Source organism: Curvibacter gracilis ATCC BAA-807 (assembly GCF_000518645.1).
GTDB classification, from domain to species: Bacteria; Pseudomonadota; Gammaproteobacteria; order Burkholderiales; family Burkholderiaceae_C; genus Curvibacter; species Curvibacter gracilis.
Window position 1 is genome coordinate 337,704 of sequence record NZ_JADZ01000005.1, and the last position, 57,671, is coordinate 395,374.

Sequence of the window (57,671 nt, forward strand, 5' to 3'; positions counted from 1 at the left end):
GCAATGCTCATGGCCTATGGGATGGCCGGTAGATGCGCAATATCGCGATGGAAGCCGCATGAATGCTTGATTCCTTGGGGACGCCCTCTCCGCCATATGATACGTAAGCCCTTGAATCTAAACGAATAGTTGCGATTCAGGGGCTTTTTCGTTTCCAGGTGGTACACCTGGCTGGTACACCGGACGGTAGACTGTCTCACATGAAAGATGATGAGATGTATCGTCACCCTCGCCTGCATCTGCGCGGCGGCACCTTTTACTTCCGGGCCAAAGTTCCCCTTGACCTGCTTCACGCCTACCCTGGTCTAGAGATCAAGTTCTCCCTTCGTACCAAGGACCGCAAGAAGGCGCTCCAACTGGTTCAGCTGGAGTCTCTCCGGGTCGAGCGTGAATTCGAGACACTTCGAAATGAGCAGCTCGTGGCCCACGCCCCCCTCACGCTGATCACATCCATCGATCAAGAATTCATCACTGGAATCACGACCTCCTTCCTTCGCGATGCACTGGAGGTTGACACCGACATCCGCACCGGTGACATGGGCGACCTCGAACGTGAGATACGACAAGAGGGCCTTGAGCAGCAGATGCAAGCGCTGCGGGAGGCCAATCGAACCGGCCGTGTCGAGTTGATCGACAGCTTGCTCAAGGTCTTCCTGCGCATTCAGGGCTTCGAGCTACGCGTTTCAGATGTTGAGTACCGGCGTCTGGCCCTGGCATTTCTTCAGGCCTACACCAAAAGTGTGAAGAGCCTTGCTCAGCGCGACGAGGGCGAGATCGTTGAAACCGAGGAGTTGGCACCAGCCGCCAAGGCGCTTCTGCCACGCGCCGTTCGTCAAACACAACAACAACTGACGTGGACAACCCTTTTCGAGAAGTGGCGTGACGCAACCGCCCGCCGCCCCAAGACCGCAGATGAGTTCAAGCGAGTCCTGGCTGAATTTGAGAAATTCATAAAGGACACCCCGCCCGCTTCGGTTGACAAGCAACAAGTCATTGCCTATCGCGATCACTTATTGAAAGAGGTCAAACAAGCGGCAAAGACCGTTGACAAAAAAATATCCATTCTGAGGACGATCTTCAGACGTGGAGTGAGTGACGGAATCCTGGATTCAGATCCAACATTGGGCGTCATTGTGACGATGCCGACGGTCCAAAAGAAATCTCGAATTTCATTCACCACCGCCGAGCTGAGTCAATTGTTTGTCTCTGATATGTTCACGGGCAAGTCGCCAAAGCTGGCGAAATTCGGTGCAGCCCCATATTGGGTGCCAATGATCGGCCTTTTCACAGGTGCTCGGATCGAAGAAATATGCCAACTTCGCGTGGCCGAAATCAAGGAAGCGCCAGATCTCGGAAAATATTTCCACATCACAGACGAGGGCGAAGGTAGCACGGTAAAAACAGAAGCATCCAGACGTCGAGTTCCGATCCATCAACGGCTATTCGAAGCAGGATTGCTTGAGTATGTCAAATCACTCCCCAACCAGGATGGCTATCTTTTTCCAAGCCTTACCCCTGACAAATATGGTCGTCGCAGCTCCGGCCTGAGCAAGAGCTTCAATGCCTACCTTAGAAACCCTATCGGCATCATTGACACCAGAAAGGTCTTCCATTCTTTCCGCCACACATTCAAACATCGCTCTCGGGAGCTATCAATTCCAGAAGACGTTCATGATGCTTTAACAGGGCACACCGGATCTGGCGAAGGACGAAATTACGGAAATGGGAATGAAGAATTCCCAGCAGAGCCGCTCTTTGATGCAATGAAGAGAATCGACTTCAAAAATCTAACGCTGCCAATTTTCAAGGCTGAAAACTTTCAATCTGAAAAATTGACCAAGCGCACCCGAAAAACAAAATCTACATCAACCGGCAATCTCAAGTAGAGATCAGGTCCCCCACCATCTCACAAGGCTACTACCGCAAGACGCCAGATCCAAAATGCTTGCGGTTCTTTTCCTCAGCCATAGTTTTGGTCATAGGGCGTATAGGCCACGGCCAAAAAGAACTACATTACAATTACGCCTTGTTTCTGCTTGTTGTTTCAACAAAACCTAACTAGTGCAGCCTGATGTCGCTCCACCAACCAAACACTGCTGATGCCAGTCGGGCCCTTGTGCAAACCCGGCTACCCTCCCCTCTGCGCAGCTACCTGCGGGCTTACGCTAAGCACCACGATCTGAAACTGGAAGCGCTGATGGCGGACATCCTTGGGCACTTCCTACACCTCCGCCCGGATCAGCACGGCTTGTCTTGGCGCAAACCACAGTCGAACCGCTCTGAGGCGGGCAGTTTGGGTGGGTGGGCTCAATTCAATTCGCTCGTTCCCGAGGAGCTGGCAGGCAAGCTGGCGGGCGCAGCCATGGCGGCCGGTATCAGCCGGGCATCACTGGTCTACACCGCTGTGTACTGGTTTGCGCGTTACATGCGCCCACCAACCGACAGCATGGTGATTCAAGACGACAAAGGAGTGAGTCGTCATGACTGAACACTTCAAGCATTTGCCCATTTCGGCGCTGATCCCCGATCCAGATCAACCCCGGATTGAGCTGGAAAGCGAGAACGATTCCGCCATCGGAGCAAACACCCTACAAGGCTTGGCGGCCTCAATCCGCGAGGTCGGGATGCTGCAACCCATCCGCGTCCGCCGAGTGGGTGACCTATTCATGGTCATCAGCGGCCATCGCCGCCTCGAAGCTGCGCGGCTCCTTGGCTTGGCCGATGTTCCCTGCCTCGTGATTGAGCAAGAGGACGACCATGAGCACCGCCTGGTGTCTCAGGTCATCGAAAACCTGCAGCGCAAGGCGATGAAGGCCAGCGAGTTGGCGATGGCGGTGCAGGCCCTGGTGCAACGAGGCAACAGCAACGACGAAGTCGCGAAGCGCCTAGGCATTCAGAACAGCCAGGTCACACTTTTGCTGAACCTGTTGAAGCTCGAAGGCGCCACCAAATCTGCATTCGAGCGCGGGCGCATAGACTCCCCACGAGCGGCATACGAACTGACCAAGCTCCCCGTTGCTGTGCAAGAGCGGGTGATCGCAGAAGCCGATGCAGCAGGCAAAGTGATCACCCAGCAGGAAGTGCGTGAAGTGCGTCACCAGTTTCAGAAGCGGATGTCGAAAAATCGCCATCCGTACGAAGGTCCCATGTTGTCGCGTGCCGATTTTGTCGAATTGACACAATGTCTGGCCGACGATGTGAGAGACAACTACGATCCGATACGCGACCGGGAAGCCATCTTTGGCACCGATTGGCACAACGTAGACAACGCACGTCTAGCAAACTTCGGCGCCGTGATGGCGCAGTCCGACGCCGGCAACTCCACATCCAACAGCCGACAGGCAGCAGAAAACGACGACTTGGTGCATGTGCCAGCATTCACATTGACTAGGGCACAGCTCATTCGCATGGCCAAGTTTTTTGGTTGGGGCGAGTCGGGGTTCGCAGGCGAAGAAGAGTTTTACGATGGAAGGCTCGGCGAGAGCATTGTAGAAAAGCTGCAGACCCTCTGACATTAGGGACTGCCGCTGCCAGGGCAGCATCTCGCAGAACTGTTTGTGTAGGTGGACGTTGAAAACGCCGGGATTCAGGGCCCCGGCCGGCCCTCGCGTATCACACCAGGCCAAGCTCGGCCATGGACGTGATCGCGCCCGCCGTGACGACCAGGTGGTCCAGCACCCGGACATCGACCAGGTTCAAAGCGGTCTTGAGCTGCTGCGTCAGACTTTGATCAGCAGAGGAAGGTTGCCCCCCGCCGCTTGGATGGTTGTGCACCAGGATGACTGCGCATGAGTTCAGGCGCAGGGCGTCTTTGAGAACCTCTCGCGGATACACCGATGTCTGTGTCAGCGTGCCCCGGAACATCTCGACAAACTCGATGACCTGCTGCTTCGCATCCAGATGGAGCACGGCAAACACCTCGTGCGGCAGTGCACCCATGCGCAGGCGCAAAAATGTCCTCACTGCGTCCGGAGACGTGAGCACATCGGTGCCACGGATTTGAGCCGCCAGCACCTGCTGAGCGGCTTCGAGGACCTCCTGAGTGTGGGCACGGCGGTACTCGCCAGTGGCGTCCTGCACCAGCAGGATTGAGGGAGCAAGGACTTCGAGCGAAGACAGAGAGGAAACGAGGGATTGCGACATGGTCGGCTCCAGTGATCGGGCGGGATTGCCCGAGACCGGCACACGCACACCGCAGCACAGATGTCAGGGTTCGACAGACGGCCGCCAGGACGCAAGCGCCCCGCAGCGGGCGCGCAGACCTTGACATCGAGAACGGTGTGGTACGTTGTAGGGAACAGCAAGCCAGCCAGCCCCGCCCTCCTCCCCCCCGGAACACACCATGACAACAGGCCCCATCCAAGCGCCCATGGCGCCGAGGCCTTGACATCGCGGGATCCACGCGCACTGGTGAGCATTTAAAGACAGGGCGAGCTTTCAGCACTCGCCCGGCCCCTGGGTACGCCATCCCCGATCTGAAATCGACCACCGTCTGGTGGCCGTGACCTCAAACTTCTTCGCGCAGTTTCAACATGCGTAACCGCAGCGCTTCAATTTCTTCAGGCTGAGGAACTTCTTTCAGGTGCCACGCTGGCTCCCAGCCTTCAATAGTCTCTTCATGGTACCTGCCAAACGCCGCTATAAAACTTGTGGCGGAACTAAGACATTCATCACGATACTCAGGGTGCCAGTCCATTAACCGCTCAAAGGTATGAAGATGCCATACGGCATCGCGATATGGTCTCCAACGAGCCCCGGTTTCTTTGATGGCGGTGAATGCCTTCGAAGTTCTGACATCACTGTAGGGGCTGGTTTCTTCAGCGATATCGCTCAGTTCGGAAATGAGTTCGGGCGTCAGAGGTGCCGCCATAAGTTCACCAAACTCTTCGGAAAAGACGACTATCTGTTCCCCGAGCACCTCAATATCGATAGGTCCAAACGAGGCCAAGCATTCAAACTCAAATTCAGTTGTATTCATTGTCATATCTTTCAACACAAGATGTCCTGCCAGATTGATGGCCGCAATTGTCAAATCACAGCCACTGCCATTGAGCTAGGTGGAATTCAGACGACGGAAACCACGCAGGTTTCCTTGGTCAATGTCACGTGACCTGCGCGGTGCGCAACATGCGTAAGCATTCGTAGGCAAGGCGAGCTTCGGCACTTAACCTGCCCCTGGGTACGCCATCCTCGATCTGAAATGGCCACCGCCTGGTGGCCATGACCTCAAACCTCTTCGCGCAGTTTGAGGATGTGTAAACGCAACGCCTCAATCGCTTCAGGTGTGGGAGCTTCATCCAGATATGTATCTGAATCTGTCTCCATGCCGCAAACGTACTCCCAGAACGCGGACACGAAGGCGGCTGGAGAGTTGAGGCACTCATCGTAGTCATCTGGCCACACGTCGATGGCCTCTTCAAACGCGCTGAGGTGGTATTGAGCGTCACGTACGGCGCGCCAACGAGCCCCGGTCTGCTCGATAGCGGCGATGGCCCTCGAAGTCCTTGCCGCATCGTGGGCGAAGGTGTCCTCTGCAATGTCGCTCAGACAGCCTTTGAGCTCGGGGGACAGAAATGCATTCATCACCTCGCCCCTGTCATGGTCAAAAGCGAATATTTCATTCTCCCGAATATCAATATTGACAGAGCCAAATGCGCAGAGGCATTCAAACTCGAAATTGGGTGTATTCATTCTTTGGAATCTTATGGTTTTTCATGTTGGTCAAGATGGTGGCTGCGATCTTCAGATCACAACCACCATCATTGAGCAGCTGGAATTCAGTGATGGATGTGCACGCAAGTTTGCTTGGTCGATGTCACCTCTCCCGCTTGGTCGGCAAATTCATACCAGTCATCGATTTGGTACGGGTCGAGCTCAAAATCGGTTTCGATGTCATAAATCGTGTAGCTATACCCCCACAACTGCTCAATCGCAATCTGGCTATGAAAGCCGCCCATGGCGCAGGCTGCCGCCGTGTCATCGTCCATCGACGCGGGGACATCGACGAAATAGCCGCCAGGCACGCCCTGGTCTTCGGGGTGCAACTTGTAGGCGGGGCAATCAGCCTCGACCTGGATGAAAAGAATTCGCCTTTCACAGTTGCAGTTTTGTGTTGGATGGGAGGTGGTATTGGTAGAGAAATTCTTAGTCATAGAAAAATCAAATTTTGTTTACAGACGCTGAGGCCCTCGGATCAAAAAACAATCCGAGAAATCTCGTTAAATATTGCCTCGCCTGTCGATAGGCAAGGCGCTCAGTTTTATTGATTATCTCCGAATGGTTACGACGCCATTCTGATTGCAGGGAAGCAGCATGGCTGTAACTACCTGAGCAGATTTAGAATAATGGCTATTCAGCACATTCATTGCGACCACCATTTCCCTCGTCGGAGGTTTGTCGAATTTATCCTCTTTAACAGCCAGCAATTTATTCAAGATGCTGTTGGTCAAAGGCGAAGTAAAGCTAACGCCAAAAATATCAGTCTTGAAGGTGCATTGAATATATTGGTGCCTTTTCCAATCTCGCAGGACTTTGCGAATTGTCGGTGAATGCGCATCAAAAGAGATGGTAAGTGTTTTGCCCTTTCCCACAAATATCAAACCACCCAGGGTTCGCCCTTCGGGAAACTCAACTCGAATAAGACCGAGTTCGTAGTCATCCAGAAGCTCCTGAACAAAGTGCCCGAACCCCGCGCCTGAACAGAAAACACAGACCTCCGAACAACTTGTGTCGAGAAATTCTTTACCGATAACCACTTTTGGAAAGCAGGCGCCCAAAACGGGTTCGGGGGGCGAGCCAAAACACATGTAAGCCGGATTCAAGGCTTGCCCCTCGAAGGGGGAAGAGGAGGCGCTGGTCGCGGAAGAAAAACTGTCACTCATATTAAAAGCCCTCAATGTTGAGTTGGCGAAAAGTGAGCCCCTAGATCCGTACTGATCGGCAGGGCCCTTCTAAATTGCCGTCACCTTTTGGGTGGCAGCGGCACAACATGAGTCCTATTCTATGTGAAATAGATTTTGCTGCAACAAGAATCGATGACTTTTCGATAGAACCAAGGGTAAACACCTATTTTTTATTGAAAAAAATACGTTTTTGGGTCGAAATTGGCACATCGAATGAGCACCGGTCATGCAACTGCATCGCCAACCATTCCCTTGAAACTCTCGGGTCATACCCAAGCCAGCAGGAAGTGATGGCCGCACGAACAGCGCTTAGACCATCCTAGGCACCTGAAGTCATGATCACCGTCCAGACTGGGGCGACGGTAATCAACATGGTCATCACCGTTGCAAATAGTCGAGCGTGAATTGAGGAGTCCCCTGCGGACTCCATCGTTAAAGCGCTCCCGAAGGAGCGCCATATTGGCGAGATGGATCACAAGATCCAGGCGCCCGAAATTGCCCTCCTGGCCCGCTCACGACCTCAGCGTGTCGCGCGAAGGATTCGCACCGCCAGGACGTGCGCGTCATCAATGGGGTACAGCTGTTCATACCAAGGGGTTTCGCCGACGGCTTCAGCGAGCTGCTGGGCCACCTCGACTTCTTCATCTGAATAGACCTCTGTGCGCTGGTAGCCCTGAGCGCTGATGGTGGCGGCTTGGAATCCGCCGATGTCGAAGGTATCCACTGCGAAGCCCCCCACTACCAACGTGTTGCCCGACACGAACACCAAGGGCGTCCAACCCCAAAGCGGGCCGCCCTCACGTCCCATGTCGCGAGAACCCAGAGCTCCGCTCAATTCATGAGCCGCGACCCAAAGAACGCCAGGGAAGAAATGTCCAAAGCCGTTGACATCTTGAAGAACGCACGGCCAGCCGGCATAGGTTCTGTTATCGGCCAAGCTCACCGTGGGGTGATTGAAAGCCCCGCTGTGGCTCATCGCCAGGTTCGCCAGGTCGTTCTCAAACTCGGGCGGGAGCAAGAAGGCGACCAGCTCATCAGCCACATAGCGGCGGTCAATTCCACGGGCATCGCAGAAGGGCTGGACCAGCTCCCTCAGAAACTCCACTTCAATCAAGACACCGACGGCGGGGCAGTTTTCCGGGCCCATTCCATCCAGGTGCTTGAGGGCATGGTTCAAGAGCTCGAACAGGTGGGGGCTGGTGGCCTCGACCTCGGCGCGCGGGTACACATCCGCCGTCAGGTGGTACATCTCAGGAGGAGCCATGCCCTCCATGTGTTCGTTGTTGCGGCTGGCTTCGACAGTTGATCTGCAGTTCATCTGGTCACTTTCAAGGTTGTTGATAGAAACCAGTAGAGCGTTCACGTTTTAGCCTTTTGGCCTTCTTTTTTGAAAATACTGCCTGCCAGGAAGGCGGTTCTGGCCTCTTTCTGTTCGTTGGGGGTGGAAAGAACTCTTACCCGGTAGTAGAAGTTTTTTAAACTGGATACTGGTGAAGTCGGAGGAACGGCAAAAGCCCCCCCAACCCACCAAGAGGTAGGTTGCGGGGAGGCGTTTCGAGGTTCTGGACACCGGCGTTAGCCCTCGTCACGGCACTCGGGTATCGTGCAAGATCCCGAGTTGATGGAACTTAAAGCCGTTGACACCGGCTCCAGTCACGCAGTCCATCGTCCCCCTGCGTCGCGCCCCTGACTTTCCGCTTGGCGCATTCGTACGGCGCGGCGTGTTGAGCCCCCTCCTCGTACCCAGCGTGTAGTCACTGAATTTCAGCAGCGATGGACCTCCTGCCCATGTGGCGTCCACAAAGCGTCTGATAAGACACGTTATGGTCGAGCATCAAAAAATATTTGCCCCGCCAACTGCAAGCGACCGTGTCCTGCCGTTGATCTGGTCAAGGGTTCAGTCCCAAGTTGCCCAGTCGCTGCCTGAAGAACTTGAGTCCCAACTGGAACCGGAGTCATGACTGGGATGGTGGTCATCCATTCCATACAGGTTCCCGCCAGCATCAATGCCCGACATGTCGCCGTTGAGCATTGGCAGACCCGTCGCGGGATTCACGACGCCAGCTGAATCCGCGGATGCATCCGGAAAGTCGTGAGTCGAGGGGTTGTGGTCCGGGCTGCCGAACAGCCATCGCCAAAAGGACATCAAGTCCTCCTTTTTTCAGTTTGAGGGCCCCAGGCAATGCCTGGGGCAGATGGGTGTCAGTCTTCGCCCGGCAGCATCACCGTGATGACCGGCTCTGCTTGATCACCGGGGCCGATGTGCATGTGCAAGGTGGTTCGTCGGGGCCTCTGCCCTCGCCCTCCCCTGGGCACTCGATGCAACTCGAAGGCAACCCGGTTCGAATCGGCCCGCTGCGCGGCCAGGTGTGCAAGCCACAGCACGTCCCACAGACGCCCGGCTTCGTCTTGGCTCACTTGGCGCTGGCTGTCAGCCTCGCTCCACGCGACGCAATTGGCCCAGGTCGGGGCCGTCATGGCCACAGCAACCCGGAAACCAGCCTCTCGTGCGATGTCCGTGACGTCGATTAGCACGCCGTCTGCCAATGCCTGGGCGCGACTGTAGCGGTATACGAGGTCACCCTCATCTGGGTTGAGATTGTTGGATGTGTTCATGCCTGTGCCCTCTCCTTCTTGGTCACGATGACTGGCACCAGTCCGGTGCCGCGTGCGGCCATGCGCAGGATGTAGCGTTGCCCGAGGATCGTGGTCTTGAAATCCCGGTGGGTTTTGGCCCACTCGGAGGTTGTGATGGTGACCATGGCGGTCGGTTTGAGGTTGTCTGGTGTGGTCATCGCTCTTTCCTTGGTGGGCCGGGCTCTTAGATTCCGAGCCTGTGGCTGTTTAGCTATTGGGCTTTGGGGCCCGTGAGTTGGTGGGTTGCGCGGTGGTGCGTTTGGGGGCTCGATGTGTGCCGTTCTCCTGAGTTCGTCGCCTGCGCCGGATTTGCTGCCGCTCTCGGGTGGACAGCGGTGGCGCCCAAGCCGCAGCCTGCTGGCCAGCAGGACCGGGTGCAGGGCCATGCGAAGCACTCGCCCCTGGGAGGCCGCAGGCAGGCAGCTACGGTCGCAGGGTTGGTGACGCCGATGGAGAGCGGGAGCACGGGCAACGAGGCACGCACCACAGCGCCGGGCGGCGGCGAAGCGCGGCCCGGTGGCAAGCCGAAGTCGGCGCGCAGTGGACCGACACCCGCCCGCGTGCAGCAGGGCTGGGTGTCCGGTCCACGGAGGGGGGCCGCGCTCAGCGCGGGGCCAGGCGTTCAGCCGCAGCCATCGAACCTGCGGCGCGGCCCACCGCGCTCAGGTTCGATCCGGGAGGGAGCCGCCTGTCAGCCCCCAGCAGGTCGTAGACCGTCGCGCCCAGGGGCAGCCGATCCCCAGGTCGGCGGTGACAGGTGGGAGGGCGAAGAGCCCTCGCGCCCCCCAAGCCGTTAGGCGCGGGTAACCGGCTTCAGGAGGGCGAAGCACGACCGTCGCCCGCGTCGCGTCCAGCGCAAGGGTGAAGCCGGTTACCCGCGCCTGGAGTTGCCCGCTGGCGGGCAACGGAGGGTGGGGGGCGCCGGTATCGTTGGGACCACGACAACCGTCCAGGGCGTCGAGTGAGCGGCCGGGCGTCCAGCACGGGAAAGCGAGTGATGGGCCTCAGCCGCGCCTGCGGCTGGGCTGTTCGGGGCCCCTGTTCACCCATCCTTGGATGGGGTGGCGTACAAGGGGGCTGTGTGGTCGTGGTGCCTATACATGGTATGAAGAACACACAGCAATTGATTGGCAAGCGCCGCCCTGATGGGCGGGTGCTTGCTTTGGATGCGGAGCGGCGCACACTCAGAGCGCTGCACCGTTTCGGGTGGCTGCGCACGCGAGACCTTGCTGCGCTGGTGCACACGAGGTGGGCACCGAAGCCTGCGGCAGAGCCTAGCCTGGCGCCGATTGCCGCGACGGCCAGCGCTCTGCGCATGGCCCAGCGGACTTTACGGCGCATGCGAGAAGCTCGCCTGGTGCTATCGGCACAGGGGCCGGACGGCAGCACGCTGTACGCCCTGGCCGAGCCAGGGGTGCGGGCGTTACTGACCATGGGCGTGGAGGCGGTGTCGGGCAAGGATGCGATGCGTGGCATCAGCGGCGGGTACTTCCGGCACCGCTGTGTTTCCAACGAGATTGCGATCGCGGGCATCGTGCAAGGGCTGCGCGCGTCCACTGAGCGGGAGATTGCACAGGGACTTTGGGCGGGTGGCTCGGCCGGCATCGCGGGCAAGCGCCCAGACGTGCTGTGGCGCAATCGTGAGTCGTGGGACTGGATAGAAGTCCAGCGCAGCCGGCCCAACGCTCGGGATTACGCGCGGTTGCTAGTCTGGCTGCAGCACATGCTGGTCGTTCACAGCCGGCCTGGTGCGGAGATTGCCGAGGGGGTTCGGTTGCGAAAAATCGTGTTCGTTTGTTCGACGGCCTTCGGTGCCCGCCTGCTTCGCGATCTGCGCGAAAAAAAAGTTGCAGAAAGTGCGCTGAAACAGCTTGTTTTGCTCAGCCACTCGCTATACGCATTAGACCCAGTCAAGTTTTGCTGAAGAGGTACGGGACAGTGAGGGCCGCACTGTTCGTCTTTCCTGATTTGTCGCCGCAATAATTCATGCGGCGCGACTCGGCGGCTGCAGCGCGGCCCCGCCGAGTTCCCTCAACACACCCCTGATGCCGGCCTCTCGGTTCATGGCGCCTCGCCCCCTGCTTTGGAGTCACTCCAAAGAATATATTTTTCCGATCTCGCACGCTAGATCGGGCGGCTTTCGGCTCTTTCACCGCTCATTTTTTTGGGAAGGCTATGCGTGTCGGATTGACGAGTATCAGGATGTCTCCGAGAGGAAGGAAAAACGATTCAGGCTCTACCTCGGCTGTCAGTCGTTCCACCGATTTTCCAAGCGATGCCACGAACTCGTCGGCTGAATCGCTGGGTTGTTGAGTTCGCTGACGTAGGAAGTTGCCCCAGTCACACCAGACCGCCCGAGAATCATGGCCATTTGCGGATGTGAAGTGAGCATAATACCGCCCTAGCACGACGAGGTGCACGGAGAGAGCGGCATCGGTTTTGATCGAGAGGCGCTCTTTCAAACCATCGACCCCAACCGCATCCATCCAGCCCACGACATCAGCGATCCACTTGTTGCTGTCATCGACCAGGCTACTCGCATTGTTCCGACGCACTTTGTCGTCACTCACAAATGGTTGCTGCCACTTGAGCTGGAAGAGAATGATGCTGCTGCAGCCAGTATCGTACGCGACGAAATCAATGTCGGTAACCGTCTTACCATCACGCTTCAACTTTACGCCATCAAGGCAGTGCCAATGGGGCGCGGGGAACTGTGATCGCAGTTCAGCAACCCATCTGCCTTCACGTCGATTGGCAGCATCAAACCAGTCCTTCTCGTAACGCCTGCGTAGTTCTGTCCAGAGAAATAGAAATGGATTGAGCTCCAGACCGTACATCGGGAGCGCCACAAATTGCTGGCTCGTCCTGACCGCCGGAGCGAGGGCTTGTGTTCCACGCTCCAAATGGTCCTTGGCGTTTGCAGGGCTCAATGTCAGGTGATCCAAAAGCTCCGACACTTCTTGTCGGGACGCATCGAGAAAATTGGCTATCCCTTCGACCAACTCTTCGTGAAGTGCTCCGCCAGTCAAGAGATTCCTGAGTCCAATGCGTGAATCATCAGCATTCTGAAGTCCAGCATAGCAAAGCCTCTGCTGCGACATGGCCGAGAGCGCTTCGAGAACCGCTACGTATGCCGAATAGGCACGACCTCCAAAGCGGTCGTCATCTGCCAACATATCCCTGAAAGACATCCTTTTCAGATACAGGACTGCCCATTCCCTGAAGTAGTCGTCGACGCCGTCAAAAGGTTGGTCTTCAGGCGACGGGTTACTACGAAGGTAGCCGGCCAGGCGGGGAAGCAATTCCATATGGCGAAGCTCCAAAGCGGCCTCCTTGGGGCGATCCTCCACGACCGTCATGTCACTGAGCCAGCTCAACCCTTGAAACCCAACCTGCTCCCGGTACGCGGTGTTGTCTTGTATGGACAGGACAAGCAGCGTCATTCCCTTCAATTTGCGCTCGTCGATCTCGCCTTTTAGCGCTCCCGAGCGCAACAGATTCAGTTGTTTCTCAGCCATCGTTAGGCAGCCCATCCGCCACAGAAACTCATCCGTCTGCTCCGCAGTCGCAGCATTGGAAGTGAAGAGTTTGGGCGTATCTGCCTTCAACTCGGACGGCAGGACTCGCTTCAAGGCCGCATTGATTGAGTACTTGCGGATGCTCTCCGCCCGTAACGCCGAATCGTCCAACTCCTTCAGCTCTGGAATCAGCTCTCGGCAAAAGACGTAATCAAGGGCGCGCAGAGTCTCGAGGGTCAACGCCTCCGAAGGTTTCTCATAGCCGCGCAGGACATACCGTTCGTCCGTGATGGCATCCTGGAGAAGGCGTATTGGGTCTTTCATACAGAAGAAACGATCTTCAAGGACACCAATGCGCGCAGATGTTCTTCCAGCATCTGCGGGATATTCCCGCCAGAAAGCAATAGCCCTGCCTCCATGTTCCTCTCCATGGCAAATCCCGTCAGGTTTGCGCTGGTGATGAAGCAAGTGTGTCGATCGGCCACTGCCACCTTGGCGTGTACTCGTCCGTCAGTGAATATTTCGCCTCGATCCCGCCATGTATAGAGATGAGCATTGGGCACCAGGGCCTTCATCTTTCCGATCGCATCGAACGAGATGCTGCCGCCATCATCTTGGGATGATTCGAGGAGCATGGAGATACTCACACCTCGTGCGCTTGCTTCGTTCAAGGCCTTCACGATCGTCGAGACGTCATAGGCCACGAAGCTGGTGACGAACAGAGTTTGCTTGGCGGCGTTAACGACTTGCAGGAGCGCTTGCTCCGTTCGACGTGCGGAGACGAATGGTGTCGTCGGCCCCGTCCACACGAGTTCGGTAGACTGACGAGTCGCCATGTTCCCAACCGCATGGCTGGCGGCGAGCAGCATCGAGGCCAATTCGATGGGACTAACCGACGTGGCCTGCCAAGCAATGACAAGCTGATCAACGATAGCTCTGGCTGCGGGTGTACCCACGACATCTGATAGCGAGATATTAGCCTCACCGCCGCCTCCAATCCTCCGAATCCTGCCCGCCAGCGCTTGAGCCTTCTCGGGAGAGATCAGACAGACTATGGCTGTGACGGCTTCCAGCAGCCTTTCCATGTCACGGCCCCGCGAAGAACGCGGCATCCCCTCTGTCGAGGGTCTGCACCAGCAACGATCTGTCGAGGTAACGATTGCCTCGTTCGCAGGATGTCTCGGCGACCAGGCTGCACGCATGGCAGGCTGCCGCATGGAGCGAACGATCTTTCGCCGGATCGTGCTCGGAGCAAAGCGGATCGGACGAACAGATCTTCGATCGGTTCAACGCCTGCCGGAGCAGTCGCCCGAGGTTTTCGGGCTTGCCGAGATCGACGAGACCACCCAGCGTCCCATCAGAGTCAGCTGCCGCCGTATAGATGAGGATGCCCGCTTGGGGACTCGTACTCGACACGTCGGCGTAGATTCGTTCGCGGATGCTCGCTGCGTTGTAGCCGCATTCAAGCGCCAGCTCACGGATGAGAAGGTGCGAGAGCGTGTGGAGCATGGCGTACCGGATGCCGGGGTAGCCCTCGTTCGGGTCGAGGTGGCGCGAATTTCGCCATCCGCGATGACCGCCTTCGAGCATGCCGTCCACGCGCTTGACGCCGTCTTGCGCCTCCCACGTTTTCAGCGCCTGTTCGTCGAACTGGATGAAAATCCCTTCGCCGTGAACCTGATTGGCGGGAACCCAATCCGGCTTACGGAGCGCCAGGCCCGCCATCTGTGGTCGCGCGTTGGGGTCGCTCGATTCCTCGGGCGCTTCCACGCGGGTAAAGCCCAACAAGGCGTTGACCTCGCGTAGCCTTTCCAGCAGCAGCACTCTGCTGATTCGATTCTCAAAGCCGGACGGCGTGGCCACCTTCTTGCTCATGAAGTGCGGGTAGTCGGCAGGCGGATTGGCCGCCGTCAGCACCTCCCACTCCGGCCCCTTGATGTCGGCTTCACCAACGGTGTCCTGACCACCGTCGTTGCGATGGGCTTCGATGGCGGTCCAGACGTCCGATGCTGGGTACCTGTTGATGCCCGGCAAGGCCCCGGTCTTCTTCAAGGTCTTCACCGTCACCGCGACGGCGGCCTCCGAATCCAGATCGTCGAAGAACTCCCATCCGTCCTGAATCAGTTGGCCAAGCGGGTCTTTGGCCTGCGGGATGGCGAGCGCCGACAGGGTGATCGGGAACCAACTGTTCGTCGAACCCAGCAGGACCGCCCGTGCTTCCTCGTCGCACTCTTCATCGAAATGATCAAGGTGGGGATGTCTGCCTCGGCAGCTCGGCAAGTTCTCCTTCCCTAGCTTGCCAAAGGCATGCGCCATGCTGCGCGCAGCGCCACAAGCACATTTCACCCACAAATTTTCGGTTTGCAAAGAGGCACCGCTCTCAAAGAAGCTCAGCGACTCACGGCAAGTGCTGTTGCCACCATGAACGAAGTATCTCCACGGGAAATCGTCTAGATGGCCTGCTCGGCAAGCCAAGAGGAAACGCGCCGGAACGGCATCGGCATCCTTCGCGGGCTGGTCGCCCTTGGAGCCACGGCAACCCTTGTGGACGAACCGGGTTCGTTCCGGTCGGAAGCGGTTCTCTTTGATCTCGAACAGCCCTGCATCGAAGGGCGACAGCAGACCGCACTTCACGCAGCGCATCCAGCGCGGGAACGGGCGGACGGGAACACCGATGTTCGCCTCCGCCGACCACGGATCAACGAGTTCGCTCTTCTGGAATGGCGGCATGCGCAGGTTCTCCACCTGCGATCCAAGAACCTTGCGGACGGCTGCGAGCAGGCGCGGCTCGCCTATGGGCTGGCACCTGTCTTTTTCCCACTGGTCGATACCCAGCGTCACGACCGAGAGGCTCGGCAGGTCGATCAGCGCGCCTGGCCCATATGTCCAGAGCAGTTGGCTGGGGCGGACTTCGCCGACGAGTGTTTTATTCGTGGTCATGGTTAGTCCTCGTCCTTCGGCAGCAAACGCGGCTTCCACCCGTGATCGTCCGAGATGTGCCCCGTGTTCATAATCAGGCGCACGCCCGGCTCCACTTCACGCATCGACATCGGAACCGTCCAGTTGTCCCATGCATGGATGCCCGGCGACTTGACCAGCCCGACCATCGTCGCTGCCTGCGCCCCTCGCTTTTCGTAGGCCAGCTTGCGACCAGGGACGCTCACCTCCTTCGCCCATTCGTCCGCGCGCTCTTTCAGTTCGCGCTCGGCCAGATTCTTGATGGTGGTCGTCTCGCTGACGTTCCAAGCACGCCGTACCAGCACGTCGATGGCGCCGGTGATCTCGGGCTTGTCGGACTTGTCCAGCTCTCCCGCACCCACGTTCGGGCTGAAGGCGTCGTTCTCCAGTCGCATCAGTGAGAGGAGCGCGCCGGTCAGGCCGCGATCCATCGCGCGCGGGGAGAACGGTGTCACCGATTGCGCTTCCACATGCTTGTAGAAAGTCGCGTGGTAGTGCTCGAAGGTCTCGTAGTGCGAGAGGTCACGCGGACGCGCCCACGTGAGCACCGTGCAGACCAAGCCGGGGAAAGAACGGCCTACGCGACTGGTCGCCTGGATATACTCGGCCGTACCCTTGGGCTGGCCGTTCACTGCCATCAGGCCCAGCCGGTTCACGTCCACGCCGACCGACAGCATGTTGGTGGCCAGCACCACGTCGATCGCACGGGTGTCACCCTCGTTCCATTTCGTCACGTACTTCCCGGTAGCCGCATCGAGCGTGGCCTTGAACTTGACCTCCAGATCGTCGAGGTACTTCGGGATGTCCTGACTGGAAACGCGCGAGGTCAGCTCGCGGATGTTGTTGACGCTGCGCTGCGCTAGCGCGGGCCGTTCGACCATGCTCATCTGCACACGGTAGGAACGTGTCTGCACGTCGTCCTCGGCCAAACGCCGCATCCCGCCCAATTCACGCAGCGAATTGAAATAGCCGACCGTCGTCATATACGGATCGGCGGGCTCGCCGAAACGATCGAACAGTGCCTGCGCCGCCGTCAGGAAGGCCGTATAGACGCGGATCAGCATCGCGGGCCGTGAACTGCCGGGTGAACACACACCGAGATAACGGCGTCCGGGTCGCTCTTCGATCGGGCGCTGCACCGAGAAGTAGTTGTCCTCCACGTCCAAGCCGTGCGGCGGAAACACCGACACGCGCCGCATGAACACGTTGTTCACTTGTTCTTTGGCTTTGCGCACCGTCGCCGTGGACGCGACGATCTTCGGTTTGACGGTCTTTCCATCGAGCGACCACCCGCACAGTTCATCGACGGCAGATTCGTACAGACCGACCATCGTGCCCAATGGCCCGCTGATGAGGTGGAACTCGTCTTGGATGATCAGGTCGGGCGGTCGAATGGGGTTGACGGGTTTCACTGCAGCAGCAGGCAAACCCTTGGTCGCCCGGTGCCCGGTATTGCATTCGCAGCCTGGCCATAGCAAGCCGTGACGCTCGCACTCCTGGTTCACTCGACCGAACAGCGTACGCACCTGACCGCGCCACGCCATCATGGCGAACTTGTCCACGGTGGCGATCATCATCGTCGGTGGGCGGTGGTAGATCTCTTCGTCCACCGTCAGCACTGGGATACCAGGTTGCGACAACTTGCCCGATTTGCCTCGAGAGAACTCGCAGCGGCCCTTCTTGTCGCCGCAGTAGACCAGGGTGCGCCCTCGCTCCTTGTCCACATCTACTTCACGTCCCGGTGCGATGTCGGAGCCGCACCACGGACAACTGGTCAGTTGCGCGGGAGATGTTGCCCCGGCGTGGTTCCTGCCGGGATTGCGGATGTCCTCGATGGCGCGATGGCTGTCCTCGGTCGTGCCCGGCGTCACCTTGTTGCCGACCCAGAGGCCGATGGTGAAGGCTTCATGGCCCAATGACGAATCGCCACCAGCCAACGCCTCACGCCGCAATACCTCCATCGCGCAGATCAGCGCAGTTGCACGCTGGAACTGCTGCAGGGTCAGCAGACGCAAGGTGTAGCGCATGATCACGGCCAGACCACGTGAGGCGTCGTAGCCGCCAAGCTTGCCTTGCAAGCGCCGGATCGCCATCGTGAACGCCGCCACGCCCAAATAGGCTTCAGTCTTACCACCGCCGGTGGGGAACCACAACAGATCGGCATGGGATTCCATCGGCTGCACGCGATCCGCATGAGTGGGGTCGGCCAACGACGGGATCGACAGCAACAGGAACGCCAACTGGAAAGGACGCCAGCTGCGGTTCTTCGGCAGGTCGAACTGATCTACGGAAACGTCCCGGCCTCGTCGTACTTCGAGCGCATACTGGCTGCGCACACGCTGGATCGCCATCGCCTTGTTGGCGAAGCGGAAAGCCGCCAGCGCCTTCTCGTCGTTCTTCAGTGTGTCGATGCCTTGCTGCAGGCGCGCCTGGATTTCCTGACACCGATTCAGCGCCTGTGCAGCCGAGGTGTCATACCCGACCACGTCCTCGCCGATGCGGACGCGTTGCTCGGCGATCCACGCGGTGTAGTCGTTCGTCAGTACGTTCAGGGCGGCGACCAACTCATCGACGCCCAATGTGGCGAGGCGTTGCATGTCGAGCAGGCCGCTCGCCACCATCTCCTTCATCGCTGGGCGGTCTGCGGCATTGAGTCCCGGCGTCTCCGTGACCTGCACTTCGTATTGCGGCAGCACGGTGGTGCGCACTTCGGTGGCCAAGGTCACGTCGTCCGCCGTCTCGGCATGGACGGCGACGCCATGTCCAACCGCGAACTCCACGCGGTTGCGGTAGATCATTTCCAGCGATTCGCGCTCGGCATCCATGCCATCAGCGTCCAGCACGGGACGCCGGCGGAAGATGGCGCGGTTGGAAGCCTCTGCTTCCGCGCGCACGATCAGTTCTGGCTGGAACAGCCACGCGGCATCGCGGTTGCTGTCGGGCTCCTCCTGAGCGTTTATCAGGAACAGCGTTACTAAACGGTCGCCGTTGGCGTTCTTGGCACGGATAGAACCCTGTATCCGCACCGCCGGACGATTCCCGTCCGGTGCTTGATGGGGGATCACACCTTCAGCGAGCGGCAGCACCAGTTTCCCGCCGCAGGGGATGCGCTGCCAGACCTTGGCCTTCTGTCCGTTGGGACGCGTCAGCTCGTGTTCTTCATTCGGTACCCGCTCATAGCTGCCCCAGCGCACTTCTATCTCGATCCGTTGGACATCGCCATCGACGCAGAAGGTCATGCCGAAGCTGCTCGGCACCAGCGACTGATTACTGGCGGCGTCGATCTCGTCGGCAGAGTCGGACTCAGCATCGACTCGCCCGGTCGCCGTTCCAAACTCGGCACCGGGCTCGTGCTGGCCGGGCACGATCGGGTCGGCGGGTTCCTCGACCTCGTTCTCGGCCAACGGGCCATCCAGGCCTTCGATGCCTCCCTGGGCATCCTCACGCGGCGCCAGCTTGCCAACGAGATAACGATCGCGCACGCCCATGTCCACGATGCGCTCACGTGGGCCGCCCGCTGGGCCGAGTAGATCGTCTACCACGGCCAGCTGCAGCAGTTCGCGGATGTAAGTCTGATCCTTGACCACAGCTAGGCTGTCGACAGTCTGGTTCAGCGCCTTGGCAAGTGCCAAGACAAATTCTTCCCACTGGACGCGACCGACGCTTCCCGACGAAGGCGGAGCCAACGAGACGTTGGCAGCCGGCACCGGAGCGTCAGCAAGGGACATCTTGTCAAAGAAGAGCGTTGTGGTTTCGAGATCGGAACGAACCCGCAGAACGCGCCCGGCGCGAACGACCTCACCGGTGGTGTTCAGAACGAGAATCCAATCGTCCTCGGCGATGGCTTGATACAGAGAGCGATCGCCCTGCAAGATCAAGGTGTGGGGCGCGAGCCTGCGACCGGTTCCGAGACCGTGGTCGATGGCGACCCATGCATTGGGGCTTTTACTTTGTGCCTGTTCTTGCATGACGATCCTCAAACCTGAAATTCACTGGCCAAGAGCGCTGCCACACGCTCCACGGTATTAAACCCGTTGGATATCAATATCTCGGCCACATCTCGCCCAGAAATGAACAAAATTGGGTGACGATCCTCACGGACTTCCTCATATGCCTGCCGTGCGACCAGTGAAGTAGTAACCAACACACCGAACTGCCGGTGACGGATTCGAGAAATAAGGCGAGATACTTCTGTCACGCCAATCGTATTGGGCGTGAGGCCGTTTATTGGTGGCCGATAACACTTCGCCTCTAACGAAAACTCTGCATACACGGGGTCATCTGGTAGACCCAGCAAGTACCGACCGATCGCATCCCGGCCGCCATCAATCGTTCCACGAGTGATTTCATCAATGATGACCCTCGCATCGGTCATCTGATAAACACGAGCAGCGAATGCTTCAAAGGCAATTGGCGCAGCTTGGAAATGCATCCAAACGCACTCTAAAATTGACGCCTTCAAAGACGTATCGGGTATTTGCTGCTCTACCGATCGGATGACGGTTGTTGGTTCTGCAACCAGGGGGCGATAAGTGCCTGTCGCCACCCAGTCCTGCCAGGCTTTAGGTGCATTGCTCGTGTTTGCATTCCCGGCTGCCAAGTCTGCAATCCAAGCTCTCGAAACGACTGGGACATCCAAAATTGTGAACGTTGAGCGATAGTTCTGGAAACGCTGCCCATCGGTGGATTTCCAGACCGCGACCAAATCCTCAGTTGCGGACAGACCGGGAAACCCGGGAATGGCTAATCCTTTGAATTGAACTGAGCGGGATCCATTCTTGGTTGAATGCTTCTTGAAAATAAAAAAGGGGGAAACATCTAAACGACGTGATCCATCATCGTGCAGCTTCGCAAACGCGTGACGCAACACTTTGTTGCCACCAGCTCGTGTGTCATGCAACTCGTGACCAGGTGTTTTGTTGTCACCAAAATAAATGAACTTGCCGGTGTTCAAATCAAGCGAGTCTGGCCAATCTCGGTCCTCTCCCGTTGTGAACAGGACCACCCAGTTCTTACTGTTGCCTCGACCAGACACACGAAACCCGCCCATATTTCCTGACCCGGGCAGTAGCTTTGAAATTGGTTCGCCTGCGAGCTGGCCATCTGCGCCACTTTCATAAACGCAGTCAACGATCAAGTCACTTTTAGGTAGCCGGTCGTACGGCACTACTTTCATTGATGTATGCCCCCTACAGCTCGACCCGAGAGAAATGCGGATAGATACGATAGAACTTCTTGAAGACATCGAACGGGTTCTCGCCCATATTCGACATCGGCAACTCGAAACCCATCTTGGCCTGGGCATCGTCGCTCGATTCCATCGTCAGCCGCTCCAGCGTCGAGAGCGCAGGCAGATCGACCCGATGCGGCGCATCGGTTGTCGCATGGAACTCCCAAGCCTTCACCACGTCCTCAATGATCTTGTCGTTGTTCTGGCAGACCACGAGGGCCGCCGTCACCATTGCCTGCCCGTCGGCATAGTGGGTGGCCAGTGCCCAGACGATGCGGCGATCTCGAAAACTGAGGACCTCCTTTTCAACTGCCAGCTTGAGCGCATGCAGCAAACTTTTCCCGAAGTTCTCCTGCTTCATCCCGTCTGCAATCAGTCCATTCGGGAAAAGCGCACCGAGTCGCCTTTGGAATGCCTGAAGTCGCCACCCCATGAGCTCTGCCTCTGAAAGATTCCCATCTGGCCTGCCAAGAGAGCTAGGATTTGCATTCAGCGTAATCCGCAACACGCTGCCGATCGGCACTGTGCCAATGGTCCGCGCGAACCGCTCAATCTGCGAGGTGATGCTCTTAGGTTCCGCGTAGTCGAACCAGATAATCGCGGGCGAATCGAGGTCGGTTTCGTCCAAATAGTCTTCAAGACTCTTGTGGACACACTCGATCGAGGCGATGGGGCGATTGAACAGCTGGCGCTTGTGAACCTGCTCCTCTGTCTCGATGCAGGTCATCTTGGCTATGCCGAGTCGGGCGTGGATCAGCCGGAAGTCTTCGAGAAAAGGGCCGCCAAGGCCGACATAGTGATATGTTTCGAGCGCGAGTTTCGGAGCCAGCCGCATCAGCAGCGACAGAAACAGCTCCCGATCCACGGCTTTGTTGGGCCGTAACCGGTACGGCAGCGAAGATCCAGCACTCATCGTTCAGCTCCCCTGCCTCTTAGCCTTCGTGAGCTGCATCTCGAAGCATTTATCGCCGACAATGCCGGGCTTTTCGTCCGGGTCGTCAAACAGCAGCTTGGAGACGAGCCGCACTTCTTCGGCAGGACGCGAGAAAACGATCTTGCGGGACGAGGGTTTTTTTTCCTCCGGCTCCGGCAAGACCTTTGCCTTCTGCGGGTTGAATTCGATCGCGTCCGCAACCTTTCTCGTGGCGCTGCGAGTGGCAACGACCTCAATGGCACGGCTCAACGACATCGGCTTGGCAGACTCCCAATGGCTCGACTGATCGGCGCGCGGATGGTTCTTCCACTGGTTCGTGTATGAAATCCAGATGCGCATACCCTCTTTCATCTTGACGAGGGATTCCAGCCAGACGTTCGACGAGGTATCGAGTGCTCGTTTCGTCGTCGTGACCGGCAATTTGTCGGCGTGTTTGGAACGGAACTCAATGATGCCTGTGACGATGGCAAACTGCGGGTGGTAAAGCGGAATGCCGTCGCCCCAGCCCGTCAAGCGACCTTTATCTCCAACGATGACAGCACGATCGTTGCAAAGCACCGTCCAGCCCGCAGTAGCAGACGAACGGTCACGTTCGAATCCCGCATCGTCCTCCTCATCATCACCAAGACTTTTCCCCGTATTAAGGCCAACGGTGATCGAAACGAGCACACCATCTATCATCTTTTGGAAGATGTAAGGAGCCGGACTCTTCTCGTCTGCCGAAACGAGCACTTCGACACGGACAGACTCCACGGGTGTCCCGTTGAATTGCACCCTCAAGCCCAATTGGATAAACATAGTGAAATGCTCCGCGATCGCGGTGCGCACCTCGTTCTCAAAGGCTCCGTTGGCGAAGTGCCGCGAGACGCCTTCGTACAGGTCGGTGACGTAAATCGTAGTGCCGGCCTCATCAAGGCGTTCCTTTGCCTCGGTCGGTTCATTGATGGGAAGCGGGTCCCAGTTCTTGGCATCAAGCCATTCCGATGTGATCGGCACCTCGAACGTGTCCTCGCCATGCCGCGTCCGCACCAACGCGTTGCGCCCCATCTTGAAGATCGCCCGCTTCATGCCAACGCCGTACATGCCGATGGTTTCGGCATCCGAATCGCGGTCGTCGTCGGACTCGCGCCCCATCTTGAACGCGTAGTTCTTGGCAACGTCGCGCGGGATGCCACCGCAGTTGTCGGCGATAGCGAAGTGGTCTTCGGTGATTTCGATTTCCACGAAATGCTTGGCGTAATCGACGTCATTGCCGTTGGCCAACCGCATTGCGCCATCGAGACAGTTGTCGAGAAGGTCGAGGATCGCATCGGCGAGGCTGATGTCGCGCGTGAGCATCGACACGAAGAACTGCTTCGTCGGGCTCGCCTGAGCTGTGTCAGTGCTTGGTTTGGTCATGAACAATTCCTCAGTGTGTAATGCGATCTGATTGAGACAACGATCATCCGGAGTTTTTTGTCAGCCGTTCCGTGTTCATTTCGTCCTTGCTCGAAGCACTGCACGCAGCGCCGGAGAGCGCTTGCCAGATCGCCGAATATCCTTCGCGGGTGGCTCGAGCGATTGCCTCCCTCCAGCCAGATTGAGTGAAGTCTTGAACCGCGACGACCAAATCCTGCGAATAGCGCTCGTTGCTCATCAATCGCCTCCTCCGATGAACCGATAGCGGGCACCACGCCGCTCACCTTGGCGTTCGACTCTCCCGCTTGAGATCAGCTCGGCGATGGCGGTGTTCCACTGCCCATCGGTGATGCCGGTGGCTGCCAGGATATCGGCCTTGGCGAACAAGCCGTCGCGCGCACTCAAAATGCTGAGGATCGCGGCGACCGGAGTATCACCATTGGCGGCAGTCGCTATGGCGGCTTCGAAATCTAACGAGGGTTGAGTAATCGCAGCAATGGTGGTACGACCCGTGCGCGAGGCGCGGCTTGACATACGCAGACTCGTGCCGGTATGCAATCCTTGAGCGACTTCTTCTGCATGCCGCTCGTGATTCAATCTAAGTAAGCGCTTAAGGATCTCTCTTCGCGCGGACTCCGCGACGGAAAATTGGAGACCATGTACGGTTGAATGAAAATCATACTGAGGCAGTATGTCGGACCAACCATAAGCGGCAAGCACTGCGGCATTAAGCTCGACATGACGGCGCCGAAGCTCCACGATGTCGGCCTGCATTTCAGCAGGCTGATGAAACCTGCTGTAGGTCTTAGTTAGGCCCTCACCCTTGTCGAGCATCAATTTCGCTCTGAACTCAAAATATCGTCGCCCCGCTTCTTCCACGTAGACTGATACCTGTTCGGCATGTGGCCTCGCAAAGGTGGAAAAGCAGTCGCTAACCGAATACCTTAAGTCTTCGCGGAGTGTCGTACGAAATCGATCACACCAAATCTCGTGAACCGATGACTGGAGTAGTCCAAAGTGTCCAAAATCTTCCCAGAGAAAAACCACCACGCCATCAAAAGGCAAGCAACCCGTCTCCATAAACGAAACTGCGTGAAAACTTGAGACACGCCCCAACACCAATGCTCTCTTCAAACCACTAAGTGCTGCATAGAGCTCGTCTCGTCGATCCCAATGTTTCCAGAAGCAGGTTTCATGGATCTGCCGCGTGAGCTTGTCCCGCACTGGTTTCACCAATTCAGCGACGCGTGCATAAGGGAGTTCAAATAATTTGGCAGCATCTTCCGCCATATTGCCAAAGTTAATAATGAACCGCGACGGTGACGAGTCCGGCCTTTGATTGATATCTTGTGACGTTAGATAGGGCTGGATTACACCTTGATTTCTTGAATCTGCCAGAACAAACTCATTCCTCTCGTCCACGGACAAGATGAAGCCTTTACCATTTACACCGGTACCTGTAGACGCAAGACCTTTGTTCGATTCAAGCTTATAGGGCTCCCCACCCGCATCGTGATCTGTCAGGTACTCGCTAATCAGAATTACATGCGAACCGTTTAGCTTTCGTTGAGCAGCCCAGCCCCCCTTTATTATGAATATGGTCGACACTGTGACGCCCGCGCTTCCGGGCCATGGTCTATTCGTCTCTGCCCCAAAAACTACACCACCTTTTTCACATATAGACGCCAGCCCAACTTCACGATTATCACCCTCATTTATGGAGTTTGTAACGACAAGGCCAAGGATTCCAGAGCCTCGGATTACTGAAAATGCACGGAGCAGAAAGTATGCAGAGAGATCGGCAGCGCCCTTCTTTTCTGAGACTGTCTTCTTTATTGCGAATGTATATTTTTCACCATATATGGATGTGATCCGTTTCCCCCCTAGAAATGGAGGGTTCCCTACGATTGCATCAAATCCTGTGGGGTTAACGCCGCTGGCAGTAAAGACCTCAGGAAACTCCAGAGGCCAATGCAAAGGCCGACGCACGGGCTTGGCGGCGGGTACATCTGTCGAAAGAGCCTTTACCGACCTTTTGCGCATCAAAGCAAGAGTGTCATGGTCACCGTCGATCACCTGTCCGGCTTGAATGCTGAGTGTCGCAAGAGCGTTTTCATACGTTGAACCGCTCCCGCCGGTCAAAAATACCTCTCCAATAAACGCATCGGCGATCTGTTCCGATACTTCAATCCTTCTGCGCGCATCGGCATCCAAATGCGCCATTACTTCCACGTCGCGGATGTCCCGCACGGGCATCTCGCGCAATCGCTGCCGCAGTTTGATGGCCTCGTGCACTGCCCGTTCGATGTTCTGGCCGAATAGGCGCAGTTGGCCTTGGCTCGTGGGATTCATCGAAAGCTGGGTCAGTTGATCCAGTCTATAAATGCCGAGCAGGCTGTCGCCACAGCGCAGGTTGTGATCAAGGAAGCCGAAGGGCCGGCCCTTGGCCAGCGTCACTAGCCAGATGGAGAGCTTGGCCAGTTCGACAGCCAGCGGGTTCAGGTCGACGCCATAGAGACAGCGTTCGGCGATGAGGCGGCGGGCAACGATGGTGCGAGCCTCCGTGTCGTGCGGCAGCGGCTCGTTGGAGGCATCGGCATCAACCACTCGTCCATCAGCACTGACCGTTCTACTCATAGCTTCGGCTTGTGCCCACGCCTCCACCAGCCGGTCGGCCAGCCAGCGGCAGGCTTGCACGAGGAATGCGCCCGACCCCATAGCTGGGTCGCAGATCTTCAAGTCCAGCAGTTCGGCGGGCGACTTCAGCGCCCAGTCCGCGCGCGGCGTGCCTTGTGCTGGGCCTACGTAGGCGATGGGTGTGAGCGTCTCGGCAACGATGGCCTCGGTCAACGACTTCGGCGTGTAGTGGGTGCCGGTCTCGCGCCTGTCGGAACCGGTGGTGACGATGAAGGCTCTGGCGGGGTAAACCAGCGGGTAGCCCCAAGGGTCGGTGCGCACGAGATGGCCGAAGGGTTTGATGCGGTCACGCAGTGCCGTGTCGCCGTGGCAAGCCGTCAGCAGGCGGTCTGCGAGCGCATCGTCTACCGGACGCGCCAAATCATTGCGCACACGGCTGGCGGAGCTGCCGGAACGCTGCTGGAGCAGTTCGGCGAGTCGCTCGGCACCGTCCAGCCGTGCGGATTCGAGTTCGGCCAGCGTGACCCAAGGCGACTGCGCGTTTTTGGTACCGTCGAGTTCCAGCGTGAGTTCTGGGGTGCGCTGGACGGTGCGCTCCAGCAGGCCCTCATAGACATAGCCGATCTGTTCGACGTCCAGCGCCCGGTAGGACAGCGTGCGCCCCTGGAATTGCTGGATGGCTTCAAGCAGCAGCAAGACGGTGCGGTTGTCGATGGGCAGCGGCTTGGCGACGTCGGTACGCCAGGCGGAGCCTTTGGCTCGGCCCTCAAGGAAGGGGAAGCGATCCGGATCGAACAACGAGCCGCCCAGCGCAGGCAGGCGCAGGTTCTCGTGCTCAATGCCGCCGTACACAGCACGGAAGACGGCCAGCAGACGCGACCATGCGTCCCAGCGGCGCTCCAGAATATCGTCCGATTCAGCACGCAGCCGAATCCGCAGCGACGCAACGGCGTAGTTGGCCTCGTAACGTTCGTCGCCCAGGAGCAGCAGGCCGCGCTCCTCGGCGGAGAGCAGGAAGACCAGCCGCATCATCACCGTCAGCGCGGCTTCGTAGAGTTCTGCTTCCTCCACGCCGCGCAGCAACTCGCGGTCGCGGTCTTGGTCGGCCTTGTCGAGCGCCTGGATCAGCACTTCGACGGCACGCCGCACCTGCTCGCCCAAGGCGTCGGTCACTTCGTCCTGGAACTTCAGCGAGCGGTCGAACAGCGCGGGCAGCCGTTCTGACTCGTCAACGAAGAAGCGCCGGATGCCCAAGAGGTGGACGAAGGCTTGGAGGGTGACAGGTTCCTGGCCCCAGATGCGGGCATACCAGCTGGCGAAGGTAGTGACCGCGCCCAATGGCGCATCGACCAGCATCCAGCGCTCGCCATTGGTCACCAGCCCGAGGCGACAACCCTTGGCACGGCAGAGCGTCACCATGCGTTCCGCCGGTGTGCTGGCCCAGCCGTCCAGCTTCGAGGTGGCATCGAGATCGACGTCCGACCCGTAGGCGTGGACGAGCATCAGCGGCTTGTCGTCATTGCCAACGACGGCGAAATCAGGCGAGAGGCTGACTCCATGCTCGGGCAAGCTGACGTTCGAATGCGTGGAGCACCAGTCCTTGCCCTTCAGCACATCGCCACGACCGTCCTCGTCGAGCTCTAGCCCGCAAGATAAGACTTCATCGATCCATGCCGCATGCAGATCGACAAAGCGCGAATCGTCCGTTTCCTTAGCTTCGTGCCATTCGTCGTAGGCTTGGCGCAGTCGCTTGCGCTTGGCTGCATCAAGTTCTTCCAACCCCTGCGGGAAGACCTCCTTCAGGACGGGGACGGCGAGGAACGGGCCGGAAATCTCGATCAGCGAGAGCCATTCGTGGTGCATGCTCATTTGACACCTCCGACTGACTCCGGCACGAGGAAGATTACGGCTACGGGGAAGGTGCGGTCGTTGAGCTTGGCGTAGCGGGCTTCAATGGCCTGTGTTTCCATCCGGCGCTCATCGGGAATGCGGGCGAGGCGTGCTTGCAGTGCCGCGATGTCGCGGTGAAGCTGAGTGCGCTCATCCACGGTGAACAGCGAAAGCTGTTCGGGCTGCCGCTCCTTCTTCAGTTCAGACTGAATGGCCTTTTCCAGATCGTCCAGCACGGTGCCAATGTCGTCGATCTCCTGCTGCTTGCGGGTCTGAAGGGTGTTGGTCAGAAATCGGAGGCGTTCCTTCGAACGGGCATCGACGGCTTTCAGGATGGCCTCCTGCTGGCGGTCGAAGCGGGCGCGAAGTGCATCGAACAAGGATGGCGCTGCCGTGACGGGCTTGGCCTCATCCAGCCATTGCTGTACACGGGTGACGCCTTCTTCGCGCCGGAAGGATTGGTCTCGCAGGTAGCCGCCGGACACCGAAAGTTCTTCGTGCAGCCGATGGTGGTTGCCGCCGGTGACGACCAGCCGCGAGACGACGACCACGGCAGGGCCATCGATATGCGCGTCGGGCACCGTGCGGACGGTGACACGATGCAGTTTCTTTACGTCGTCCTGCGCCCAGATCTCCGCGCGCAGCAGGCGCAGACACATCTGCACCAAGCGATGATTCAAATGGACGAGCACGACATCGTCACGGCCACTGGCGACGGCGTGATCGAAGGTGATGGGCCGTATCCGATGGGTGTGCGGGTGGCGTAGTCCTTCCAGGCATCGAGACCAGGAGCCTGACAGTGCAGGCATCCGAAAAAAGCTGCCCGATGGTGCGCCATCAAGTTCGGCGGGTTCCAGCGGCGGGCGGCCCGCCAGCGCGAGGCCGGTCTTCACGGCCATCAAGACGTGGTCGGGCGTGAGGTGGAAGTCCTGCTGGGTGGTGAGCAAACGCTCGTGCAGCTTGGCGACGCGCTCTTTCAACTCGCGTTCGGCGCGAACGAAGTTCTTGGCTCGGGCGATCCGCGCTTCGGCGAGACGGGTGTCCAAATCCCTCAGCGAGCCTTCGATTAGGCCGGACATCTGCGGCGCGATGACCGGATTGACGCTGCCCATGTCGGCACGCATCGAATCCAGCTTCCGCAAGGCGCGCAAGATGTCCTCGCCATGGCCGCCGACCGACGCGCCACCCGCGTCGCCGCCATCGACCGGGTGCCAGATCAGCACTTCCTTTTCGCGCTGGCCGTGGCGGTCGATACGCCCGTTGCGCTGCTCCATCACGTTGGGGTTGTAGGGAATCTCCAGGTGGATGAGCCGATTGCAGTGGTTCTGCAGGTCGATGCCTTCCGACGCTGCGTCGGTGGCGAGCAGGATGCGAACGGGAGAATCTTGCGGCGAGGCTTGGAACGCCGCCTTGATCGGCTCCCGCTCTTCTTGCGAGAGTCCCCCATGGAGCTGGGCGAGGCGTTCACCGCCGAAACCGTGACTGGCGAGGATTTGATGTATCCACTGATGCGTGGTGCGGTACTCGGTGAACAGGATCACCCGGCGGTCGTTCCACTGACCGTCCGGTTTGAGGTTGGCCGTGAGCCAGTCGAGGATGGCCTTGGCCTTCGAGTCGGCCTGATTCCGGGCGCGTTGCGCCCATGCCTTCAGTTCGTCCAACATTCCACGCTGCTCCGCCGTCAGTGGCGAGGCACGGCGTGTCGCTTCCTCGACGGCTTCGGCTTGGGCGTTCTCGACCTCCCGATCGTCGGCGTAGTCCTCGTCGGCTTTCAGAATGGCCTTGTACAGAATGCGATCGGCCATCGTATCCGGCTTCGCGGGCCGAGCTTCGGACAGCGATGCGATGTGCTTCTCAATCGTGGATGCGAATGCCGCTGGCGACGAGAGTAGGCGCTTCTTGAGGAGGCGGTTCACGAAGGCGGTGCCGAAACCGTTGCCAGCTTTCCCCGCGTCCTTCTCGCGGCTGACACAGTAATCGTCCAGCTTGCGATGAATCTCGCGCTCTTCCGCCGTGTACGGAACTTCGAGCGCCTGCAAGGTACGGCGGGCATACAAAGGGTTGCCCTCCGCATCGACCAGATCGCTCTTCAGGCGACGGATCATCACCTGACTCAGGCGCTTCTCGTCGGGGAGGATGTTGCGCGCGAAACGCTGGTCGTCGAGCAGTTCCAACAGCGAGGTGAACGATTCGGTGTAGCCGTTGTGAGGCGTGGCAGTCAGGAACAGGCGATGCTGGAAGTGTGGGCCAATGGCGCGGACGAAACGCGTGCGCTGACTCTCCAGCGCGTAATGCGCGCCTGCGGCGGGCGCGACGTTGTGCGCCTCATCCACGACCAGCAGGTCGAACTTGCGGGGGTGGCCGACATGCGGAGGGATCACGTCGCGCATGGCACGCAGGCCTTCGCCGCCTTTGGCCCAATCCATCGACGTGATGAGGCGCGGATGCGACGTCCACGGGTTGGCGTGAATGCCGCGCTCGCGCCGCAACTGCTTGATGTAGTCGGTGTCCACCACGCGGAAGTCTAGGCCGAACTTCTCCAGCATCTCGACTCGCCACTTCTCCTGAAGCGACGCTGGGCAGACGATCAGGACTGTGCGCGCGCGATGCCGCAGTAGCAATTCCTGGATGACCAGCCCGGCTTCGATGGTCTTGCCCAGGCCGACATCGTCGGCAATGAGCAGATTGACGCGAGCCATGTCGATGGCGCGCACCAGAGGATCGAGTTGGAAGTCCTCAATGCTGACGCCGCTACGGAACGGCGCTTGGAGAAATCCCCGATCGGCATTGGTGGCCGCACCCCATCGCACGGCGTCGAGGAACGCGTCGAGTGTGTCGGAGTCGTCCTGCCCCGCGACCGAAGGCAGTCCAGCCCGCTCAATGACCTGAGCGCCCGGCTCAATCTCCCAGATGACTTGAAGTTCTTCGCCGAGACCGTCCTCGTCAATCGACGACAGCGTCACGCAGTGTTGAGGCGTACCGGTATCGAGTCCGGCGACATCTATGTCGGCTACGACCCACTGACGGCGGCGCACTTCGACGAGTTGCCCTGGCTCGGGGCGAGCGCGATAAGCGTGTAACCCATGTTCCGTCTTGACGCTCATTTAGAGGTCTTCTCCCATTTATGCGTTTTGGTTCTAGTTTGCCATAGGGCCACGCCCGTCCGACGCTACAAAGTGAACGAAGGAACCCGTCAGACGGGAATCCGAACCATCTACGCTACGGAGACTACTGCCATCAGACGACCTGTGTTTGATAGCCGGCAGTCCGAAGACATTTCCAACGACTTACCGGGCCGCAAACAAAGACAGATGTTGGTTGATGCTTCGAGCAATGGCACGACCGAGATCAACCGGAACCGCGTTGCCAATCAACCGACCGAGCACCTTGAAACTCACTTCTCCATCTTGCGGGATGAACGCATAGTCGCGTGGAAAACTCTGCAAGATCGCCGCCTCCCGCAGAGAGATTGCTCGATCCTGCTCGGGGTGGCCGAAGCGCCCATTGCCGAAGCCGTAGCATTGGGTCGTCATTGTCGGCGCGGGCTTGTCCCATTCCATGCGTCCGTAAACACCCGGATACGTTCGCCCGCTTTCGGCTTGATGGCACTTAGCTACCAAGTCCTTGGGCCAGTCGCGCCAAGTGCCGCCGGGCTTAGAAACTTTGATGCGTTTGAGGTTCTTCTCAGACAAGGTCGAGGTGACATGCAATTTGTCTCGCGGGGCAGATTCGCCGGCACTGAGAGGTCGCAAACGACCGATGGCCTGCTTCACGGTTTTCGGCTTCTCGTGGGTCGGCGCGATCATCTGAATGTCTCCGTGCTTGGAGGCGAGTAGAACCATCCGTCGTCGCATCTGCGGCACGCCATAACGGGAGCTATCGACGACGTCGTACCAAACTTTGTAGCCTAGTCGCTCCAACGTATCCACGAAATCGTGAAACACCTCGTGCTTGGCGACGGTCGGCACATTCTCCATCGTGATGACGTCCGGCAGGGAGCCTTGGGCGAGACGCGCGAACTGATACAGAAGGCCCCACTTGCCGTCCTTCCCATCCAATTCGTAACGCTGGGCGTAGGTCGAAAAAGGTTGGCAAGGCGCACAGCCCGCCAAAATGGTCAAGTCCGCGTCACCAAACAGCTCATTAAGTTCATTGGTCGTGACCTTGCTGATGTCACGTTCGAGGAATCGGGCACCACCATTGTTTGCCGTGTATGGGAAGTGGCAGGCGGGATCGAGATCAATGCCTGCGACGACGGGAAGCCCCTCTAATTTGAAGCCATGCGTCAACCCACCCGCGCCGCAGAATAGATCGACACAAGCAATATTTTTCTTCATGTCAACTCTCTTGTTTTCGTTTAGAACGCTGCATGAGAAGGCGGTCGAAACCGACAGAAGCCAAGTTTTTCATAACTTTTATCGACATTCGTTTTCCGCTGCACCACCTGAGCGCCCCCCGGCGACTTCTTCGGTTTCGAATTTTGTAAGTCGGCCGATTCGATTGGCAGACATATTCCAGACCCCGCGAGGCTGGGCGCTGATCGACCACAAATCCAACCCAGGCAACGGCGCCCGCGATGTGACCCTGGCCCAGGAGCGCTGCCCCAACTGGGCCGCCTACGCCCAGGCTCTGCAAGCCACGGGCCTACCAGTGCGAGAGCAGGATTGTACTTACCGGTGGGGGCACAGGTATTACAGGTGCAACCTGGGTTAATTGGCATGATCTGGCAAGCCATAGTCTTGCCCTTTTACTCTTGATGCAACCTGTGCAGTCCAAAAGTCTTCAGGGTACAAAACTGCCATTTTTGCCAGCGACCCCGATGGGAGCATGCGAGATCAAAACAGAAGACGAGCCGCCCTGGGGCAGCTCATGCTGGCAATTTTCGGGCTGCGCCTACAGCGTCAAATCCCTGTTTGCGACCTGCCATCACCGCAACATCGGGCAGATTTTGTGCCGCACTGGTGATCTGCTTAGCCTTGGCAGGCGAGTAGGCGACCTTAGACATCGCGCTACGTGCACGGGCCATGGCGACGTCAGAAATCGACATCACCGGCTTAGGCAAAGTTTGAGCGTGCTTCATCACTGTACTTTCTTGAAGAGGTATGGTACCGCGTCACCGTCTGACTGTCGAGTGAGACCGAAGTTCTGCTCATAGAACTCGATCAAGATAGGATCAGGGTCGCAGACTCGCACCTCTGCGAGTTCAAAGTAGGCGGCAAGGGCTTCCGCATACTGAATAGCAATCCGTGCGGCGCTGCCCTTTAGGGCGATGGCATCCAGCTTACGCTCCAAATATTCGATGCTGACACAACCTGCCTCAATACTGATCGTGCCGTAGCAGACAGCCCCAAAGTCTCCCCCAACGGACACGGCAAACATCCATGCCGCCTTCTGACGCTTGACGCGCTTGTGGAACAGGGTTTCCCAGTCCCATTCCACCCACCGCTCCGGGTCCTGGGGATGAAAAACTTGCCCAAGCTGCCTTGCCAGCGGTGCGTCAACCATGTTCAGCTGCAAGATGGGATCCGGAAACTCGCTAGCAAGCTGTTCATTCATCACCGCCAGAGTCGCGAAGCATGCCTCCTTCAGGCTTTGCCAGCTGTGTATCTCATTGTCGTCTGTCATTCAAAGCTTCTCGTACCTGTCCGAACTGGATCGAGGGTACACGACAGACCACCCAAAACCCATCCTCCACCGCCGATTCGAGTGCAATTCAGGGATTCAAACTGGTACACTGAACTGGTACACTTCGCACTCGTTTAAATTCAATAACCTGTTGTTTTTATTGAATTTTCCAAAAACAACACAGTCTCCCGCCCTCTCCGCCAAATGCAAACCCAAGTGACTCACGTCACTTGGGTTTTTTTGTGGGCAAACACATCCAAGGTGCAGCTCCGCACACGGCGCCCCCATCAGGCCATCTCGCCAAAAGGGCCACAGGCGCAGATGCCTGGCCGGCCGCTTCCGCGGCCCTCATCAACTCGCGCACTCTTGGAGGTGCATTGCCTCCTGTCCTTGTGCGCGCTCGTGTGTCTCGAGTTGGGGCAGGCCACTGGCCAGGCGGACCAGCCAGTCGGGCACCTCCTCGGCAGGCATGGCCTTGGCAAACAGGTAGCCCTGCAGCTTGCGCAGGCCGATCTCACGCACCACGTCCAGCTCTTGTGGGGTTTCTATGCCTTCGGCCGTGACCTCCAGGTCGAAATCACGGGCAATCGCCAACACATGGCTCAGCAGGCGCTGACGCCGCGAATCCACCAGCAGGTTTCGCACAAACAGCCGATCGCATTTGATGCCCCGAATGGGCAGATCGGCCAACATGGCCAGCGACGAATAGCCGGCACCAAAATCGTCCATGACCACCGCGATGCCGACCCCGGCCAGTGCCCGCATGGCCTCCAGCATGGGGGCGCCGCTGGCAATGATGGCGTGCTCGGTCAACTCCAGGGTGAGCTGAACGGCGTCCACCCGGTGGGCCGCCAAGGTCTGCGCAAGCCAGTGGTTGAAACCGGGCTCCATCAGCGTGGTCGGAGACAGGTTCACTGACACCCTCAGGCCAGGCAGACCGGCGCGGGCCCACCTTTCCATCTGCCCGATCGCCTGCTCGAGAATCAGGCGATCCACCAGCGTCGTCTTGCCCTGCAACTCGCACACCAGCAAAAAGACCTCGGGGTTGAGGCGCCCGAGCACCGGGTGCTGCAGACGCAGCAAGGCCTCAAAAGCCGGTGGCTGCCCCTTGTCCAATGGCACGATGGGTTGGAAATGCAAGACCAGTTGCTGTGCCGTGAGCAACTCCGGCAGGTGATCGGCAATCAAGGCCATCTGCACATCGTGCTGCGGGTTGGCCTCGGGCGTCACCACCCGCATCATCGACAGGCCTTGCCGCAGGCGCAACTGCAGCCCCTGATCCAGACGCAGATTGCCCATGTGCTCCAGCGCCACCACCAGGGCAAACAAGGCCACCACCCCGATCGCGCCTGCCTGGCTGCCACCCGCCACGGCCGGCACCACGGGCGGAAAGGCGTTGATCAACAGGCAATGCAAGGCCACGATGACCAAGCCCCCCATCAACACATCGGGCCAGCGCTGCACGACATGGCGGCGGATCAGCAAGCGCCTTTTGGCGACGCGGTGGCGAATGGACAAGCCCACGGTCAGGCACACCGCCACACCGATGGAGGCCAGCAGCGGACCGATCTCAACCTGCTGCAGGCTGGCGCCATAGCTCATGGCCAGCACGAAGTGCCCGGACAGCATGCCCAGGGCCATGAAGGAGCCCGCCACGGCCGTGCGCCGGCGGCTCACGCCGGAGCTGAGCTCCGGCAACGTCAGCCGGGCGCTGGCAATCATCACCAGCAAGGCCAGCAGACCGTCATGCAGACTCGGTGACAAGCCATCCAGGTGCGGGTACATGAAGAAGCCCCCAATGTCCAAGGCCCAAACGATGCAGCCGATGATCAACGCCGCATGCGAGGCACTCAGACGCCGATTGCCTGGATCGACCGACCATGCCGTGTGCTCGACCAGACGATTGCACACATGCACCACCAGCGTCGCGAACACGGCAAAAAACAGCATGGGCAGCAGCGAGGGGTAGCCCACCACCCGGGGCAGCATCTCCCCCGTCACCCCGTGTAAATAATCATTGACAATCATAAATTCCTCACCCCCAAAGCGCTTCTCAACGGTCGCCAGAGACGCCAATTAGAAACTTCAGCGGGCAAAGAAATGATTCGAGTCAAATATTTGACACTTTGTAACATTTAATGTTGCATTTTTGAAACAGGCCGATCGAAGCCCCTGCGGCACGACCAGAGCACAGACAGCAGCGATCGGCTGCATGCGGTCGAGCTCCGCAGGAGCCTGCACAGGCGCCCCCCTCGGCCTGGGCCCAGGACTTCACCCGATCGTCAGACCCGCACGGCAACAAGGCTTGCCTCGGCAGACGATAATCAGGGGCTGCACACAACCCGCCCCGCGATGCGTGCAGCTCGACCCCAACGATCTGGAACGACCCCAAGGACCCCTTCATGCCAGCTTACCGCTCCAAGACCTCCACCTCCGGCCGCAACATGGCGGGCGCTCGCTCTCTGTGGCGCGCCACCGGCATGAAGGACGACGATTTCAGCAAGCCCATCATTGCGATCGCCAACTCGTTCACCCAGTTCGTTCCGGGGCACGTGCACCTGAAGGACATGGGCCAGTTGGTGGCGCGCGAGATCGAGGCCGCCGGCGGCGTGGCCAAAGAGTTCAACACCATTGCCGTGGACGACGGCATCGCCATGGGCCATGACGGCATGCTGTATTCGCTGCCCAGCCGCGACATCATTGCCGACTCGGTCGAGTACATGGTCAACGCCCACACGGCCGATGCGCTGGTGTGCATCTCCAACTGCGACAAGATCACCCCCGGCATGCTGATGGCCGCCATGCGCCTGAACATCCCGGTGGTCTTCGTGTCGGGCGGCCCGATGGAAGCCGGCAAGGTGCGCCTGGCCAACCCGGTCACCCAGACCATCGAATTCAAGAAGCTCGACCTGATCGACGCCATGGTGATGGCCGCCGACAGCAAGGTCAGCGATGCCGATGTGGCCGAGGTCGAGCGCTCGGCCTGCCCCACCTGCGGCTCGTGCTCGGGCATGTTCACCGCCAATTCGATGAACTGCCTGACCGAGGCCCTGGGCCTGAGCCTGCCGGGCAACGGCACCGTGGTGGCCACCCATGCCGACCGCGAGCAGCTCTTCAAGCGCGCCGGTCACCTGATCGTGGACCTGGCCAAGCGCTACTACGAAGGCGATGACGAGACCGTGCTGCCGCGCTCGGTGGGCTTCAAGGCCTTTGAAAACGCCATGACGCTGGACATCGCCATGGGCGGCTCGACCAACACCATCCTGCACCTGCTGGCCATCGCACAAGAGGCCGGCATCGACTTCACCATGTCCGACATCGATCGCCTGTCGCGCGTGGTGCCCCAGCTGTGCAAGGTGGCGCCCAACACCAACAAGTACCACATCGAAGACGTGCACCGCGCCGGCGGCATCATGGCCATCCTGGGTGAACTGGCCCGTGCCGGCAAGCTGCACACCGACGTGCCCACCGTGCACAGCAAGACCCTGGGCGACGCGCTGGCCCATTGGGACATCGTCACCACCACCGACGAGGCCGTGCGCACCTTCTACATGGCTGGCCCGGCCGGCATCCCCACCCAGGTGGCCTTCAGCCAGGCCACCCGCTGGCCCAGCCTGGACACCGACCGTGCCGAAGGCTGCATCCGCTCCTACGACAACGCCTTCTCCAAGGAAGGCGGCCTGGCCGTGCTGCGCGGCAACATCGCCATCGACGGCTGTGTGGTCAAGACCGCCGGTGTGGACGACAGCCTGCTGGTCTTCGAAGGCCCGGCCCATGTGGTCGAAAGCCAGGACGAAGCGGTCGAGCACATCCTCAACGACGAGGTCAAGGCCGGTGACGTGGTGATCGTGCGCTACGAAGGGCCCAAGGGCGGCCCGGGCATGCAAGAGATGCTCTACCCCACCAGCTACATCAAGTCCAAGGGCCTGGGCAAAGCCTGTGCCCTGCTGACCGACGGCCGCTTCTCGGGTGGCACCTCGGGCCTGTCGATCGGACACTGCTCGCCCGAAGCGGCGGCTGGCGGCACCATCGGCCTGGTGCGCCATGGCGACCGCATCCGCATCGACATCCCCAACCGCACGATCAATGTGCTGGTGAGCGACGAAGAGCTGGCCGTGCGCCGCGCCGAGCAAGACGCCAAGGGCTGGAAGCCTGTCAAGCCGCGCCCCCGCAAGGTGTCGGCCGCCCTCAAGGCCTACGCCCTGCTGGCCACCTCGGCCGACAAGGGCGCGGTGCGGGATCTGTCGCTGCTCGGCGACTGAACGACGAGGCCCTGAACGCAAAAAAGCCCCGAAAAGGGGCTTTTTTCATGGAGGCCCCCGCAGGGGCCTTGGGGATCTCAGACTTGATCTGAGCTGTGGCGCTCAGGCCAGGTCGAAGCGGTCTGCGTTCATGACCTTGGTCCAGGCTGCCACGAAGTCCTTCACGAACTTCTCACGGCCGTCGTCCTGGGCGTAGACCTCGGCGTAGGCACGCAGCACCGAGTTCGAGCCGAACACCAGGTCGGCGCGGGTGGCTGTCCAGCGCACGGCACCCGACTGGCGATCGCGGATCTCGTACAGGTTTTTGCCCGCCGGCTTCCAGGTGTAGGCCATGTCGGTCAGGTTGACGAAGAAGTCGTTGCTCAGGGTGCCGACCCGGTCGGTGAACACACCATGGGCACTGCCGCCGTGGTTGGTGCCCAGCACACGCAGCCCGCCGATCAGCACGGTCATTTCCGGGGCGGTCAGGCGCATCAGTTGGGCGCGGTCCAGCAGCAGTTCTTCGGCGCTGACCACGAAGTCCTTCTTGAGCCAGTTGCGGAAGCCGTCGGCCACCGGCTCCAGCACCTCGAACGACGCCGCATCGGTCTGCTCGGCCGTGGCGTCACCGCGACCCGGTGCAAACGGCACGGTGATGTCGAAGCCGGCGGCCTTGGCGCCCGCCTCCACACCCACGTTGCCGGCCAGCACGATCACGTCGGCCACGCTGACGCCGAACTTCGCGGCGATGGGCTCGAGCACCGACAGCACGCGGGCCAGGCGAGCCGGCTCATTGCCTTCCCAGTCCTTTTGCGGGGCCAGGCGGATGCGGGCTCCGTTGGCGCCACCGCGCTTGTCCGAGCCACGGAAGGTGCGGGCGCTGTCCCAGGCGGTGCTGACCAGATCGGCCGTGCTCAGGCCCGAGGCGGCAATGGCGGCCTTGACGGCGGCCACGTCGTAGTCACGACGACCGGCGGACACGGGGTCTTGCCAGATCAGGTCTTCCTTCGGCACGTCGGGGCCGATGTAGCGGGCCTTGGGGCCCAGATCGCGGTGGGTCAGCTTGAACCAGGCCCGGGCGAACACTTCCGAGAAATACGCCGGATCCTTGTAGAAACGCTCGGAGATCGCGCGGTAGGCCGGGTCCATCTTCATGGCCATGTCGGCGTCGGTCATGATCAAGCGGGTGTGGCCACTGCCGCCTTCCACGTCCGTCGGACGGTGCTCGTCCTTCAGGTTGACGGGTTCCCATTGCCATGCCCCGGCCGGGCTCTTCTTGAGTTCCCAGTCGTAGTTCAGCAGTGTTTCAAAATAGCCGTTGTCCCATTGGGTCGGGTGCGGTGTCCAGGCACCCTCGATGCCGCTGGTCACTGCGTCGCGACCGACGCCCCGCCCGCTGTGGTTGATCCAGCCCAGGCCCTGCTCGTGCAGGTCGGCGCCTTCGGGGGCCGGGCCCAGCTTGCCTGCATCGCCATTGCCGTGGGCCTTGCCCACGGTGTGGCCGCCGGCGGTCAGGGCCACGGTCTCTTCATCGTCCATGGCCATGCGGGCAAAGGTCACGCGCACGTCGTGGGCGGTCTTGAGCGGATCGGGCTTGCCATCCACGCCTTCCGGGTTCACGTAGATCAGGCCCATCATGACCGCGGCCAAGGGGTTTTCCAGATCGCGCTCACCCGAGTAGCGGCTGTTGGGGCCGCCGCTGGGGGCCAGCCATTCCTTTTCGGAACCCCAGTAGATGTCCTTCTCAGGGGCCCAGATGTCTTCGCGACCGAAGGCGAAGCCAAAGGTCTTCAGGCCCATCGATTCATAGGCCATGTTGCCGGCCAGGATCATCAGATCGGCCCAGCTCAGGCGGTTGCCGTATTTGCGCTTGATCGGCCAAAGCAGGCGGCGGGCCTTGTCCAGGTTGCCGTTGTCAGGCCAGGAGTTCAGGGGGGCGAAGCGCTGGTTGCCGGTGCCTGCACCACCGCGGCCGTCGGCGATGCGGTAGGTGCCGGCCGAGTGCCAGGCCATGCGGATCATCAGGCCGCCGTAGTGGCCCCAGTCAGCCGGCCACCAGGGCTGGCTGTCGGTCATCAAGGCCTTCAGATCGCGCTTGAGGGCTTCGACGTCCAGCTTGCGCACTTCCTCGCGGTAGCTGAAGCCCTCACCCAGGGGTTGGGTCTTGCTGTCGTGCTGGTGCAGGATGTCCAGATTCAGGGCCTTGGGCCACCAGTCGACATTGGTCTTGCTGACCGAGGTCATTCCACCGTGCATGACCGGACACTTGCCGGCTGCATTTGCGTTCCCGTTTTCCATTGCGAGCTCCTTTGAAAAAAAGATGACGGTCTGGATCAACCCTGACTCGATGCCGCTGCCCTTGCCCGCCCTGCAGGCGGTGAGCCAGGTTCCATCTTGCTGGTCGCTGTCCATTGGCCTCTATTGTGGATCCCATGGGCATGAAAACCGTAAAAATATCACTCAATAATCATTATCATCACAATAGAAAAATACGAATGACTTTGACTTTTGATAGTTTTGTGCGCGTGGCAGTCACGGGCAGCGATTCAGCGGGGTCTATCGTGCCTCGCCAGGGCAGATGCGTGTGAGGTTTGCGCAGCACGGAAACACTCGACCCGACGAATGGAAGCCGCCCTGAGCGCTTGAAGCGGCGAACAGGGCGGAGGGCTCGGCAGCCTCCTGCCCCCCAGGCCAATGCGCCTCAAGCTTTTCGGCCGAGGTCCGAGGTGGCGGCCAAGGGCATGTCGCGGGTGGGCAGGCTGATGCGGTATCCCTGGGCGTAGTTGATGCCCATTTCGCGCAAGGCCTGCAGGATTTCATCGCTCTCGACGAACTCGGCCACGGTCAGAATGCCGATGTCCTGGCACAGGCGCGACAGGTTGTGCACCAGGGCGTAGTCGATCTTCGAGTTGAGGATGTTGCGCACAAAGGCGCCGTCGATCTTCACGTACTCGAACTTCAGCTCCCGCAGGTAGTGGAAGGAGTTGTAGCCACTGCCGAAATCATCCAGCGCAAAGGCAAAGCCGCGGCTGCGCAACTGCGTGAGAAAGGTGCGCATATTGGTCATGTCGCCAATCGCGTCGCGCTCCAGGATCTCGAACACGATGCACTGTGGCGGGATGCCCAGCGTGTTGCACAGGTCTTCGGCATAGGCCAGCACGCCACGCCCCTGGATCTCCTGGGCCGACAGGTTCAGGAACACCTTGATGTCGGGCGCACCGCCGGCCATGCGCTGGCGCTGCGCCTCCAGCGCCTTGCGTATGATGATCCGATCGAGTTCCCGGCCCATGCCGTATTTCTCGATGGTCTCGATGAACTGACCGGCCACCACGATGTCGCCATTGGGCTCGACCATGCGGGCCAGGGTCTCGCAGGCGAACAACTCGCCGCTGTGACAGTCCACGATGCTGTGGAAGTACGGCACGATGCGCTCCTGATGCAGCGCCACGCGCAGTCGCTCGGCGTAGTCGCGGGTCTGTCGCCCGGCCTGGGTCTTGCCCTTGAGCGACTCCAGCGTGCAGGCACCGTCCTTGCCCATTTCCTTGGCCCGGTACATGGCCTGATCCGCGCCGGCCAGGATGTCGGCCTCATTGCCGGCGTCGCCCGGGTACACCGCGATGCCGATCGACACCGTGAGGTGAAAGTGCTTGCCATCCGGCGCGGTGAAGCTGCGCTCACGCAGCGCCTGCCCGAGCAGATGGGCCACCGTGCTGGCCCCGCTGCGGCCCGTCTCCATCAGCAGCACGGTGAACTCATCACCCCCGATGCGTGCCGCCACGTCGCCCTTGCGGATCTGTTTGCGCAGGATCTCGGCCATACCGCGCAAGGCCTCGTCCCCCACCTGGTGACCGTAGCTGTCGTTGATGTCCTTGAAGTCGTCCAGGTCCAGCATGAGCAGCGAAAACTCGTGCCCGTGGCGCTCCGAGCGGCCGAACTCGTACTCCAGCACGTTGCCGAACTGGCGCCGGTTGTACAGCCCCGTTAAGGGGTCGTGCATGGCGTAGTACTCCAGCTCGGACAGGGTGCGCGACAGCAGCTTGCTGGAGCCCACCACCATCACCATCACCGACAGGATGGAGCGCACCACGCTCTCCTCCTGCGGGGTGAGCTCGTTGCTGCCCACGTAGGCCACCCCCAGCAGGCCGGCCAGCCGTGGCGTGTGTTCGGGCACCGCCACGGTGATCATGCGGATGTCCTCCACCGTCGCGTCGTGCTCGGGCACGCTGATCTCGAACTCATCGATCTCCAGCAACGTGTCGGCCGGCAGGTTCAGCCCTGCCAGCATCTGGCGCGACAGCATGTCGCGCGCACTTCTCTTCATGTCTTCAGAGTAGTCGCCCAGGTAGTACAGGTACAGCGACAGCCCGTGCTCTTCGGCAAAGGCGATGTAGAAGAAATTGAACGGGAAGATCGAATGGAAGTCAGCCAGGATCTCCTGCACGAAGGCCTTCCACTGGGCCACATGCTCATGCGACAGGATGATGCGCTCCAGCACCCGGCTCTGGCGCTCGAAAAGGTCTTTCTCGATCAGCGTCGAGGCCAGATCGGTCAAGGTCTGGTTGAACTCCAGCAAGGTGCTCTTGGCGTGCTCGGCATTGCGGCTCCATTGGCGTTGGCGCTCGCCCAGCAGCAGCGCCATGGTCTGCTCCAGACTGCGGTAGGTGTCGATCACATGGCGCAGGCGCAGCGCCAGGTTGTGCGGCATGGCCTCGGCCGACAAGGCCTCCAATTCGGCCATGACCTCGCTCTGCACCTGCCGCACCAGCGAGCCCAGGTTGCTGGCAAAGGCCCGGCTTCGCGTCTGGCTCTCCAGCAGGGAGGCCATGCGGTCCATCACCCGCAGGCGCAAGGCCTCCAGGTGGTTGGTGAAGGCGGGGGCGCTCATCGGGCGAAACGCCCACCGCTTTGCAGCAGGTCGATGCCGCATTGCAAGTCGCCCAGCCAGGCCAGGAACTGCCCCACCGCGGCCCCGCGGTACACCGGCCCGTGCTGGGGCGCGATCATCTCGATGTCCAGCCGGGCGATCGTCTCCAGCCAGCAGCGGATGGCCCGGTTCGAGCCCATGTAACGCCGATGAAAACCCTCGATGTAGGGCAGGTGCCCGGCCAGATCATCGACAAAGGCCGTGTCCTCGTCCGGCGGCATCATGGCCGCGCCGATGTCACCCGAAAACAGCACCTTGGCCACCGGGTCGTACACATTGATCTGCCCCTCGGAGTGCAGAAAATGCGCTGGCACCACCTCCAGCACAAAGCCCTCGGCCACCTCGCAGCGCATGCCCTCGTCGGGCACACCCACAAAATGGGACATGTCCTTGAGCCCGTAATGCGGCAAGAAGCGCATCCAGATGCTCGACACATAGACCGGCGCATCCAGCAGCTCCAGCCAGGTCGACAGACCGCCCACGATGTCCGGGTCCTGGTGCGACAAAAACACACCCTGGATGTCGGCCGGCTGCACATAACGCAACATTTCAGCCAGCACACGGGGCATCACACCAAAACCACCGGGGTCCAGCAGAACCCCCTGCCCCCCATGAATCACCAGGTATTGATTGGACCTGATCCCATCTTCTTCGCCCGGTTCACTCTCATTCAACAAAATGAATTGATGTTGGTCTGATTCATGGAGCTTGATATTGCGCATAACCTTCCGAGAGCTTCAATGGGCTGAGCCGATGATCGGCGAAAGCGAAAATCATTTCGCAGTAGCCAAGCAATCCTTTTGCGTTACGTCAAAGAATCGGGATTGGATTTTTGCTCCAGGGAAAACCCGGTATTCCGCGTGGTCCCCGCGACACAAATCATGGTAATTGAAGGCCTGGAAAATGAACTTCTGCGCGCATTTTCTTCATCTGTGATTTTTAACCGTGCCCCATGAGCCCGACGTGATCTCTTCCGCCTTGCAAAAATCCCTGGCCTTGCTGACCAGCCGCCGCTTCGGCACCTTCTGGGTGGCCAGCCTGCTGGCCAACATCGGCACCTGGGCGCAGCAGGTCACCCAACCCTGGCTCATGATCAGCCTGGGCGCCTCGCCCCTGATGCTGGGGCTCGATGCCTTCGCCCTCAGCGCGCCGGCCCTGCTGCTGACCCTGGTGGGCGGCGAATTGGCCGATCGGGCCGACCGGCGCCGCACCATCGCCTTGTTCCAGTCGATCCAGATGCTGTGCCCCTTGCTGCTGGTCGCAGGGGTGCTGGGCGGCTGGATCCAGGCCTGGGAGGTGGTGCTGCTGTCCTTGGTGGTGGGCGTGACAGATGCCTTGTCCATGCCGTCGTTCCAATCGATTGTTCCCTCCATCGTCCAGCACGAGCAGATCCCGGCCGGCATCGCCCTCAACGCCAGCCAATTCAACCTGTCACGCATCCTCGGGCCTGCCGTCGCCGGTGCGCTCATGGCCAGCATTGGCATGGCGGGCGCCTTCGCCGTCAGCGCGGCCTCCTACCTGCCCTTCATCGGCGTGGCTCTGTGGGTGCTGCCACGGCGCTTGCAGCCGACCGTGCCTGCAGCGCCCCCCAGCGGCCAGGCCCAGGGCAGCCGCCAGAACCTGTGGCTGGGGGTGCGCGAGGTGCTGGCGCAGGCGCGGCTGCGCTCTGCCTTGCTCACGGTGTTCCTCAATGCCTTGCTGTGCGCCCCGCTGATCACTTTTTGCCCGGTGCTGGTCAAACAGGCCTTCCAGGGGGATGCCGCCCAGTTCAGCCTGAGCGCCGGTGCGCTCGGGCTGGGCGGGCTGCTCGGTGCTGCGGCCTTGCTGGGCTTCGATGCCCAGCGCGACCGGCGGCCATGGTGCACCGGCTTTGCACTGGCCTATGCCGCCATCGTGGTGCTGGCCGCGCTCAACCCCTGGGCCGAGGCGCTGGCCCCCTTGTTCGTGCTGGCCGGGGTGGCCATGACGGCCAGCAATGCCTCGGCCAACACCTTGCTGCAATCCGGTGCGCCCGATCACCTGCGAGGCAAGACCGTCAGCCTGTTCATGCTGGCCATGCGCGGCGGCCTGTCCCTGGGCAGCCTGCTCACCGGCTTCAGCGTGCACCTGATGGGCGTGCGCAGCGCACTGGCCCTCAATGGGGTGCTGGCTTTGGTGAGCCTGTCGGCCTTGGGTCTGATCTGGCGCCGGGCAGCCCAGCCACCTCATGGGTAAGCAGACTGCAAAGACACGGTATCAAGCCTGCCAAAAAAGTTCATTTTTGGCGGCAAATGCCGATACACAAGGCATGCAAGTCACTTCCAGCACCACCAGCAGCGCCGTCACAAGCACCTCCAGCTCGGGCGGTACCGACAATGCCAGCCAGATTGCAGCGCTGCAAAAGCAGTTGCGGCAACTGACCCAGCAGCTCAAGGACGTCGCCAATTCAGAGGGTGACGCCAAGACCAAGCAAAAGCGCGCGGCCTTGCTGCAGACCCAGATTCAGGTGGTTCAGGCCCAGATATCGGCCTTGCAACAACAACAGCAACAAGAAAAGATCGACAAGGCGGCGAAGGCGCAGCAAACCCAACCCGCGGCGGCCTCCAGCCCAAGCCAGCAGGCCCGGAAAAAAGACAAGGATGAGCAAAACGCCCTGGGCCAACAGATTGACGTCTATGTCTGAAATAACAAGGCTTGCAAAGCACGGCCACTCGCCTGCCACCCAATAAAACGTGATTTTCCGGCGCTCCCCCATCCAAGCCCCGTCGAATCCTTGAGATTCGGGCTGGATAATCCAGGCGCTTCGTGTATCTTCCTGTATCAGACCGACGATTGAATATCCTTGGTCTGCCGGCGATGCCCATTCACGACGCGACCCTCACCCAGAATCCAGGCGCCCAGGCACCTGAGGCCCGGGCTTTGCCCACGATTTTGCTGGTGGACGATACCAAGGAGAACCTGTCCGTCATCGGCCAGATGTTGCGCCCGCTCTACCACGTGCGCGTGGCCAACTCCGGGCAGCGCGCCTTGCTGGCGCTGCAACACCCGCCCCGCCCCGACCTGATCCTGCTCGACGTGATGATGCCCGACATGAACGGCTACCAGGTGCTGGAGCAGTTGCGGGCCCACCCGCAGTGGTGCGACATCCCGGTGATCTTTGTCACCGCCCTCAACGCCGACGACGACGAAGAGCATGGCCTGGCCCTGGGTGCGGTGGATTACGTGACCAAGCCGGTCAAGCCGGCCCTGCTGCTGGCCCGGGTGCATGCCCAGCTCGAACTCAAGCAGGCCCGCGACCGGCTGGCCCACCAGAACGCGTTTCTCGACGCCGAGGTGCGGCGCCGCATGGCCGAAAACGAGCTGATCAAGAACCTCAGCCTGTTCGCCCTGGCCACACTGGCCGAAAAACGCGACAACGAGACCGGCAACCACCTGCGCCGCACCCAGGCCTACATCGAGGTGCTGATGAACCAGTTGATGGATCACCCGCGCTTTGCCCAGGCCCTGGCCACCCCCGATGTGCGCCAGCGCATCGCCAAGGCGGCCCCGCTGCACGACATCGGCAAGGTGGGCATCCCGGACGCCATCCTGCTCAAGCCCGGCCGGCTCACACCCGACGAGTTCGAGATCATGAAGACCCATGCGGCCATCGGGGCCCAGGCCCTGGAAGAGGCCATCGAGCGCGCCCGCGAATTGCAGCCCACGCCGACCCCCTGCGGGCCCGCGCCGGACACCCCCGACAGCCGCCCCTCGCTGGACTTTCTTGAAACCGCCCTGCAGATCGCCGCCAGCCACCATGAGAAATGGGACGGCAGCGGCTACCCCGCCGGGCTGCAAGGCGATGCCATCCCGCTGCCGGCCCGCCTGATGGCCCTGGCCGATGTGTTCGACGCCCTGATCTCGCGGCGCCCCTACAAGCCTCCCTTGCCCATGGACACCACGCGCCAGATCATCACCGAGGGCCGAGGCAGCCATTTCGACCCCGACATCGTCGACGCCTTCCTGGCCCGGTTTGATGAATTCAAGACCATCGCCGAACACTATGCCGACCAAGCCTGACCCCGCCGCGCTCAAGCCCCATCGGCAGCAAGGCGCCGCCTGCACAGCCCTGCTGGCGCTGGTGTTGCTTGGCGGCACCGCCGCTTGCGCGGCAGACATGGCCTCGCCACCTGGCGCCCCGCCCTTCCAGGAGGTGATGGCCAGGCCCGAGCTGCTGGGCCAGTTGCGCGCTGGCGGCTATGTGCTCTACATGCGCCACGGCACCACCGACAACAGCCGGGCCGACGCCGTCACCGGCCTGCGCCTGGACGACTGCAGCACCCAGCGCGTGCTCAATGACGAAGGCCGCCGGCTCGCCGTCACCCTGGGCAACACCTTGCGTCAGGCCCGCATCCCGGTGGCCGAGATCTTCCACAGCCCGCTGTGCCGCACCACCGAGACCGTGAAGCTGGCTTTTCCCGACTTCAAGGGCCCGGTGCATGCCGACCCGGACCTGATGTACACCGCCAACCTGACCAGTGAGCAGAAAAAGCCTGTGCTACAGGCCACGTGGCGCCTGGTCAGCACGCCGCCGGCCCCAGGCAGCAACCGCCTGATCGTGGCCCACGCCCCCAACATGGCCGATCTGATGGGCTACTTCGTCAAGCCCGAGGGCACGGTGGTGGTGCTGCGCCCGCTGGGAGCCAAGGGCTTCGAGTACCTGGCCAGCATCCCGCCGGCCCTGTGGCCCCAGTTGCTCAAGGCGGCCCCGGCGCCATGAACTGGCGCCGCAACTCCAAGCAGCTGCAGTTCCTGCTGCTGCTCTTCCTGCCAGTGGCGCTGGCCCTGCTGCTGGGCGGGGTGTTCAACCGGGTGACCGAGCAGCAATTGCAGCAAACCCGCAGCGAGTACGACCAGGCGCAAGCCCGCGACCTGGGCTTCGCCAGCGAGGCCTCTTCGATCAGCCTGCAGGCCTTGGTGCTGCAGCAAGAGCTGACCGAGGCCCTGGGCCAGGCCCAGGCCGGCCGCATCGATGAGGCCGGCGCCTACCGGTTGCACAGCCGCATCGTCGATCAGGTGGCGCAATTCGAGCAACGCCTGGCGCGCCTGGGCCAGGCCACGCTGTCCGGCGAGCAGGCCCAGGCCCTGAGCGCGGCCCAGACCGAGTTCGGCAATTTCAAACGCTTTGTGCTCATGAGCACCGACCTGGCCTCGATCGACACCCGCCTGGCCGGGCAGCACCTGCTCACCGCCCACGAACACTATGTGAAGCTGGCCTTGCAGTTGCAGGCCATCGACGAGCAACTCACCCAACACGTCCAACAGCGCAGCGCCGAGGCCAACGTCGCCCTGGAGGCCATTCGCAGTCGCATGCAACTGCTCAGCGCCAGCGCCACCGGCTTGGTGCTGGTGCTGTGGCTGACCGTGGCCATCCGCCTGGCGCGCCGCCTGGGCCGGCTCAATGCCGCCCTGAGCTACCTCAGCCAACACGACGATGAAGAGGGTGCAGCCCCCCTGTTCGAGCACCTGGGCGCCAGCGCACGCCGCCAAGGCCTGCTGGGCGACATGGCCCGCGCGGTGCTGGCCTACCGCGCCGCCCGCCTGGAGCGCCGAGCAGCCCAGCAGGCGCTGGAGGCAGAACGCACCCAGTTGCACGCCCTGATCCAGGGCATGCCCGATCTGGTCTGGCTGAAAGACCCCGAGGGCGCCTACCAGGTGTTCAACCAGCGCTTTCTGCAACAGACCGGGCGCGACCCCGAGACGCTGCGAGGGCTGCGCGATCAGGACCTGTTTGCGCCCGAAGAGGCCGCGCTCTACCTCAGCGGCGACCAGATCGCCATCGACACCGGCCGCTATGAGCTGCCGCCCCATTGGCGCCAGTTCGCCGATGGTCACCGCGAGCTGGTGACCGCCATCAAGACCCCCATCCGCGACAGCCAGGGCCGGCTGCTGGGGGTGCTGGGGGTGGGGCGAGACATCACCGCCTTGCACCAGACCCAGCAGGCCCTGGCCGACCGCGAACGCCAATACGCCAGCATCGTCAGCCAGGCCCCCGTCGGCATCGTGCTGGTCGATCTGGCGACCCTGGGCTTCATCAGCTTCAACGACGCGGCCAGCCAGGCCATGGGCTACGAGCGCGACGAATTCGCCCGCCTCACCATCTACGACCTGCAGGCCCACCTGAACCCCGCCCAGGTGGACGCCATCGTGCAACGCATCGTGGCCGAGAACGGTCTGGAGTTCGAGAACCAGCGCCGCAACAAGCAGGGCCAGGTGCGCGAGTTCTGGATCTCGATGCGCCCATTGCAACTCGACGGCCAAACCTGCCTCACCGGCGTCTGGATGGACGTGACCGAGCGCAAGAACGCCGAGCGTGAACTGCAGCGCCACCGCGAACTGCTGGAACAGCGGGTGATCGAGCGCACCGCCAGCCTGGAGGAGGCCAGCCGGCGCCTGTCCGAGCAGACCCTGCAACTGCGCTCGGCCAACAGCGAGCTGCGCGGCATCTTCGACCACGCCACCGTGGGCATCGTCATCCTGCAGTCGCGCCGCGTGCTGCGCTGCAACCGCAAGGTCGAAGAGATCTTTGGCTACCCACCGGGGGCGCTGCTCAACCAGAGCACCCGGCTGTGGTACGGCAGCGATGCCGACTTCGAAGCCGCCGGCCAGCTGATCGAGCGCCGACTCGACCAGCCCGGGCCCCATGTGCGCGAGCACGAGATGCGCCGGCGCGATGGCAGCCGCTTCTGGGCGCGCCTGACCGACGCCCGCATCGACATCCCCGAGTTCCCCAACGCCATCATCGGCATCATCGAAGACGTGACCGCCGAGCACCGCAACGCCGAAGAACTGCGCCGCGCGCGCGACATGGCCGAGAGTGCCAACCGGGCCAAGAGCAGCTTCCTGGCCAACATGAGCCATGAGATCCGCACCCCCATGAACGCCATCATCGGCCTGGCCCACCTGGTGCGACGCGCCCCCTTGAGCGAACGCCAGAGCCAGCAGCTCGACAAGCTGTCGGACGCCGCCATGCACCTGTTGTCCATCATCAACGACATCCTCGACTTCTCGAAGATCGAGGCCGGCAAGATGACCCTGGACCCGACCGACTTCCAGCTCGAGCGCGTGGTCTCCAACGTGTTTGCACTGGTCACCGAGAAAGCCGAGGCCAAGGGGCTGGAGCTGGTGGCCGAGATCGGCAGCCTGCCGCGCATGCTGCATGGCGACGGCGTGCGCCTGGGTCAGGTGCTGCTCAACTTTGCCAACAACGCCGTCAAGTTCACCGAACGCGGCAGCGTGCGCCTGCGTGGCAGCGTGCTGCCCGACCGGGGCGACGGTCGTCTGTGGCTGCGCTTCGAGGTGCGCGACACCGGCATCGGCATCAGTGCCGAGCAACAGGCCCGCCTGTTCAATGCCTTCCAGCAGGCCGACGTGTCGACCACCCGGCTGTATGGCGGCACCGGCCTGGGCCTGGCCATCAGCCGGCGGCTGGCCGACCTGCTGGGCGGCCAGGTCGGCGTCAGCAGCCAGCCGGGCCAGGGCAGCAACTTCTGGCTCGAAGCCCCCTTCGAGCCCGCCCCGGACAGCCCCGCCACCGACACCCTGCCCCTGCCCGCACGCAGCCGCGTGCTGGTGCTGGACGACATGGAAGAAGCCCGCGAGGCGCTGGCCGATCTGCTGCAAGGCCTGTCGGCCCGGGTGGACCGGGCCAGTTCAGGGGCCCTGGCGCTGGAGATGGTGGCCCAGGCCGATGCGCAGGGTGACCCCTACCTGATGGTGTTCTCCGACTGGTTGATGCCCGGCCTCAATGGCTCGCAGACCTGCGAGCGCCTCCAGCAACTGCCGCTGCGCCAGCAGCCGGTGTGCATCCTGGTCAGCGGCAGCAGCGGCTGCCCCAGCGAGGTCAAGGACGACGGCATCTTTGCCGCCTTCATCCCCAAGCCGGTGCTGCCGGCCTTGCTGGCCGACACCATCTCGCTCACCCTGGCCCAGGGCCGCAACAGCACGCAGCACCTGCCTCGACCCGCCCAGGCCCTGCCCCGGTTCACGCCCGGCCATCGCCTGCTGCTCGCCGAGGACAACGCCATGAACCAGGAGGTGGCCCTGGAACTGCTCAAGGACCTGGGCTTTGAGGTCGACCTGGCCTGCGATGGCCAGGAGGCCCTGGATCAGGCCCGGCGCCGGTCCTACGAACTGGTGCTGATGGATGTGCAGATGCCCGTCATGGACGGGCTGGAGGCCACGCGCCAGATCCGCCAGCTGCCCGGCTGGGCCCGCACCCCCATCCTGGCCATGACCGCCAATGCCTTTGCCGAAGACCGCGCCGTGGCCCTGGCCGCCGGCATGAACGACCACATTCCCAAGCCGGTCGACCCCACCCTGCTGGCCCAGACCCTGGCCAAATGGCTGCCCCAGGCCCGGCAGGCCGAAGACCGGGTCGAAGCGCGGCCCGCTGCCTCACCTGCGGCTGCGCCGAGCGCCTGGCCCGAAGCCGAGCTGCGCCAGCACCTGCACCTGGTGGAAGGCCTGCAACTGGAGGCGGGCCTGCGCTCCATGCGCGGTGACCTGCAACGCCTGCGCACCTACCTGCTGCGCTTTGCCGCCGAGCACGGGCAAGACCTGCAAAGCCTGCACGATGAGCTGCAGCGCGGCGAGCACGAGACGGCCCAGCGCAGGCTGCACACCCTCAAGGGCCTCGGTGGCCTGCTGGGCCTGGAGCGGGTGCAGCGCCTGGCCCAGGCGGCCGAGCAGCACCTCCGACAAGCGCAGGGGCCGGTCCCGGCAGAAGGCCGTACCGACGCCCAGGCCGTGTTGCAGGCCCTGCAACAGGCCCTGGATCAGAGCTGCCAATCCATCGTGCAACGCCTGGGCCCGGGCATGCAGGCCGACGCGGCCGCGGCCAGCCCGCAGCCTTCGGCCCCCCCGGGGTCATTGGCGCACCTGGCCCAGCCCCTGGCCGCCTGGTGCAAGCAATTGGCGAGCGATGATCTGGACGCCGCAGACACCTTCGAGGCCCTGCGCCCGGCCTTGCATCAGGCCGATCCCGCGTTGACACGGCGGCTGGAGCGGGCCATGGACGCTTTTGACCTGGCAGACGCCCTGGCCCTGCTGGCGCAACACCCGGACGTAACGCCGCCCGGCTGAGGCCGCTCGGCCCACCCGGGCCTCAGGACAAGGCCAGCACCCGCTGCACGCGCGCCAGCATGTCGTCGGGATCGAAGGGCTTGGTGGCGTAGTCGTCAGCCCCGGCCTCCAGGCCCCGCTGGCGGTCGGCCTCCTGGCCCTTGGCGGTCAGCATCAGGATATAGACCTGGGCCAGCGCCGGGTTGGCACGCACCTGCTGGCACACCTCGTAGCCGCTGAGCTCGGGCATCATCACATCGAGCAGCACCAGACGGGGCCGATGCGCCTCGATGAGTTGCAACGCCTCACGCCCGTTGCAGGCGCTCAGCAGGCTGATGCCCTGGTCCTCCAGATCGACCAGACTCTCCTCCAGCAGCATGCGGATGTGGGGCTCGTCGTCCACGATCAGTACGGTGTTTTCCATGGTGTTCCTCATTCAAGTCGTGACGCCGCAGCAGGGCCGATCCACCCCCACCCGGAACCAGAAGCGGCTGCCCTGGCCGCGCACGCTGTCCACGCCCAGCTCGCCGCCCATGCGTTCGACCAGGTACTTGCAGACGGTCAGGCCCAGGCCCACCCCTTCGTGGCGCCGCCCGCGCTCGCCATCGCCCTGCTCGAAGCTGGCAAAAATGCGGGCCAGGTGTTCATCCGAAATGCCCTCGCCCTGATCGCTGACGCTGAACTCCAGCCCCGGGGTGCCCAACAGCCCCTCGTGCAGGCTGGCCGACAAGGTGATCTGCCCTTGGCTGGAGAACTTGACCGCATTGGCCAGCAGGTGGCGCAGCACCTGCCGCAAGCGGCCGAACTCGCCTTGCACCGCCTCCTCCAGGCCGGGTCCGATCACGGTGTGCAACACCAGGCCCTTGGCCCGCGCCGCCGCCCCTTCAGCGCTGGCCGTGGCCTGCAGCAGATCCACCACGCTGAAGGCGGTGCGCTGGCGCGGCCCATCGTCCTCGCCACGCGAAATCTCCAGGATGTCGTTGAGCATGCCGTGCAGATGGCGGCCCGATTGCTGGATGCTGCGGGCAAACTCCTGGCCCTCCGGGTCCTGCAGGCGCAGGGCCAGCAGATCCGAGAACCCCAGAATCGCGCTCATCGGGGTGCGCAATTCATGGCCCATGTTGCGCAGGAAGGCATTCTTGGAACGGTTGGCGCTCTCGGCCCGGTCCAGGGCGCCGCGCAGCTGGTCGGTCAACAAGGCGTTCTCCAGCACCACGGCGCCATGCGCGGCCAGCGTGACCAGCAGCTTGAGGTGGTTGGCCTGGAACACCACCGGCTCGCGGCTGCCCACCAGCAACGCGCCCAGCTCGGCACGTGGGGTGACCATGGGGGCCACCATCAGGCTGGCCATGCCCGGGGCACCGGGCGCGGCCTCGGCCGCGTTGACGATGTCGGCCTGCCGGATGGCACAGGCACGCTGGGCCACCTCGCCCCCCCAGGGCGCCGCCGTGGGGGTGTAAAGCCCCTGTTCCGGCCCCAGGCCTTGCGCCAGCAGACCGGTGTCATTGCTCAACAACAGCACCTCGAGCGGCAGCGCGGGGATCAGGCGGGCGGCCTCTTGGCGCAGCGCCTGCAGCACCTCGCGCGCGGGCATGTTGTGATGGATGACCTCGTGCACCCGGAACAGCAGATTGATCTCGCGGTACTTGGCCAGCGCCTCCTCCACCAGCAGGCGGCGCTCCTCTTCCTGCATCCACAGGCCGGTCAGCACGTCGGCCAGCGTCTGCGCATGCACCGGGGCCGCCAAGCACAGGCGTTCGGGTTGCAGGCACGCCAGCGGCACACGGGGCCAATCGAGCAATGAGGTGGGAAGAGTGGCGGCCAAGGAGCCGGGCCCGTCGACCGATCCGGCGATCCGCTCGCCCTGCTCGTCCAGCACACACCAGTGGCTCTGCAGCGAGCGGGCCACGCGGTCCAGGGCCTGGACCAGGGACGCCCGGTTCAACGCCCGGCGGGTGGCACGCGTGATCATGGGACCGAAGGCAATGTGGGGGCCGAGGGGGCCGTCCCCGCACCGGTCACCACCAGGTACACGCGCTCGCCTTCGCGGGCCGCCTGCATGGACGAGGCCACGTGCAAGGGGTCCTCGGCCGGCGAGAACACCACCATCATCTCCGGCAGGGCCGCGCCCCGCTCGCCGCGCTGCATCTCCGGGTCCAGCACCTCGACCTGATAGCCCTTGGCACGCAGCATCTGGGTCACGGCCACCACCGGTGCATCGCGGTCATCCACCAGCAGCATGCGCTTGGTGGACTCGCGCCGCCGCAGCAGCCCATCGATCTCGGGCAGCAACACCTCCATGTTGATCGGCTTGGACAGGTAGCTGTCCGCCCCCACGGCCCGGCCACGGGCGCGGTCGTCCACGATGCTGAGGATGATGATGGGAATCTTGTTGGCCTCGGGGGTGGAGCGCAGCACCGCAGCCACCTCGAAGCCGCTCATGCCGGGCATCATCACATCCAGCAGGATCAGATCGGGCGGCGCCTGCTTCACCTGGTGAATCGCCTGAACGCCGTCGGCGGCCTCGCGCACCCGATAGCCCACGGCCTCCAGCTCCAGCCTCAGCAAGGCGCGGATGTTGGTCTCGTCGTCCACCACCAGAATCGTTCGGGGGTGGCCGCTCAAGGCGGCCGGGGCCAAGGCGGGCACGGTGGCGGTGGTCGCCACGCCATCCCCGGCCTCACCGACCACGGCCTGTTCGGGCAGGGGTAACGCAAAACAGAAGGTGCTGCCCTGGCCGACCTGGCTTTCCACCCAGATCTCTCCCTGGTGGTGTTCGATCACCTGCTTGCAGATGGCCAGGCCCAAGCCGGTGCCGCGCGGCTTGTCCGTCAAGGTGTTGCCCACCTGGCGGAAGCGTTCAAACAGCTGCTGCTGATCGAACTCGCTGATCCCGCAGCCCTGGTCGGCCACCGCCACGGTGAGGCGACCGCCCTCCAGCCGCGCCCAGCAGCGCACCTCCCCCTGCTCGGTGAACTTGGCCGCATTGGACAGCAGGTTGATGATCACCTGCAGCAGGCGGTCCGGGTCCCCCCGCAGCAAGGGCAAGGGGCGCTGGACCTCGACTTTCAGAGGCAGATCACGCGGCTGGTAGATCGCGGCAGTGGCGTCCACCGCCCGCTGCAGCAAGGCGCCCATGTCCACCGGTTCATCACGCCACTCGATCTTGCCCGCCTCGATCTTGGTCAGATCGAGCACGTCGTTGATCAGGTTTGTCAGCCGTTCACCCTCGGACACGATGATGTCGAGCTGCGACTGGATCTTCTCCACCACCGAGATCACCTTCGTGTCCTGTGGGTTCAGCGCCGGCAGCACGCTGCGCTGGAACTGCTTGCGGATCACCTTGGCAAAGCCCAGCACCGAGGTGAGTGGGGTGCGCAGCTCGTGCGACACATTGGCAATGAAGTCGGTCTTCATGCGCGACACCTCCACCTCGTGGGTGATGTCGCGGAAGGTGATGACCAGACCTTGCGATCCCGCCTGGGGCTCTGTGCTGTCCTTGCCCAGCACCGTGGCGACGACCCGCGCCACCCGGCTGTCCAGCACCGCCACCTCGGCCGTCAAGGACGGCGCGGCCTGCTGCCGGTCCAGGGCCCGGCCCACGAAATCGCCCACCTCATCACCGAACACCGTTCGCACAGGCAGGCCCGGCAGGGCTTGGCCGCCGCCCTCCTCCCCATCGAGCCGGTACAGGGACAGCAGGGCCGGGTTGACCTGGGTGACCCGCCCCTGGGCATCGGTCACCAGCAGGCCATCGCCCATGTTGTCGATCACCGCCGTCACCTTGCGCAACAGGGCCTGCATGGCCTCGGCGCGCTGGCGCGCCATCGCGATGCGCGCCGAAGCCACCACAAAGGCGACCCCGCCCAGCAACAGCAACAGGGTCAGCAGGCCCACCACCGTGGCCAGGGCCGTCGGGTCCGTGAAGCCCGCAGCCTCCGCCACGCCACCCGGCCCCGGCAAAAAATAGGCCCCTGCCATGGCGATGTAGTGCATGGCCGAGATCGACAGCCCCAGCACCAGCCCCCCCGCCAGCGAGCCCAGAAAGGGGTGCCGCCCCAGGCGTGTCACCAGCAGCCGTTGGCGCAGCCACAGCGCCCCGATGGCCAGCGACACCGCCGCCACGATCGACAGCATGAACAGACCGCTGTCGTAACGCAGCTCGCCATCCAGGCGCATGGCGGCCATGCCCAGGTAATGCATCAGGCCCACACCGGCACCCATCACGCTGCCGCCCAGCAGCAAGGCGGCAGAGCCCGCGCGGTCACGCGCCGCAAAATGCAGCGCCACCGCGGCCGCGGCCACCCCCGGCAGCACCGACAGCGCCGTCAGCCAGGGCTCGTAGCGGATGCCGCAATCGAGCCGCAAGGCGGTCATGCCGATGAAATGCATGGCCCAGATGCCCAGGCCCAGCATCAGCGCGCCCAGGGCAATCCAGCGCGGGCGATGGGTCTTCTGGTTGGCCATTTCCAGCGCGCAGCTCGCAGCAAACACCGCCAGCAGGATGGAGGCCCCCACCTGGGTGGGCTGGAAACGCATGTCGTAAGCCCTCATCACCTCATCGGGTGAGCTGATGAAGCCCAGTGGCAAGATGGTGGACAGGTTCATGAAACGCCCTCGGTATGAAGCGCGACCGGGCTGTGCAGGCCGTGGTGACGGCCCGGCTCGGTCGACGCGGCCTGAGAATCCAGTGGCAGTTGCAGCACGAAGCAAGCCCCGCCCTGAGCGCGGTTGTGCGCACTCAGCACGCCCCCATGCCGGTGCACGATGCCCCAGCTGATGGACAGGCCCAGCCCCATGCCCTGGCCCACCGCCTGGGTGGTGAAGAAGGGGTCGAAGATGCGCCCCAGGTGCTCGGCCGCGATGCCCGGGCCGCTGTCCTCGAAGCGCAGCTCCACGCGCGATTCATCGAGCCGGCGCGTGACGATGCGGATGTGGCCACTGCCCCGCAGGGCCTGTACCGCATTGGTCAGCAGGTTCATGAACACCTGGTGCAACTGCGGGGCAATGCAGTTGACCAGCGGCAGTTCGGGCGCCAATTCCAGCTGCACCTCGCAACCCGCCGGGAGCTGGCCGGCCATCAGGCGCAAGGTGGCCCGCAGACCTTCATGCAGATCGACCCAGGCCCAGTCTTCGCGTCCGAAGCGCGAAAAATTCTTCAGATCGGCCACGATGCGGCTCACCCGGTCCAGGCCTTCGCGGCTTTCGTCCAGCACCTGCACCAGATCCGCACGCAGGTAGGGCAGGTCTTTGTCCTGGCACAGGCGCTGGTACTCGGCCAGGGCGGGCCCGGCCCCCGCGTGGCGACACACGGCATCGCCGGCCTGCAGCACTGCCATCACGTCGTCGAAATAGGCCTTGAGCGTGCCCAGGTTCGAACGCACGAAGCTGATGGGGTTGTTGATTTCATGCGCCACACCGGCGGCAAACTGCCCCAGCGAGGCCATCTTTTCAGACTGCAGCAACTGCAGTTGCGCCTGCTCCAGCCGTTGGTTGAGCTCGCGCTGACGGGCCAGGGCCTCGGTCAGGCTCTGGGTGCGTTGCTGCACCGCAGCCTCCAGGTTGTCGTTGCGGACCTGCAGCTCATCGCGGCCCTGCTTGAGCTCCAGCTGGGTGCGCACCCGGGCCAGCAGGATGGGCGATCGGAAGGGCTTGGTCAGGTAATCCACCGCACCCAAGGTGAGGCCGACGCGCTC

39 protein-coding genes (1 of these 39 only partly in view) are annotated in these 57,671 nt (G+C 61.6%); 10 read left to right on the forward strand and 29 right to left on the reverse strand.

Annotated elements, in window-relative coordinates:
* Positions 1–200 precede the first annotated feature (200 nt).
* The 3 genes from L880_RS34190 (at position 201) to L880_RS34195 (ending at position 3,512) form a co-directional block, all read left to right on the forward strand.
* Positions 201–1,886 carry a site-specific integrase gene (locus L880_RS34190; RefSeq protein ID WP_084460991.1) on the forward strand — a complete coding sequence of 562 codons (1,686 nt, stop codon included), beginning with the start codon at positions 201–203 and terminating at the stop codon, positions 1,884–1,886.
* 311 nt (positions 1,887–2,197) lie between these two features.
* Positions 2,198–2,488, forward strand: coding sequence for a hypothetical protein (locus tag L880_RS0104355; protein WP_157462568.1), 291 nt, complete (start codon positions 2,198–2,200; stop codon positions 2,486–2,488).
* On the forward strand, positions 2,481–3,512 hold the full coding sequence (locus L880_RS34195; RefSeq protein WP_051443048.1) for a ParB/RepB/Spo0J family partition protein: 1,032 nt from the start codon (positions 2,481–2,483) through the stop codon (positions 3,510–3,512). The genes L880_RS0104355 and L880_RS34195 overlap by 8 nt, the downstream gene beginning before the upstream one ends.
* A 100-nt stretch (positions 3,513–3,612) precedes the next feature.
* On the opposite strand, the gene radC is transcribed toward L880_RS34195, so the two are convergent.
* The 8 genes from radC to L880_RS0104395 all read right to left on the reverse strand — a co-directional run bounded on the left by radC (position 3,613) and on the right by L880_RS0104395 (position 9,697).
* Positions 3,613–4,143, reverse strand: a complete 531-nt coding sequence (gene radC / locus L880_RS0104365; protein WP_027474633.1) for a RadC family protein — start codon at positions 4,141–4,143, stop codon at positions 3,613–3,615.
* A 364-nt stretch (positions 4,144–4,507) separates the two neighbouring features.
* Positions 4,508–4,993, reverse strand: a complete 486-nt coding sequence (locus L880_RS0104370) for a hypothetical protein (RefSeq protein WP_157462569.1) — start codon at positions 4,991–4,993, stop codon at positions 4,508–4,510.
* A gap of 233 nt (positions 4,994–5,226) precedes the next feature.
* Positions 5,227–5,691, reverse strand: coding sequence for a hypothetical protein (locus tag L880_RS0104375; protein WP_027474635.1), 465 nt, complete (start codon positions 5,689–5,691; stop codon positions 5,227–5,229).
* Positions 5,692–5,777: 86 nt separating this feature from the next.
* A complete protein-coding gene (locus tag L880_RS0104380) occupies positions 5,778–6,152 on the reverse strand; it encodes a hypothetical protein (protein WP_027474636.1) in 375 nt (124 codons plus the stop codon).
* Positions 6,153–6,266: 114 nt separating this feature from the next.
* Positions 6,267–6,881 carry a hypothetical protein gene (locus tag L880_RS35455; RefSeq protein ID WP_157462570.1) on the reverse strand — a complete coding sequence of 205 codons (615 nt, stop codon included), beginning with the start codon at positions 6,879–6,881 and terminating at the stop codon, positions 6,267–6,269.
* Between the two features lie 541 nt (positions 6,882–7,422).
* The gene (locus L880_RS0104385; protein ID WP_157462571.1) at positions 7,423–8,265 is read right to left on the reverse strand and encodes a hypothetical protein; all 843 of its coding nucleotides are present in this window, start codon (positions 8,263–8,265) and stop codon (positions 7,423–7,425) included.
* 839 nt (positions 8,266–9,104) lie between these two features.
* Positions 9,105–9,518, reverse strand: coding sequence for a DUF6573 family protein (locus tag L880_RS0104390; RefSeq protein ID WP_027474638.1), 414 nt, complete (start codon positions 9,516–9,518; stop codon positions 9,105–9,107).
* Complete coding sequence (locus L880_RS0104395) at positions 9,515–9,697, reverse strand: hypothetical protein (RefSeq protein ID WP_027474639.1); 183 nt, start codon at positions 9,695–9,697, stop codon at positions 9,515–9,517. Before L880_RS0104395 ends, L880_RS0104390 begins: the two co-directional genes overlap by 4 nt.
* Before the next feature lie 947 nt (positions 9,698–10,644).
* On the opposite strand from L880_RS0104395, the gene L880_RS31580 reads away from it, so the two are divergent.
* Positions 10,645–11,463, forward strand: coding sequence for a hypothetical protein (locus L880_RS31580; protein WP_084460993.1), 819 nt, complete (start codon positions 10,645–10,647; stop codon positions 11,461–11,463).
* A 232-nt stretch (positions 11,464–11,695) separates the two neighbouring features.
* Here L880_RS31580 and L880_RS0104405 read toward each other — a convergent pair whose 3' ends face one another.
* The 14 genes from L880_RS0104405 to L880_RS31585 form a co-directional block, all read right to left on the reverse strand.
* A complete protein-coding gene (locus L880_RS0104405; RefSeq protein WP_043328436.1) occupies positions 11,696–13,381 on the reverse strand; it encodes a hypothetical protein in 1,686 nt (561 codons plus the stop codon).
* Positions 13,378–14,142, reverse strand: a complete 765-nt coding sequence (gene drmC / locus L880_RS0104410; protein WP_027474641.1) for a DISARM system phospholipase D-like protein DrmC — start codon at positions 14,140–14,142, stop codon at positions 13,378–13,380. The genes L880_RS0104405 and drmC overlap by 4 nt, the downstream gene beginning before the upstream one ends.
* Position 14,143: 1 nt before the next feature.
* The gene (drmB, locus tag L880_RS0104415; RefSeq protein ID WP_027474642.1) at positions 14,144–15,997 is read right to left on the reverse strand and encodes a DUF1998 domain-containing protein; all 1,854 of its coding nucleotides are present in this window, start codon (positions 15,995–15,997) and stop codon (positions 14,144–14,146) included.
* A gap of 2 nt (positions 15,998–15,999) precedes the next feature.
* Positions 16,000–19,983 carry a DISARM system helicase DrmA gene (gene drmA, locus L880_RS0104420; protein WP_027474643.1) on the reverse strand — a complete coding sequence of 1,328 codons (3,984 nt, stop codon included), beginning with the start codon at positions 19,981–19,983 and terminating at the stop codon, positions 16,000–16,002.
* Between the two features lie 8 nt (positions 19,984–19,991).
* A complete protein-coding gene (locus L880_RS34820) occupies positions 19,992–21,191 on the reverse strand; it encodes a restriction endonuclease (RefSeq protein WP_084460995.1) in 1,200 nt (399 codons plus the stop codon).
* A gap of 13 nt (positions 21,192–21,204) precedes the next feature.
* Entirely contained in the window at positions 21,205–22,158 is a 954-nt protein-coding gene (locus L880_RS0104425; protein WP_027474644.1) for an O-methyltransferase, read from the reverse strand.
* A gap of 3 nt (positions 22,159–22,161) precedes the next feature.
* The gene (locus L880_RS0104430) at positions 22,162–23,577 is read right to left on the reverse strand and encodes an ATP-binding protein (RefSeq protein WP_043328519.1); all 1,416 of its coding nucleotides are present in this window, start codon (positions 23,575–23,577) and stop codon (positions 22,162–22,164) included.
* A gap of 43 nt (positions 23,578–23,620) precedes the next feature.
* The gene (locus L880_RS35460; RefSeq protein WP_157462573.1) at positions 23,621–23,815 is read right to left on the reverse strand and encodes a hypothetical protein; all 195 of its coding nucleotides are present in this window, start codon (positions 23,813–23,815) and stop codon (positions 23,621–23,623) included.
* Positions 23,815–28,083 carry an Eco57I restriction-modification methylase domain-containing protein gene (locus L880_RS0104435; protein ID WP_027474646.1) on the reverse strand — a complete coding sequence of 1,423 codons (4,269 nt, stop codon included), beginning with the start codon at positions 28,081–28,083 and terminating at the stop codon, positions 23,815–23,817. Before L880_RS0104435 ends, L880_RS35460 begins: the two co-directional genes overlap by 1 nt.
* Entirely contained in the window at positions 28,080–31,208 is a 3,129-nt protein-coding gene (gene drmD, locus L880_RS0104440; protein WP_027474647.1) for a DISARM system SNF2-like helicase DrmD, read from the reverse strand. The genes L880_RS0104435 and drmD overlap by 4 nt, the downstream gene beginning before the upstream one ends.
* 183 nt (positions 31,209–31,391) lie before the next feature.
* Positions 31,392–32,441, reverse strand: a complete 1,050-nt coding sequence (locus tag L880_RS0104445) for a DNA cytosine methyltransferase (RefSeq protein WP_027474648.1) — start codon at positions 32,439–32,441, stop codon at positions 31,392–31,394.
* Positions 32,442–32,971: 530 nt separating this feature from the next.
* A complete protein-coding gene (locus tag L880_RS35465; RefSeq protein WP_157462575.1) occupies positions 32,972–33,184 on the reverse strand; it encodes a hypothetical protein in 213 nt (70 codons plus the stop codon).
* On the reverse strand, positions 33,184–33,729 hold the full coding sequence (locus L880_RS0104450; RefSeq protein ID WP_027474649.1) for a hypothetical protein: 546 nt from the start codon (positions 33,727–33,729) through the stop codon (positions 33,184–33,186). The genes L880_RS35465 and L880_RS0104450 overlap by 1 nt, the downstream gene beginning before the upstream one ends.
* 351 nt (positions 33,730–34,080) lie before the next feature.
* Positions 34,081–35,757 carry an EAL domain-containing protein gene (locus tag L880_RS31585; protein ID WP_157462577.1) on the reverse strand — a complete coding sequence of 559 codons (1,677 nt, stop codon included), beginning with the start codon at positions 35,755–35,757 and terminating at the stop codon, positions 34,081–34,083.
* A 374-nt stretch (positions 35,758–36,131) separates the two neighbouring features.
* On the opposite strand from L880_RS31585, the gene ilvD reads away from it, so the two are divergent.
* Positions 36,132–37,991 carry a dihydroxy-acid dehydratase gene (ilvD, locus tag L880_RS0104460; RefSeq protein ID WP_027474650.1) on the forward strand — a complete coding sequence of 620 codons (1,860 nt, stop codon included), beginning with the start codon at positions 36,132–36,134 and terminating at the stop codon, positions 37,989–37,991.
* A 102-nt stretch (positions 37,992–38,093) separates the two neighbouring features.
* Here ilvD and katG read toward each other — a convergent pair whose 3' ends face one another.
* The 3 genes from katG to L880_RS0104475 all read right to left on the reverse strand — a co-directional run bounded on the left by katG (position 38,094) and on the right by L880_RS0104475 (position 43,616).
* Complete coding sequence (gene katG, locus L880_RS0104465) at positions 38,094–40,268, reverse strand: catalase/peroxidase HPI (protein ID WP_027474651.1); 2,175 nt, start codon at positions 40,266–40,268, stop codon at positions 38,094–38,096.
* Positions 40,269–40,671: 403 nt separating this feature from the next.
* Positions 40,672–42,855 carry a putative bifunctional diguanylate cyclase/phosphodiesterase gene (locus L880_RS0104470; protein WP_027474652.1) on the reverse strand — a complete coding sequence of 728 codons (2,184 nt, stop codon included), beginning with the start codon at positions 42,853–42,855 and terminating at the stop codon, positions 40,672–40,674.
* Positions 42,852–43,616 (reverse strand): oxygen-binding di-iron domain-containing protein, encoded by a 765-nt coding sequence (locus L880_RS0104475; RefSeq protein ID WP_027474653.1) that lies wholly within the window; start codon positions 43,614–43,616, stop codon positions 42,852–42,854. Before L880_RS0104475 ends, L880_RS0104470 begins: the two co-directional genes overlap by 4 nt.
* Before the next feature lie 241 nt (positions 43,617–43,857).
* Here L880_RS0104475 and L880_RS0104480 point away from each other — a divergent pair, with 241 nt between their 5' ends.
* From L880_RS0104480 to L880_RS34200, 5 genes are all read left to right on the forward strand, one after another.
* Positions 43,858–45,108 (forward strand): MFS transporter, encoded by a 1,251-nt coding sequence (locus L880_RS0104480; protein ID WP_027474654.1) that lies wholly within the window; start codon positions 43,858–43,860, stop codon positions 45,106–45,108.
* Positions 45,101–45,556 (forward strand): FlxA-like family protein, encoded by a 456-nt coding sequence (locus tag L880_RS31590; protein ID WP_245614935.1) that lies wholly within the window; start codon positions 45,101–45,103, stop codon positions 45,554–45,556. The genes L880_RS0104480 and L880_RS31590 overlap by 8 nt, the downstream gene beginning before the upstream one ends.
* A gap of 236 nt (positions 45,557–45,792) precedes the next feature.
* Positions 45,793–46,932 (forward strand): HD domain-containing phosphohydrolase, encoded by a 1,140-nt coding sequence (locus tag L880_RS0104490; RefSeq protein ID WP_027474655.1) that lies wholly within the window; start codon positions 45,793–45,795, stop codon positions 46,930–46,932.
* Positions 46,916–47,632, forward strand: coding sequence for a histidine phosphatase family protein (locus L880_RS0104495; RefSeq protein WP_027474656.1), 717 nt, complete (start codon positions 46,916–46,918; stop codon positions 47,630–47,632). Before L880_RS0104490 ends, L880_RS0104495 begins: the two co-directional genes overlap by 17 nt.
* Positions 47,629–51,996: a PAS domain S-box protein gene (locus tag L880_RS34200; protein WP_051443052.1), complete on the forward strand. Its 4,368-nt coding sequence runs from the start codon at positions 47,629–47,631 to the stop codon at positions 51,994–51,996. Before L880_RS0104495 ends, L880_RS34200 begins: the two co-directional genes overlap by 4 nt.
* Before the next feature lie 22 nt (positions 51,997–52,018).
* Here L880_RS34200 and L880_RS0104505 read toward each other — a convergent pair whose 3' ends face one another.
* The 4 genes in view from L880_RS0104505 to L880_RS31605 are tightly spaced (at most 12 nt apart) and all read right to left on the reverse strand, a layout consistent with a single transcriptional unit that may run on beyond the window.
* Positions 52,019–52,399 carry a response regulator transcription factor gene (locus L880_RS0104505; RefSeq protein ID WP_027474657.1) on the reverse strand — a complete coding sequence of 127 codons (381 nt, stop codon included), beginning with the start codon at positions 52,397–52,399 and terminating at the stop codon, positions 52,019–52,021.
* A gap of 12 nt (positions 52,400–52,411) precedes the next feature.
* Positions 52,412–53,947 (reverse strand): sensor histidine kinase, encoded by a 1,536-nt coding sequence (locus L880_RS0104510; RefSeq protein ID WP_027474658.1) that lies wholly within the window; start codon positions 53,945–53,947, stop codon positions 52,412–52,414.
* Positions 53,944–56,583, reverse strand: coding sequence for an MHYT domain-containing protein (locus L880_RS31600; RefSeq protein WP_051443053.1), 2,640 nt, complete (start codon positions 56,581–56,583; stop codon positions 53,944–53,946). Before L880_RS31600 ends, L880_RS0104510 begins: the two co-directional genes overlap by 4 nt.
* A protein-coding gene (locus L880_RS31605) for a sensor histidine kinase (protein ID WP_051443054.1) crosses the window boundary here: on the reverse strand, positions 56,580–57,671 show its 3' portion. The gene runs 357 nt beyond the window's last position; only the last 1,092 of its 1,449 coding nucleotides appear in the window; its start codon lies beyond the right edge, outside the window — the gene reads right to left on this strand; it ends in the stop codon at positions 56,580–56,582. The genes L880_RS31600 and L880_RS31605 overlap by 4 nt, the downstream gene beginning before the upstream one ends.

Excerpts from the sequence above, each read along its gene's own strand:
- L880_RS35455 (WP_157462570.1), bottom strand. The coding sequence starts at position 6,881 with ATGAGTGACAGTTTTTCTTCCGCGACCAGCGCCTCCTCTTCCCCCTTC.
- L880_RS0104375 (WP_027474635.1), bottom strand. The coding sequence starts at position 5,691 with ATGAATACACCCAATTTCGAGTTTGAATGCCTCTGCGCATTTGGCTCT.
- L880_RS0104390 (WP_027474638.1), bottom strand. The coding sequence starts at position 9,518 with ATGAACACATCCAACAATCTCAACCCAGATGAGGGTGACCTCGTATAC.
- L880_RS34820 (WP_084460995.1), bottom strand. The coding sequence starts at position 21,191 with ATGAAAGTAGTGCCGTACGACCGGCTACCTAAAAGTGACTTGATCGTT.
- ilvD (WP_027474650.1), top strand. The coding sequence starts at position 36,132 with ATGCCAGCTTACCGCTCCAAGACCTCCACCTCCGGCCGCAACATGGCG.
- drmA (WP_027474643.1), bottom strand. The coding sequence starts at position 19,983 with ATGCAAGAACAGGCACAAAGTAAAAGCCCCAATGCATGGGTCGCCATC.
- drmC (WP_027474641.1), bottom strand. The coding sequence starts at position 14,142 with ATGGAAAGGCTGCTGGAAGCCGTCACAGCCATAGTCTGTCTGATCTCT.
- L880_RS35465 (WP_157462575.1), bottom strand. The coding sequence starts at position 33,184 with ATGAAGCACGCTCAAACTTTGCCTAAGCCGGTGATGTCGATTTCTGAC.
- L880_RS35460 (WP_157462573.1), bottom strand. The coding sequence starts at position 23,815 with ATGAGCAACGAGCGCTATTCGCAGGATTTGGTCGTCGCGGTTCAAGAC.
- L880_RS0104355 (WP_157462568.1), top strand. The coding sequence starts at position 2,198 with ATGGCGGACATCCTTGGGCACTTCCTACACCTCCGCCCGGATCAGCAC.
- L880_RS0104470 (WP_027474652.1), bottom strand. The coding sequence starts at position 42,855 with ATGAGCGCCCCCGCCTTCACCAACCACCTGGAGGCCTTGCGCCTGCGG.
- L880_RS0104450 (WP_027474649.1), bottom strand. The coding sequence starts at position 33,729 with ATGACAGACGACAATGAGATACACAGCTGGCAAAGCCTGAAGGAGGCA.
- L880_RS0104395 (WP_027474639.1), bottom strand. The coding sequence starts at position 9,697 with ATGACCACACCAGACAACCTCAAACCGACCGCCATGGTCACCATCACA.
- L880_RS34190 (WP_084460991.1), top strand. The coding sequence starts at position 201 with ATGAAAGATGATGAGATGTATCGTCACCCTCGCCTGCATCTGCGCGGC.
- radC (WP_027474633.1), bottom strand. The coding sequence starts at position 4,143 with ATGTCGCAATCCCTCGTTTCCTCTCTGTCTTCGCTCGAAGTCCTTGCT.
- L880_RS0104505 (WP_027474657.1), bottom strand. The coding sequence starts at position 52,399 with ATGGAAAACACCGTACTGATCGTGGACGACGAGCCCCACATCCGCATG.
- drmB (WP_027474642.1), bottom strand. The coding sequence starts at position 15,997 with ATGACCACGAATAAAACACTCGTCGGCGAAGTCCGCCCCAGCCAACTG.
- L880_RS0104510 (WP_027474658.1), bottom strand. The coding sequence starts at position 53,947 with ATGATCACGCGTGCCACCCGCCGGGCGTTGAACCGGGCGTCCCTGGTC.
- L880_RS34200 (WP_051443052.1), top strand. The coding sequence starts at position 47,629 with ATGAACTGGCGCCGCAACTCCAAGCAGCTGCAGTTCCTGCTGCTGCTC.
- L880_RS0104380 (WP_027474636.1), bottom strand. The coding sequence starts at position 6,152 with ATGACTAAGAATTTCTCTACCAATACCACCTCCCATCCAACACAAAAC.
- L880_RS31590 (WP_245614935.1), top strand. The coding sequence starts at position 45,101 with ATGGGTAAGCAGACTGCAAAGACACGGTATCAAGCCTGCCAAAAAAGT.
- L880_RS0104405 (WP_043328436.1), bottom strand. The coding sequence starts at position 13,381 with ATGAAAGACCCAATACGCCTTCTCCAGGATGCCATCACGGACGAACGG.
- L880_RS0104445 (WP_027474648.1), bottom strand. The coding sequence starts at position 32,441 with ATGAAGAAAAATATTGCTTGTGTCGATCTATTCTGCGGCGCGGGTGGG.
- L880_RS31600 (WP_051443053.1), bottom strand. The coding sequence starts at position 56,583 with ATGAACCTGTCCACCATCTTGCCACTGGGCTTCATCAGCTCACCCGAT.
- katG (WP_027474651.1), bottom strand. The coding sequence starts at position 40,268 with ATGGAAAACGGGAACGCAAATGCAGCCGGCAAGTGTCCGGTCATGCAC.
- L880_RS0104435 (WP_027474646.1), bottom strand. The coding sequence starts at position 28,083 with ATGAGCATGCACCACGAATGGCTCTCGCTGATCGAGATTTCCGGCCCG.
- L880_RS31585 (WP_157462577.1), bottom strand. The coding sequence starts at position 35,757 with ATGATTGTCAATGATTATTTACACGGGGTGACGGGGGAGATGCTGCCC.
- L880_RS0104430 (WP_043328519.1), bottom strand. The coding sequence starts at position 23,577 with ATGACCAAACCAAGCACTGACACAGCTCAGGCGAGCCCGACGAAGCAG.
- L880_RS31580 (WP_084460993.1), top strand. The coding sequence starts at position 10,645 with ATGAAGAACACACAGCAATTGATTGGCAAGCGCCGCCCTGATGGGCGG.
- L880_RS0104475 (WP_027474653.1), bottom strand. The coding sequence starts at position 43,616 with ATGCGCAATATCAAGCTCCATGAATCAGACCAACATCAATTCATTTTG.
- L880_RS0104495 (WP_027474656.1), top strand. The coding sequence starts at position 46,916 with ATGCCGACCAAGCCTGACCCCGCCGCGCTCAAGCCCCATCGGCAGCAA.
- L880_RS0104425 (WP_027474644.1), bottom strand. The coding sequence starts at position 22,158 with ATGAGTGCTGGATCTTCGCTGCCGTACCGGTTACGGCCCAACAAAGCC.
- drmD (WP_027474647.1), bottom strand. The coding sequence starts at position 31,208 with ATGAGCGTCAAGACGGAACATGGGTTACACGCTTATCGCGCTCGCCCC.
- L880_RS34195 (WP_051443048.1), top strand. The coding sequence starts at position 2,481 with ATGACTGAACACTTCAAGCATTTGCCCATTTCGGCGCTGATCCCCGAT.